This is a genomic window from Spirillospora sp. NPDC048823 (assembly GCF_043198445.1).
Classification (GTDB): domain Bacteria; phylum Actinomycetota; class Actinomycetes; order Streptosporangiales; family Streptosporangiaceae; genus Spirillospora.
In genome coordinates this window covers 57,289-114,959 of sequence record NZ_JBICUT010000002.1, presented here as the reverse complement: position 1 = coordinate 114,959, position 57,671 = coordinate 57,289, and the positions used below count along the sequence as shown (strand labels likewise).

The window sequence follows — 57,671 nt, the reverse complement described above, 5'->3', positions numbered from 1 at the left end:
CGCAGCCACCGGGTGGGGCCGTCCGGTGCGCGGAGCGGCTGCGCCGTGGCCGCCTGCCGGACGTCCTGCTCCAGCGTCCCGTTCTCGGTCTCGACCGCGACACGTGAGACCGGCGGCCCCAGGGAGGAGGTGTTCTGGACGAACGCGGCCGTCAGGCTCGTCACGTCCCGGGGGCGGTCGAAGTCGACGCGCAGCCACTGCCCGGACGGGCCCGTCCACCCGCCCGTCTCCCAGGCGGTGAACCGGTTGCCGTCGAACGCGGCGTACGGGGTCGCGCCGGGCTTGCGGTTCTGCGGGACCGCGTCATCGCCGGCCGCCGAACTGGACGCCGTGACGTCGCGGACACCGCCGCCGTAGGTCACGTGCGTGGCATACCGTTTCCAGTCCGTGTCCAGGACGTCGGTGGCCTCCCGGCGATGCCCGGCCGACAGCGTCGGGGACGTCTGGTGCAGTTCGCCGAAGTTGCGGCGGACGAGCCGGGGCGAGTCCGTCACGACCGGGGCGCCCTTGAGGTCGGGGGCGTCGTGGTCCAGCAGGACGGGCCCCGCGGGCAGCGCGCCGTCGTCCGCCATGGCCAGCAGCGACTCCGGTCCCCCGTACACGCGGACGGGGTCGGTGGCGTCGGCGAGGTTCGCGACGGCCGCGGCTCCCTCGACCTCGTAGACCTCCAGCGCGGGGTACCGCTGGTCCACGGACGACATCGCGTCATCCGCCTCCACACCCACGGGGCCGCCGAACGAGGCGACCCTGCGCATGCCGGCCGAGTCGTCCAGTGCCTGATGGACGCGGGCGGGCCAGGCACCGCGCAGCGTCTCGCGCCGCAGGTCGTTGCGGACCAGCACGTACCGGATGCCCATCCGGCCGAGGAACTCGCTCAGCCCGGGCGACCCCCGCCCCGACCGGACCTGCAGGTCGATCGCGTCCAGGGCGCGCGTGTAGCCGGGCGAACCGGCGGGGACGAGCTGCCGGACGCCCCACTGCGCCGTCAGCAGCGGCTGGACGATGTCGTCCATCGGGCGGCCCCACAGGTACTCGCCGAACGGCGCCCCGGGGACGGCCAGCACGCCCTGCTGCCCGGCCCGCGCGTTGATCCACGACGCCGCGTCCCGCCAGTACTGCGGGACCTGCTTGAAGTCGCCCGGCCCGCTCAGCCCGTTGGAGACGGCCGTGAGGCCGATGCCGCCGAGCGCGACGGCGGCGGCGACGGGCAGGCTGACCAGGCCTTTCAGCGTCCCGCCGAACGCCGTCCCGCCGGCGGGGCCGCCGACCCGGCCGCCCCGGGTCGCGCCGTCCCGGATCCTCCCTGTCGCGACGACCAGCAGGTGGGCCAGGCCGAGCGCGAGCGGCAGCCGGACGGCCGCGTCGAACTTGTGCAGGTTGCGGAGGGGCGCGAGCGGCCCGTCCAGCAGTTCGCGCATCTGGCCGGCGAGCGGGCCCGGGATGTCGCTGATGTGGCCGATGGACAGGATGGCGATCCCGGCCAGCAGTGTGACCAGTAGAAACGTCCGCTCCGGCAGCAGCCGGCCGAGCAGGCCGGCGAGTCCGAGCGCCGCGACCACGCCGGTGCAGATGACCGGTATCGGGCTGACCGACAGCTCGTACCCGACCGGCCACCACACCTGGCCGTCCACGAACAGGTAGTTGACCCAGCGTTCCGCGCCGCGCAGCACGTTGATCAGGCCGGTGGGGCCGGTCGTCGTCACCGCCTTCTCGGTGTAGGTCAGCCACGAGAACCCGTACGTCCCGGTCAGCAGCAGCGGGACCAGCCACCAACTCGTCGCCGCGGCCGTGGCCGCCGACCACCACGCGAGGAGCCGCAGCCGGAACGAGCCGCGCGGCCGCGTCACGATGTACAGGAACGGGACGACCAGGACGGCGACGGTGGCGGTCGCGTTGATGCCGCCGCAGCAGGCGATCGCCAGCCCCGACGCGGCGGCGGCCCGCAGCCGCCCGCGCTCGCCGGACGCCGCGGAGACCAGCGGCAGGACGATCCACGGCAGCATCGCGACCGGCATGTACTCCGAGGAGATCTGCCCGAGCGTGGCCAGCGCGTTCGGTGCGAGCGCGTACCCCATCGCGGCGAACAGGCGCGGGGTGCTGGACGAGGCGCCGTGGCCGCCGACGCCGAGCCGCCGCGCCAGCTTCCACATGCCGACGAACGCCAGGCACAGCAGCAGGGACGTCCACAGCCGCTGGGTGATCCAGGCGGGCATCCCGATCACGTCGCCGAGGGCGAAGAACGGGCCCATTGGGAACAGGTAGCCGACGGCCTGGTTCTGAATCTGGCCGAACTGCTCGGGATCCCACAGGTGCAGCGCCCGGCCGAGGAACCCGAGCGGGTTCACCGCCATGTCGATCTTCGTGTCGGCGAGGATGGCGCCGGGACGTGTACTGAACGCCAGGGCGGTGAGCGTCAGGCAGCACGCGAGGACGCGCAGCCGCTCCCGCAGCCGTTCACCGGTGTCCATGCCGTCCGGCGGCCCGCCGCCCGGGGCAGGCTGGTCGGGCACGCCGGCGCGGGGCGGATTCGCCTCTCCCACGGCCATGCTCGCGCTCTGCCCCTTTCTGCCCGCCCCGGTGTATCGGCCCGGGTGCCCGTCACGGTACCTCTGGACGGCGAGTGGACGGGCGCGCAGAGGCACGAGAGAAACCGGAACGAGAGAAACCGGCGCGGGAGGAACCGGCGCGGGAGGAACCGGCCCCGGCAGAACCGGCGCCGACGGCGGCGGTGAGGAGGAGGTCGCGCATCCGCTCGGCCGTCCGCGCCCAGTCGAACTCCCCGCCCCACGTCCGGCAGGAGTCGGCGATCTCCTCCCGGCGCGCGGGATCGTCCAGTTCCTTGAGGGCCCGTTCGACGACACCGGCCTGGTCGTCGCCGTGGTGGACGAGCCATCCGGTGACCGTGTCGCGCACGGCGTCGCGCAGGCCGTCCACGTCATGGGCCACGGTCGGGACGCCGAGCGCGGCGGCCTCGATCACGCTGAGGCCCCAGCCCTCGCCCTGGGACGTGCTGAGGTGCAGGTCGGCGCGGGCGACCAGGGACGCCTTGACCTCCTCTGCCACGTACCCGTGCGCGATGACGACGCCGTCCAGGCCCCGCTCGGTGATGCCCGCGGCCAGCGCGGGCGCTTCCGGCCCGTCCCCGACGATGTGCAGCCGCAGCCCGGGGCGGTTCTCCGCGAGCCGCTGCGCGAGGTCGAGGAGGAGGCCGAGGCGCTTGTGCGGGACGAGACGGGTCACGCAGACCAGATCCGGGTCTCCGGCGGGCTCCGGAACCATCCCGCCGGGTTCGGCGACCGCCGTTCCGTTGGGGATGACATGGGCGGGCCCTGTCCAGCCCAGCCGCTCCCTTACGGCGCGCAGCGTGGACGGCGAGACGACCACGAAGGCGTGCCGCCGATACGTCCAGCGGCTCACCGGGCCCTCCAGCATCTGCCCGAGCCAGGCCAGCCACCGCGGGAAGTACAGGTCGAACTGGGCGTCGTGCACATGGTGGATGACGCAGAACACCGGCACCCGGCGAGGGAGCACCCACGGTGTGAAGAAGGGGATGCCGTTCTGGCAGTCGACGACCGCGTCGAACGAGCCGGCCCGCCGTATGCGGTGAGCCAGCAGCCACAGCAGCACGAGGGGGTACACGGTGAAACGGCCGCCGAGGCGCACGAACTCCACGTTCTCGACGCGTTCCCTGCGCTTCTGGCCGCGCGCTCTCGACGTGACGTAGTGCACACGGTCCCCACGACCGGCGAACCTGCGCGCGAGCTCCCAGGCGTAGCGTTCGGCTCCACCCGCGGCCGGATGCCAGGGATCCCGCCAGTTGACGATCGCAAGCCGCAGGTCCATGGAGGTTGCGCCGGGCCCTGGAGGATCGGGCGCGGGAGGGTCGGGGGCTGGGGTACTCGCGTTCATCCCGACTTGGCGCTCGACGTCGACGGCAGGCCCTTCTCCAGCACGATCGCGCCCGGCTCCTGCTCGGCGAGCATCGTCCGGAAGGGCACGACCGGGATGATCGGGGCCACGGGCACGGACGGCAGCCGGAATCCGGCGCGCGCGCGGATCCGGGCCAGGTCGAACAGGCATTGCAGCGAATGCCGTCGCACCGAGAACGTCGAGCCCGGCCGGTCACTCCACACCACCGGGATGTCCGTGACGGACGCGCCCCGCCGCACGCAGTGGGCGAGGAGTTCGACGTCGAACGAGAAGCCCGCCGTGCGCAGATCCTCCGCCGCCGCGCGGGCCAGCGGCCCGTCGAAGAACTTGAACCCGCACTGGGTGTCGGCGATGCCGCCCACGAGGTCGCGGACGATCCGGTTGAACGTGATGGCGCCGAGCCGCCTGACGGGCACGGCGTAGCCCTCGACGACCGACCGACCGTGGCGCCTTGACCCGACCACGACCGGGCGGCCCTCACGCAGCAGGACGATGGCTTCGTCCAGCGCGTCGAGGTCTGTCGCCATATCGGCGTCCACGAATCCTACATAGGGTGCGCGGGTCGCGAGCAGTCCCGCGCGGACCGCGGCTCCCTTGCCCCGGCGTTCGCAGTGCACCAGCCGCACGGGCACCGGCCCGTCCCACGATCGGACGATGTCGGCGGTGCCGTCCGTGCTGGCGTTGTCGACGACGATGACGTCAGCGCGCACGGGCAGCCCGGCGAGCTTGTCGCACAGCTCGCCGAGCCCCTCCGGAAGCCGGTGGGCCTCGTTGTAGGCGGGAACGACGATCTCCAGGAGGGCGGGGCCGTCACGCTGGGTCCCCATCAGGGCCTACGCGTCAACGGGAGCCGTAGTTGTACAACGGCTTAATGACTGGGTCCTGCTGGGAGGAGTTCACCAGCTGGACCGTGCCGAACGACGCTCCGGCGGCGAACAGGACGCCGACCACTGCGGCGATGGCAATGCGCATCAGGGGGTCCTTCGTCGGTGGGTTGAACTGCGGCCAATGATACTGCCGAGTAACGGAATGCTCAGAGTAGTGCCTGAAGCCCGAAATGACCAGAAAACGACAAGACTGACGATGGCCCACCCGGCGGCGACGGGCGCCGCCGGGACCCCGTCCGCCGCGACATGCGCGGCCCCATCGATCCGATAGACGGCCAGGTCAGGGCCACGCAGCACCTCGACGGCGGCGCCGGACGGACGGAGCGCGCCGATCTCGGCGTCGACCACGACGTACCGTACCCCCTCATCACGCAGCGTCGTCACGGGCGGGGAGCCCGTCCGGGCGGCGGGCGCCAGCCGGACCGCCCTCGGGTCCTCGGGCGCGACGGTCGTCCCCCCCACGGTGACGGCGTCGTCCACGATCACCCGGCGGTGCAGGTGGCGGGGCAGCGGATCGAGGACGCGGCGGCCGTGGTTCCACGGGTAGCTGCGATACGACGCCCACGGCAGCACCAGCACGTCGCCCTCGACCGGGTCGCCGTCGATGATCTGCCGGGCCCGCGCCCAGTCGTCCGGATAGCGGACGGCCCGCAGATCGCCCGCCGCCCCCCACGCCAGCGTCGGCAGCAGCATCACCGGCACGGCCATCGCCGCCGCCGGCACCGCCGGCCACCGCGCCTCGGCGGCCCGGTCGGCGGCCACCCCGAGCCCCACCGCGACCACGACGGCGAGCGGCGCCGCGTACTGCTGCCCGTCCCGCAGGACGGCGAACCCCGGCCAGAGGCCGATGAGCCCTTCGAGGACCGGTGCCGCCACCGCCCCCAGCGCCGCGACCGCGAACCCTGCCGCCGCCGCGGCGGCCGCGCCGCGCCGCCACCGGGGCTCCCGGCACCACGTCCAGTAGGCGGCCAGCGCGATGACCACCACGACCAGCCAGATCGTTGCGGTCACCGGTGCCCCGTACCCGTCCGGCACCGTCTCGCCGTTCCACACGCCGCCGAGCAGGAGCAGGCTTCCGAGCGTCCCGAACGGGGTGTCGGCCCGGGCGGCGAACAGGTCGACGGCCGTCCCGTCCCCCGGCACGCCCGCCGGCCGCAGCGCCCCCGGCACCAGCCACGGAAGGCTCAGGACCCCCGCGGCCCCGGCGACCCGTGCCGCACCGGCCGCCCGCGCCCGGACGGACGGGCCTCCGGCCACCAGGGCGACCACCAGAGCCGTCAGCCCCGACACCGCCAGGGCCGCGAAGCCGCCGACGGCGGCGGGGATCAGGGCTCGGACCAGCCGTCTCCCCCCACCGGGCTCGTCCGTCCGCGATGCCGCCGCGACCACCCAGGGGAGAGCCGCGTAGCCGAGGAGGAGCGCCCACTGGCCGAGCAGCAGACGCTCCGCGACGAAGGGGTTCCACGCGTAGCAGATCCCGGCGGCCAGGCGCGGCGCCGGCCGGCGGGACGGCACCAGCGAAGCCGCCGCCGTGCACGCCACCACGAAGATCGCCAGCAGGACGAGCTTCTGCACGACGTCCGCCGGGACGACGGTGGCCAGCGCCGTGATGAACGCGTCGCTCGGGACGTGCCGCGGCACGACCCCGGTCAGCCCGAACGTCATGGGGGTGAACGCGGGATCGGGCACGAACACCATGTCGTACGACAGCACGAAGCCGGGCGCGAGCCCCGGCCCCAGCGCCGCGAGCCCGAGCCCCAGCCCGGTCAGCGCGGCCGCCAGGTGCCGTGCCCGCTCGTTCAATCCGCCCAATCGTTCAGTACGGCCCACTCCCCCGTGTGCGCCTGGACGCTACCCGACCTGCTCCCTTGCGGGGGAACGGCCCTCCGCACCCCCCGGCCGCGCCGGGTCGGGGTCGCGGGGCAGGCCGAGGATGCGCTCACCGATCACGTTGAGGTTGACCTCGGTGGTGCCCCCGCCGATGCTCATCGCGCGCGACGCGAGCAGGTAGCGGGTCCAGCGGGCGCGCAGATCGTCCTTCCAGCCGCCGGTCAGCGCGCCGTCCTCGCCGAGCAGCGTGAACCCGAACTCGGTGACCTGCTGGCCGTGCTCCATCGCCACGAGCTTGCGGACGTTCGCCGTCGCGCCCGGGTCCGTGCCCGACAGCTGCTTGAGCGTGGCGCGGAGGCCGAGGAGGTTGAAGGAGTGCTCGTCGCAGGCCAGGCGGCCGAGGCCGTCGCGGACGACCGGGTCCCCCGCGACGTCGAGCCCTGCGGCGAGGTCGAGCAGCTTGGGCAGGTCGCCGCCGAGTTGGAAGCTGCTGGTCAGGCCGACGCGTTCGTTGGCGAGGGTGGTGCGTGCGACGCGCCAGCCCGCGTTGACGGGCCCGACGACGAGGTCGTCCGGGACGAACACGCCGTCCAGGAACACCTCGTTGAAGACGGCGTCGCCGGTGCATTCGCGCAGCGGTCTGATCTCGATGCCCGGCGACGCCATGTCCACCAGGAAGTACGTGATCCCGTCGTGTTTGGCTCGATCGGGGTCGGTGCGGGCGATGCAGATGCCCCACTGCGACTCGCGGGCCAGCGACGTCCAGATCTTCTGGCCGCTGATCTTCCAGCCGCCCTCGACGCGTTCGGCGCGCGTCCGCAGCCCGGCGAGGTCGGAGCCCGCGCCCGGCTCGGAGAACAGCTGGCACCAGATGATCTCGCCGCGCAGCGTCGGCGGCAGGAACCGCTCCTGCTGCTCCGGCGTCCCGTACTGGACCAGCGACGGGACGACCCACGCCGCGATCATCAGCGGCACCGGCCGCACCTTCGCCGCCTTCAGCTCCTGCTGGATGACGATCTGCTCCAGCGGCCCGGCGCCCCGCCCCCACGGCTTCGGCAGATGCGGGGTCACCCAGCCGCCCTCCGCCATCGCCGCCCGCTGTGCGAAGGGGTCCATCGCGGCGAGTTCGGCGACGCGGGCGCGGATCTCCTCGCGCACCGGCGCGGCGTCGTCGGGGAGGTCGATGTTCATGGGACGCCGGACTCCCGCGACGGTCAGCGCGGCGACGTCCGCCCTGTGCTTGCTCGCCCGTCCCAGGAGCGCGCGCAGCGTCAGCGCCCTCCGGTAGAGCAGGTGGGCGTCGTGCTCGTAGGTGTAGCCGATGCCACCGTGCACCTGGATGTTGCCTTCCGCGCAGGTGACGGCGGCGTCCGCGGCCAGCGCCGCAGCGACCCCGACGGCGTAGGCGCGCTGTTCCTCCGGCTCGTCCAGCGCGCGCGCGGCGTCCCAGACCGCCGCCCTGGCCCGCTCGACGGCGATGAGCATCCGGGCGCACTTGTGCTTGATGCCCTGGAACTGCCCGATCGGACGGCCGAACTGCTCACGGAGCTTCGCGTACGCCACCGCGTCGTCCAGGGCACGTCCCGCTACACCGCAGGCTTCTGCGCCTAGGAGGACGACGGCGAGCGCCTGCACGTCCACGTCGTCCAGGAACCGCTCGTCGGGGACGGTCAACCCGTCGACCGTGACCGATCCGACAGGGCGAGTGATGTCCAGAGATTCCAGCAACCCTAGGACGACCTCGTCCCGTTCAACGACGACCCAGCGTTCACCGGCCGGAAGCAGGAACACGTCGGCGAGCGGTGCGCCCAGCACGGGCCGCACAGTCCCGGAGACGGTGGAGCCGTTCACATCCAGGCTTCCGGACAGCCCCACCGCCGCCGTACGGGAACCGTCCGCCAGTCCGGGCAGCAACGTCGCCGCCCCGCAGGCGTGCAGGACCGCCGACGCCAGAACGGTCGGCGTGTACGGCCCCGGGGCGAGGACGCGGCCGAGTTCCTCCAGCGCGACCGCCTGCTCCAGGAGCCCGAAACCCTGCCCGCCCGCCTCCTCCGGCAGATGCAGGCCGGGCAGCCCCTGCGCGGCGAGCGCCGGCCAGAAGCCGGTGTCCGCGTCCCGGACGGCCTGCGCCGTGATGTTCCGCTCCGCGAACCCGCGCACGGATGCCGCCAGCGCCTCGTGTTCCTCGGTCAGTCCGATCGCCATGACCACACCCCTCCCTCGAAGTGGGCACAGCCTATTAGAACGCCATTCGGTTTGTCAGGCGGCGATCTTCAGCCCGGTGAAGAACGTGTTCACGTCCGGCCACATCTTCTTGTGCGTGTTCGGCAGCGACGCGAACACCACGGCGGGCGTCTTGCGGCCGGTGTCGACCACCGCGGTGGCGACGACCTCACCGGTCGCCCTCACCCCGTCCCGCTGGTAGGTCAGGTACGAGGCGATCAGCCAGCCGGGGCGCCCGTCCACGGTCAGGGGCTGCGAGGCCAGCGGCGCCGTCTTGTGCGGGAACGCGTAGTACTGCGCCTCGTACCCCTGGGCGACCAGCGCGGCGACGCTCTTGACGCTGTCGGGCCCCTGGTACGCGTTCTGCATGCTCGGGTGCAGCGTGCCGGTGAGCAGCTGCCCGTACCAGATCTGCCCGGCGCTCCGCTCCGTCACCAGGATCTGCTGGCCGGACCACCCGGCCGTGCCCAGCTTGTTCTGCTTGGTGGGCACCTTCCAGGGCGCGGCCAGCCGCGGGTACGCCAGCCCCGAATGAGGGTCGGCGACCCGCCCGAGCACCCGGCTCGGGGTACCGGCGAACGCCGTGAGCCGCTTGTCCGGCGGCAGTTCCACCTGCGGCGCCTCGGGCTGCTCCGCGGCCGTCCGGCCGGCGTTCCCGTTCGCCTCCGCCGGCTCGTCGCCGCCGCCCTTCAGGAAGTAGACGGCAGCGGCCGCGACCAGAGCGATGACCAGCAGCCCGACCCCGCCGAACAGCAGCAGCCGGGACCGGCCGCCGCCATCGTCCAGGACATCGCGCGCCGGCTTGGGCGAACCGCCGAGCTTGGCGTCGGCGGACGCCTCGTCCGCCATCCAGTCCGGCATCTGCCAGTTGCCGCTGCTCGGCTTGCCGGGTCTGGCCGGCCCACCCACCCCGGTGGGGACGGCCGGCGTGTACCGCTCGTCACCGGCGCCCTCGTCGAACAGGTCGCCCTCCCACTGCGGCGAGTCGTCCTCCGAGACGGGTGCCACCCGGACGTCGTCGTCCTCGACGCCGCCCCAGACATCGTGCGCCCCCGCGTCCTTCCCGGAACCCGGGGCGGGCAGGGAGCCCTCGGGCACCTCGGGCTCGGGGAAGGCCGTCTGCGGGCCGGTCGCATCGCCGGGCTCCGGGGACTCGTCCCGCGGCTCACTCTCGCTCATATCGGTCCAGCGCACACCGCGCTCCCCCTGATCGGACATGCGGCACACGTTACGCGAAGATCAGCACTTGAGTTTCGATGTGTAATCACGCTCCGGACACATCTTCCTATCGCCTCAGTGATGGCTCGCCGATCCGCCGTTTCCCGGTGTGACCAGCGTCTCCTCCGCCCGCGGATCGTCCGCCAGCCGCTCCCTGGCCAGCAGCGTCCCGCCCGCCACCGCACCCGGCATCGCGAGCACCGCGCCCAGCGGAATGAGGAACACCACAACGGTCGCGGCGCCGAAGCCGACCACCAGCGGCCGGTTCGCCCTCATCCGCCTGAACCGCTCCTTGCGGAGGATCCCGCGCCGCTCCAACGCGATCGACATCAGCTCGCCCGCCAGGAAGTACCCCGACACCAGCGCCGCGGTCACCGGCACGACCGTCTGCCCCACCACGGGCAGGAACCCGCAGGCGAAGAACACCACCGCGAACGCCAGCGCGACGGCCCCGAGCAGCAGCGTGTCCTTGACGGCCCGCCCGATCTGGACCATCAGCGGGACGTCCGGCTCCGGCGGCGCGCCGCCCTGCGACTCCTCGACCCGCACCGCGATGGCCTCATAGAACGGATCCCCGACCAGCAGCGTCACCGCCGTGAACGTGATCAGCGCCAGGAACAGGGACGCGCCGTAGATCGCGATCCCGGCGACCACCCGCGCCGACGTCCGCGGAGCGTCCGACCAGTCGTCCGCGAACCCCGTCACCCACCCGGCCAGGTCGTCGATCTGGAACGCCAGGAAGCTCAGCGCCGCCCCGTAGACGGCCAGCACGATCAGCGCGGGGATGAGGCCGAACAGCCACTGCGCCGGATGGCGGGCCGCCCACCCGATGCCGCGCAGCAGATAGCCGACACCGTTGAACAGATCCTTGAAACCGGACGGCTTGGGCGCTGGGGGGACGTGCGGTTGGCTCACGCAGCCAGACCCTATAGGCCGGGCAACCCCTGGTACAAAAGGTGGAACACGTTCTAGTATTTTTGGATGAGGTTCACCTACGCCGAGGCGATGACCGACCCGTCCTACTACCTGCCGCTGGCCAGGGCCGCCGAGGCGGCCGGGTACGCGAGCATCTCCGTGGCCGACTCGCTCGTCTATCCGAAGGAGTCTGACTCGGTCTACCCCTACACCGCGGACGGCAACAGGGAGTTCCTTGAGGACAAGGCGTTCATCGAGACCTTCACGCTGATCGCGGCCATGGGAGCCGTGACCAGCAGTATCCGGTTCACCCCGTTCGTCCTCAAGCTGCCGGTGCGTCCGCCCGTGCTGGTGGCCAAGCAGGCGACCTCGGTCGCGTGCCTGACCGGCGGACGGCTCGGCCTGGGCGTGGGCCTCAGCCCGTGGCCCGAGGATTTCGAGGTCATGGGCGTCCCGTGGGAGCGGCGCGGCAAGCGGATGGACGAGGCCGTCGACATCGTGCGAGGGCTGAGCGGCGGCGGGTACTTCGAGTTCCACGGCGAGTTCTTCGACATCCCGGCGATCAAGATGACGCCGGCGCAGCCGTTTCCGATCCTGGTCGGCGGGCACAGCGAGGCGGCCCTGCGCCGCGCCGTGGTCCGCGGCGACGGCTGGATGCACGCGGGCGGAGACGACCTGGACGACCTCCTGGCCAGGATCAACCGCATCCGCGAGGCCGAGGGCAAGACGGCGGACCCGTTCGAGATCCACGTGATCTCCATGGACGCCTACACACCGGACGGCGTGAAACGCCTGGAGGACAAGGGTGTCACCGACGTGATCGTCGGCTTCCGCATGCCCTACGTCAAGGGCCCCGACACCGAGCCCCTGCACAAGAAGATCGAGCACCTCGAACGCTTCGCCGAGACGGTCATCGCCAAGGTCGACCACTGAACGAGAACACGTTACAGTCCGGAGCCATGGACGCCATCGCCTGGAACGCCCCGGACGCCGACCACCCGGCCCGCCGGGCCGCCCGCGCCTCCATGACGGCCGTGATCGGCGGCCGCAAGGACACCTGGCTGAACCTCTTCGCCCCGGACGCCCTGGTCGAGGACCCCGTGGGCCCGTCGTTCCTGGACCCGTCCGGCAACGGTCACCGGGGCCACGACGGCATCGGCGCCTTCTGGGACACCTTCATCTCCACCATCGCCGGCTTCCGCTTCACCATCGCCGACTCCTTCGCCAACGGCGACTGCTGCGCCAACGTAGCGACGATCACCACCACCATGGCCGACGGCTCGACCATGACCATCGACTGCGTCCTCATCTACACGATCAACGCAGCCGGCCAGATCACCTCCCTGCGCGCCCACTGGGAACCCGACCGCGCCATGGCGACCCTCAAGAAATGAGGGCGTGCCCGCACGCACAGAGCGTCGGCGGCACAGGACGCGGTCATGACCTCCTCGATCGTGCCGCGTACGCCTCTCCGCACAGCGGAACGAGGTAGGCGAGCCCAATGAGAAAGCCCCGACCGGCGTCCCGGTCGGGGCGAAGCCACGCGGAGCGCGGCGGCATACGCAGCCCAGATGACCCCGCACGATGATCAAGACGAACAAGAACCCCGACCCACAAGGGGCGTGGGGCGGAGCCCCCACATCGGGGGTCTGGGGGTCGCCCCCCAGATAGACAGAACGGAACGACGCGGCGAAGCCACGCGCGAAGCGCGCGGCGAGCACACGTCGCCCAGAGTGGCGGAGCCCCCACATCGGGGGTCTGGGGGTCGCCCCCCCAGATAGACAGAACGGAACGACGCGGCGAAGCCACGCGCGAAGCGCGCGGCGAGCACACGTCGCCCAGAGTGGAGGTGGCGGGAATCGAACCCGCGTCCTTCGGTGATAAGTCAGGGCTTCTCCGGGTGCAGCCTGCTTGGCGCTTTCTCAGCCCCGGCACTCACGCAGGCGTGTCGCCGACGGGCTCAGCCGCTGTTTGTTTTTCCTACAGGTCCCGCGGCCGGGCTTGCAGGTGGAGTCTCCTTACGATGCCAGACCCCGGGTCGGAGACGCTCCCGGGCTGACAGAGTTGGCTACTCGCCTCAGGCGGCGAGTGCGAACTCGGACTGCTGCTTGTTGGCAGTTATTGGTTTGCTGTCACAGGATTTACGAGGTCACGACAGCAACCCTCGACCCGCTTCCCCTGGCTCGAACGACCGAAGTCGAAGCCGGTCACCCCCATGTTGAGTTGTCAAAGCGGATGTCCGGGGACGTCCGCACGATGACGTTACAAGGTTAACGTGCGGGACGGCAATGTGATTCCCGGGGACAGCCGTGAACCCCGGTGGGTGCGAGTGTGTCGCACCCACCGGGGTCGACCGGCAGGGTCGGGCCGGTCCGGACGGCAGAGCCTCCCCCGAGACGAGGCTCTGGTCTCCTCACGGCGACTGAGCCCGCAACCCCCCGAGCGGGATCTCAGTCACCCGTAAAGACGCTCGGGCGCGGCGGGTTGGTTGCCTCTCCCAGGCAAAGAGATCACAAAGTTGTCACGCGCCCGGTCGGACGGTGGTTCGGTCAGCGGCGGCCGAGGAACTCGGCGGCGATCCCGGCGGCGTTGGCGCGGCCTTCGACGGCGATGGCGAAGGCGCGGTCGTTGCTGGAGCCGACGAACCAGGAGACGGTCTTGTTGCTGTCGCCGTCCCGGTAGGCGGTGAGGGCGGCGACGCCGACGACGTCGCCGGAGACGCGGGCGCCGCGGGCGCTGCCGTGGGACGCGGTGCGGCCGAGGATCTTCTTGAGGCTCGCGATCGACTCGGGGCGGAGGTTCTGCGGCGGGGGCGCCTGAACGGTCTTCGGGATGTCCTTGAGGACGTACGGGGGCTTCCAGGTGCCGTTCTGTGCGGCGGCGGCGACGAGGGCCATGGCGAGGGGGCTCACCTGGACGTCGCCTTCCCCGATCATGGCGGCGGCCTTCTCGCCGTCGTTGGCGGGGGTCGGCACGGAGCCGGTGAAGGCGGGGATGGTCAGGCCCCAGTTCTTGCCGATGCCGAGCTGGGCCGCCTCGTTGACGAGGGTCTGCGCGTCCAGCTTGGTGCTGAGCTGCGCGAGGGTCGTCTTGCAGGACGCGGCGAAGTGGTTGTCGAAGGTGCTGTCGCGACGGGCCCTGTTGGTGAACGTCTCGCCGCCGACGGTGACGCTGCCCGGGCAGGTGGTCTCGGTGTCCTGGTTGATGCCGGCCTTGGAGAACAGGGCCTCGGCGGAGACGATCCCGAACGTCAGCCCGGGCGGGTACTTGCCTTCGAACGCGAGGTTCCGCCCGTTCGTCCCGTGGTTGGACACGGCGAGCACCTCGCCGGTGCTCGGGCGCACCACCACCATGGACGCCGGGTACCGCACGCCCGCGAGCGCCTTGTCGGCCTTGCGCTGGAAGGCGGGGTCGAGGGTGGTCTGGACCTCCTGCGGCTGCTGACCCTCCCAGGAGCGCAGTTCCTCGGTGTTCTTCCCGGACTCGTCCTGCGCCACGACGCGGACGGTGGGCGTGCCGGCGAGACGGCGCTGCTGGAGGAGCTGGATGCCGCTGACGCCGATCGTGTCGCCCGGCTGGTAGGGGGCGCCGACCTGCTGGAGGCGGTCGGCGGTGGCGGGGCCGAGGGTGCCGACCAGCTCGGGCGCGAAGGCGGGGGCGATCGGCGCCCTGACGCCGTTGAACTTCAGCCCGGGAATGTTGTTGAGCCGCCTGATGAGGGCGTTGTGCGCGGGGACCTGCAGGGTGAGCAGCGGCAGGAAGTCCTGCGGCGGGGCGGACCGGACGCGGCCGAGGAGGCGTTCGGCGTCCAGCCGGCGGCCACCGTCGATCTTGGTCTGTTTGGCGAGGAGGTCGAGGGTCTTCTTCGGGTCGGCGAGCTGCCCGGGGAACACCCCGACGTCGTAGGCGCCGACCTCGTGCATCAGGGAACGGCCGTGCGTGTCGGTGAGGGGGGCGCGCTCGGGTTCGTCGGTCACGACGGCGAGCCGCTGCCCGGGCTTCAGGCTCGTGTGGATGATCGAGGGGCTCCAGACGACCTTCCACTGGCCGCCGACGCGGCGCAGGTGCATCAGCCCGGGGTACTCCCACGGCTGGCCGTTCTCACCGAGGTCGATCTTCACGGTGAAGCGCGCGTCGGCCTCGTCGCCCTTCTTGATGATCTGGTCGACGTCGCTGTCGGCGACGCCCGTGCCGAGCGACAGCCGCAGGGACGCGGCGTCGAGTTGCCGGCGGACCCGGCTCAGCGCGTCCTCGACCTGCTTCCCGTCGGCGCCGACGGTGTTGCCGGCCGCGGCTTCGAAGTTGCCGACCTGCCAGGCGATCAGGAAGTCGCGGACGGCGGGCAGCGGGGAACGCTCGGCCCAGCATCCGGTCGTCATGCCCGCGACGAGGGCGCCGCAGACCGTCAGCGCGATCGCCCGGCGCCGCATCGCCCGGATCCCACCGGTCCCCCGCCTCCGGCCTCGGTTCGTCATCGACACCCTTCACCGTCTCCTGAACCGGGCCGCCGCCGCCTTCTGCATCTCGCGATCGGCTTCCCGCTTGGCGATGGCCTGGCGCTTGTCGTAGGCCTTCTTACCACGGGCCAGCCCGATCTCGACCTTGGCCTTGCCGTCCTTGAAGTACAGCGCGAGCGGGATCAGAGTCCAGCCCGGCTCCGACGACTTGGCGATGATCTTCTGGATCTCGCGCTTGTGCAGCAGCAGCTTGCGGCGCCGGCGCGGCGCGTGATTGGTCCAGGTGCCCTGCGTGTACTCGGGGATATGGACGTGTTCCAGCCACACCTCCCCGTCCATCACGTGCGCGTAGCCGTCGGCGAGGGAGGCGCGTCCGGCGCGCAGGGCCTTGACCTCGGTGCCCATCAGCACCATGCCCGCCTCCCACGTCTCGTCGACGTGGTAGTCGTAGCGCGCCCGTTTGTTCTGGGCGATGAGCTTGCGTCCGGTGTCCTTCTTGCGCCCGGTGTCGCGTGCCACGTCATCCGTCCTTGTCCGGCGTCTCAGTCGTTGCCCGGCGGTTCACCCGTCGCCCGGCTCTGTCGCGTTCAGGCCGCGCGGCACCATCCGGGCGCGCTGCTCGGCCGGTGCGGGCGGTCGGTCGCCGGGGCCGCCTCCCCTGGAGCGGCGCAGACCGGAACATGCGGCAAGTATAGGACGAGGTGAGCCGCCGGATCCGGTGCCTCCACCGGATCCGGTCACCACATCAGATCTTCAGATATCTGCGCAGTGTGAGGAACGACGCGACCGCGCACAGCAGCACACCGAAACAGATCGAGAGGACGATGACGGCTATCACCGTGCTCCAGCCGAGCTGGCTGACGAGCTGGACGTCCCCCGCCAATCTGTCGATCAGCAGCGTCTTGCTGAACACCAGCAGGATGGCCGAGAAGATCCCGCCGATCAGGCCGGCGATGGCGCCCTCCAGGATGAACGGCATCTGGATATAGGTGTTGGACGCGCCGACCAGCCGCATGATGCCGGTCTCGCGGCGCCTGTTGAACGCCGACAGCCGGACCGTGTTGCCGACGAGCATCACCGCGGCGACCACCTGGATCAGCGCGATCGTCAGCGCCGCCACCTGCAGGCCGTTGAGGATCCGGAAGAAGCGCTTCAGGATCTCCTGTTCGTTGATCACGGTGTCGACGCCCGGCTGGCCGAGCATCGCCTGCGCGACCGCCTTGTACTCCTCGGGGTTCTGCAGCTTGACCCGGAACGAGTCGGGAATGTCGCCCTCACGGGTGCTCTCCACGAAGCCGGGGGAGCCCGCGAAGTTGTCCTTGAACCTCTTGAACGCCTGCTGCTTGTCCTCGTACTCGACCGCGGAGACCTGCGGCATCTTCTCCAGTTGCGCCTTGAGCGTCTCCCGCTGCTGAGCGGTGACGTCCTGCTTCTGGCAACTGGGATTCGAGCTCGTCTTGGCGCACAGGAAGATCGAGACCTCGATCTTGTCGTACCAGTAGCTCTTGGACGAGTCGACCTGCTGTCTGAGGAGCAGCCCGGTGCCGAAGAGCGCCATGGCGATGGCGACGGTGATGACGAGAGAGATCGTCATCGTCATGTTCCTGCGGAGACCGATCCAGATCTCCTGGAGAACGAACTGTACGCGCATGCCTCGCTGTCCTTGATCGCCTGTGTCCCGCCGGACGCCTGGGTCGTCCCGCGTTGGAACGCGGGCCCGATGCGGGGCTTTCCTGCCTGTGGGCCTTCGGGGTGTCGTACGACCCGGCAGGAATCGATGGTTCAGATGGAAGTGCCATGGAGGGGATCCGGGCCCCGGCCCGGGTCATCGCGGGCGGACGATCTCCCGCACCCTCCGGCGAACACGTTTAGTAGGCCTGCCCGTACACACCGCGCGACTGGTCGCGGACGACGCGTCCGTCCTCCAGTTCGACGACGCGCTTGCGGAAGGCGTCGACGATCGCGGCGTCATGGGTGGCCATGACGACGGTGGTGCCGGTCCGGTTGATCCGGTCCAGCACCTTCATGATGCCGATCGATGTCGCAGGGTCGATGTTGCCCGTCGGCTCGTCCGCCAGCAGGATCATCGGCCGGTTGACGAACGCCCGCGCGATGGCGACGCGCTGCTGCTCACCGCCGGACAGCTCGTCCGGCATCCGGTGGGCCTTGCCCTCCAGACCGACGAGGTCGATGACCTCGGGGACGACCTTGCCGATGAAACGCCTCGGCTTGCCGATCACCTCGAGGGCGAACGCGACGTTCTCGAAGACGTTCTTGTTCGGCAGGAGGCGGAAGTCCTGGAAGACGCAGCCGATCCTGCGGCGCAGGTGCGGCACCTTCCAGTTGCTCAGCCTGCTCAGGTCCTTGCCCGCCACGTGAACGTGACCCTGGGAAGGACGCTCCTCCTTCAGCACGAGGCGCAGGAAGGTCGACTTTCCGGAGCCGGACGGACCCACCAGGAACAGGAACTCGCCCTTTTCGATGGCGACGTTCACGTGCTGCAGGGCGGGCCGGTTCTGGCTCGGATAGACCTTGGTGACGTTGTCGAAATGGATCACGGCTGCATCACGGCGGTTCGGTCTCTCGGGGTTGGGGAGCGGCCCGGCCCGCCGGCCACGGAATCGTCCGTGCCCGCAGGTCTGCGCCGCCCGGCTCCGCGACCAGGCGGGACGCGGTGCCTTCGAGCAGTGTAGAGGGGACGGTCAACTGTCTCGTCCCACTCGGCGTGGTGGGTGTGCCCGGGGCGGCCACATCGCCCGAACAGCGTGCGCCGTCCGATCAGTGCCATGTGAACCGTCTCCCGACGTCCGGCCGTTTCATACCTTCAAGCTCCCGGACTTGCCGGAACGACCATACAGTCCGGCTACGCTGGATGATGGCGAAAGATACCTAATAGGTCGACGGACACCAGACAGGTCGACGCTTCCCCGCACGGACCCGCGTGCCGTTCTCCGAGATTGGGGCCCACGACATGAGCTGCGAACATCTGATCTGCGCTCGGTGCTCGAACCCGGTGGTCGAGGGGCGCTGCCCCACGTGCCGGGAGGCTCGGTCGGAAGTGCACCGCCACGGCCTGTCCGGCTCGCCGGCCCTCGTTCTCGCGGCGCTCGTCGCCCTGCTGTTCGCCGCGCTGGTCCTGCAGCGGGTCTACGGCTGAAAGGCGCCCGCGGCCGAACGTGCGTCAGGGCTGCTCCGAGTCAGGACCGTTCCGCGTCAGGGCTGCTTCTCGAGCGGCGGGGTGGCGGCCTTGGTGATCGTGCCCTCGTCGGCGATGACGTGCGCCTTCGGCTGCTTGCCCTTCTCGGCGCGCGGAGGGTCGTACGCCGCGAAGTGCAGGGTCGCGGCCGTGTCGACCTGCTTGCCCTCGACGGTGCCGTCCAGCAGGTGCTCCGCCTCCTCCGGGATCTCCGGCTTGGGCGTGTCCGGGTCCTTGGCGATGAGCGAGGTGTTGCGGAACAGCGAGTAGACGATCAGGCCGCCGCCGTTCTCCGTCCGGACGCCGAAGTAGGGGAAGGGCGTGGCCGTGTGGACGACCTGGAGCGTGAGGTCCTCCTCCTTCGCCTTCTTCGTGTCACGCTTGGCGTCCTTGTAGAAACCGGTGGTGACGGGACCGGGCTTCATCACCTTGGCGGCGACGCTGCCGCCGCCCTCCGCGGCGATCGTCGCGTGGATGCCGATGACGTCGCGGGGACGGATCAGGACGGACGTGTCGTCCGTGCCGAGCGCCTCCGCGTAGCCGTCGTCGTCGATCGCGACCTCCGGTACCTTCGTCTTCCGCCGCATGACGGTCGTGAGCGTGAGCTTCCAGTGCTCGGACGGGTCACGCAGGATGAACGCCATCAGCACCCTGCGCTCACTCTTGCGCTTGCCGAGGACCGAGCGGTCCACCGACACCATGAACCACTGCGGATAGCCGGCGTCCTTCAGCTTCGGGACGTACAGCTCGGGCTCGCCATAGTCGAAGCGCCGCACCGGGTCGCCGTCGTAGGCGGCCTCGCGGAACTCCGCCGCGGTGAGCTGGGACTGGCCGTCGGACGTCCAGGTCAGCGCCAGCCGCTCGTCCCCGGCGGCCCTGGCCACGTCCTCGTCGGTGACGTAGGAGCGGAACGCCCGCTCCGCGACCTCGGGGGTCATCGCGACCGGCTCGGGCGGGGAGGTCGTGGGCATGCTGACGGTCGGCCGCGCCTCCGTCCTGCCCTCGGCGCAGCCCACGACGGCGACCGCCAGGATGAGCAGCACCCCGGCCGCGACCACCCGCGTGAACCTCTGCACAGACCATCCCCCGGACGGGCGTCCCCGCCGGCCGCTCTCCGGCCGGCTTCCTCGGCCCGTGATTCTGCCACCTACATGATATTGGCCGTGCGCTCCCGCCGGACGCGGATCAGCGCGCCAGGACGCGGCGGGTCGGCGGTGGGCGGCGGCAGAACGGCCGTGAGCATTGTAGTGCCCGGACGGCGATAGGCTCGGGAGCGTGGCAGGCATCGAACCCGAAGAGCAGCTCAAGGAGCTCGGCTCGACACTCACCAGCATCGAGCAGGTGCTGGACCTCGACGGCATGCGGCGCGACATCGCCGAGCTGCGCGAGCAGTCGGCCGACCCTGACCTGTGGAGCGACCAGGAGCGGGCTCAGTCGGTGACGCGCCGCCTGTCGTACCTGGAAAGCGAACTGGGGAAGGTCGAGGCCCTGCGGCAGCGGCTCGACGACGCCGCGACCCTGTACGAACTCGCCAAGGAGATGGACGACGCCGACACGCGCACGGAGGCGGACGAGGAGATGGCGGCGCTGCGCAAGGCCGTCCAGCAGCTCGAGGTCCGCACCCTCATGTCGGGCGAGTACGACGCCCGTGAGGCGCTGGTCACCATCAACGCGCAGGCCGGCGGCATCGACGCGGCCGACTGGGCCGAGCAGCTCCAGCGGATGTACCTGCGTTGGGCCGAGCGGCACAAGTACCCGACGGAGGTCTACGAGACGTCCTACGCCGAAGAGGCCGGGATCAAGTCCACGACCTTCGCGGTGAAGGCCCCCTACGCCTACGGGACGCTGCGCGGCGAGCACGGCACCCACCGGCTGGTCCGCATCTCCCCGTTCGACAACCAGGGCCGCCGCCAGACATCGTTCGCGGGCCTGGACGTCGTGCCGGTTGTCGAGCAGAGCGACCACGTCGACATCGACGAGAACGACCTCCGCGTGGACGTGTACCGGTCGTCGGGGCCGGGCGGCCAGGGCGTCAACACCACCGACTCGGCGGTGCGGATCACCCACATCCCGACCGGGATCGTCGTGTCCTGCCAGAACGAGCGCAGCCAGATCCAGAACAAGGCCACGGCGATGAACGTCCTGCAGGCCAAGCTCCTGGAGCGCAAGCGCCAGGAGGAGGCGGAGAAGATGTCCGCGCTGCGCGGCGAGGGCACCAGCAGCTGGGGCACGCAGATCCGCAACTACGTGCTGCACCCGTACCAGATCGTGAAGGACCTGCGCACCGGCGTTGAGGTGGGCAACCCGTCCGGGGTCCTGGACGGCGACATCGACGAGTTCATCGAGGCCGAGATCCGCTGGATGCGCCAGCAGGAGTCCGCGTAGTTTCCCGCAGGCTCGAAACCTGCCTTCGGACGCGCTCGCGACGGTTTTTGTCGTTGCGGGACCGGGGCGGGCCTTGGGTTGGTGCGTCCCTGGTCTCCACACAGGTCCCAGAAGATCTTCGGCTGGCTTTTGTGTTCGTAGCGTGACCCTATGGTCACTCTGCGAGGATGGCGGACGGTCCGGATCGCCGTCACCATTCGGGGGGCCGAATGCCCGCACGTACCGTCTCCGTCGCCCTGCTTCTCGTACCCAGCCTGCTCACCGCGGTGTTGAGCGCGGGATGCTCGGGTGACGCATCATCCGCCGACCCGGCGAAGCCGGCCGGGGCGCCACCGCTGAACAAGGAGCAGGCGCAGCGCGTACTGGCCTCCTACACCGACGCGGCCAACCGGGCGGGGCGGCGCCTCGACCGGAGAGTCCTGCACACGATCGAGACCGACCCGCAGCTGACCATGGACGCCGCGGCCTTCAAGCTCCGGCGTGCCGTCAAGCAGCCGCCACCGAAACTGCGGTACACGGACACGGCGTTCTACATCCCGCGGCTGACCGGCTATCCGCACTGGTTCGCCGTCGGCGCCGTCACCGGCCGGGGAAAGCAGGCGGTGCGGCACGCGATGCTGTTCACGCGGGCCAAGGAGGGGGCGCCGTGGCTGCTGGCCGCCGACCCCCACCCGGCGGACGCCGCGCTGAGCCGGGTGGCGCTCGACCCGGACGGCTACGCCACCCCGGTCGGCCCGGAGGTCAAGGACCTCGCCGTCCCACCCGGGAAGCTGCCCGCGACGCACGCGGCGCTGCTGACCGACGGGCCCGGCGCGGCGGGCGCGTCCGCCCTGGCGGACGGCCCGAGGACCAGCGATACGTACAAGGCGCTGAAGCAGGGCGAGCAGACCCTGGCCGGACGGGGTGTGACGCTGTCGTCCAGGTTCTCCGCCACCCCGTACACCGTCCACGCGCTGCGCACCAAGGATCGCGGGGCTCTGGTCTGGTATGTCCTGAAGCAGCACGAGGCGTACTCCGCGTCCCGGCGGGGCAGGCTGGCGGTAAGCGGTGACCTCGTCGGGCTGGCCCCGGCGAGGTCCGCACGGACGCGGATGGACACGACCGTCCTCGTGCAGTACCTGGCCACCGTTCCACCGAAGGGCCGCGCCACCGTCAACGGCATGTACCGCAAGGCCGTCGGCGTCAGGTGAACTGAGGAACTCCGATCTCCGTCGGATGCCGGGCGGTCCCGCTCTTCTGACCGCTGCAGCGGGAGCGTCCCGGCATCCGGCGGTGCTGTGCCGACGTGCGGCGTGCCGCCGGCCGGCGGCACGCCACACGTGAGTGTCAGGAATCCGTGGACGGGAGGGAACTGGCGGTGACGAGGGTGCGGATCGCGCCCAGGGCCACCGACAGGGTCGCCAGGTCGAAGCTGTCGCTCTCCCAGATTTCGCTGAGGGTCTGCTGGGCGCGCTGGACGGCGGGCTTGTTCTTGTCCGCCCAGTGGACCATGCGCTCCTCGGGGTTCAGACCGGGCTCGCTGGTGACGAGGACGTCCTGGGTGAGCGCCGCGTGCGCCGTGTAGAGGTCGTCGCGGAGCGCGGAGCGCGCCATCGAACGCCACTTGTCGTCACGCGGCAGCGCGATGATGCGTTCGCGCATCCGGGACAGCTGCAACCGGTCGGCGAGGTCGAAGTAGACCTCGGCGACCTCCTCCACCGGGCGGCCCGTGTCGTGGGCGATGCCCACCAGGTCGAACGTGGAGAACGCGGGGACGAACGTCGCGCACTGCTCGGCCAGATCGTCCGGGACGCCCAGCTCGGCGAAGCCGTCGCGGCGCTGCTCGAACGCGGCGAGGTCCAGCCCGACCAGCAGCTTCGACAGGTGGGTGCGCAGCGTGGCCGCGCCGCCGCCGAAGAAGTCGATGGTCTCGCGGATGTCGAACGGTGGCCGCCGCTTGTGCAGCAGCCAGCGGGCACCGCGTTCGGTGAGCTTGCGCGCCTCCAGCAGCATCGCGATCTGCGTGGACTGCGCGACCTGCTGCGACAGGCCCTCCACCGACTCCCAGAACCGCGGCATCCCGAACACGTCGCGGGCGACCAGGTAGGCGCGGGCGATGTCGGACGACGACGCGCCGGTCTCCTCGTTCATCCGGAACACGAACGTGGAGCCGCTCGCGTTGACCAGGTCGTTCACGACGGCGGTGGTGATGATCTCGCGGCGCAGCGGGTGCCGGTCCATGTAGCGGGTGAACCGGTCGCGCAGCGGCGTCGGGAAGTAGTCGACCAGCCAGGACTCCAGGTACGGGTCGTCGGCCAGGTCGGAGGCGACGAGGTCGTGGTCGAGGGCGAGTTTGGCGTAGGCCAGCATGACGGCGAACTCGGGGCCGGTGAGCCCGAGCCCCGACTGCCGCCGTTCGGCGAGCGCCTTGTCGTCGGGGAGGAACTCCAGGCGGCGCAGCAGCCGGCCTTCCCGTTCGAGCTTGCGCAGGTAGCGGGCGTGGATGTGCAGCATCGCGGGCGCCTGCGCGCGGGACGCGGCGAGCACCACGTTCTGCGCGTAGTTGTCGCGCAGGACGAGCCGTCCGACCTCGTCGGTCATCTCGTACAGCAGGTTCTCGCGCTGCTTGCCGGTCAGCTCCCCGTCCCGCACCACCTGGTCGAGGAGGATCTTGATGTTGACCTCGTGGTCGGAGGTGTCGACGCCCGCGGAGTTGTCGATGAAGTCGGTGTTGATCCGCCCGCCCGTCCTCGCGCCGGTGGCTGCGCCGCCCCGCCCGCCCTCGCGGGCGTACTCGATGCGGCCGAGCTGCGTCACGCCGAGGTTGCCGCCCTCGCCGACCACCAGGCAGCGCAGGTCGGCGCCGTTGACCCGGACGGGGTCGTTGGCCTTGTCGCCGACCTCGGCGTTGTTCTCCAGGGACGACTTGACGTAGGTGCCGATGCCGCCGTTCCAGAGCAGGTCGACGGGCGCCTTGAGGATGGCCTTGATCAGCTCGTACGGGGTGAGGGCCTTCACGCCGTCGTCGATGCCGAGGGCTTCGCTGATCTGGGGGGTCACCGCGATCGACTTGGCGGTGCGGGGGTACACGCCGCCGCCCTTGGAGATCAGCGAGGTGTCGTAGTCGGCCCAGCTGCTGCGCGGCAGCTCGAACAGGCGGCGGCGCTCGGCGAACGACGTCGCGGCGTCCGGTTCGGGGTCGACGAAGATGTGCCGGTGGTCGAACGCGGCGACGAGCCGGGTGTGTTCGGACAGCAGCATCCCGTTGCCGAACACGTCCCCGGACATGTCGCCGATGCCGACGGCCGTGAAGTCCTCGTTCTGGATGTCGGTGCCCAGGGAGTGGAAGTGGTACTTCACCGACTCCCAGCCGCCGCGGGCGGTGATGCCCATGCCCTTGTGGTCGTAGCCGACCGACCCGCCGGACGCGAACGCGTCACCGAGCCAGAAGCCGTACTCGGCGGCGACCTTGTTGGCGAGGTCGGAGAACGTCGCGGTGCCCTTGTCGGCGGCGACCACCATGTAGGTGTCGTCGCCGTCGTGGCGGACGACGTTCGGCGGCGGGACGACCTTGCCGTCCACGAGGTTGTCGGTCAGGTCGAGCAGGCCGGAGATGAAGTCGGTGTAGCAGGCGATGCCGGCCTTCTGCCACGCCTCCCGGTCCACGGACGGGTCGGGGAGCTGCTTGCCGACGAAGCCGCCCTTCGCGCCCGCCGGGACGATCACGGTGTTCTTCACCGCCTGCGCCTTGACCAGGCCGAGGATCTCGGTGCGGAAGTCCTCGCGCCGGTCGGACCAGCGCAGCCCGCCGCGCGCCACCGACCCGAACCGCAGGTGCACGCCCTCGACCTTCGGCGAGTACACGAAGATCTCGTAGGTCGGCCTGGGCTCCGGCAGGTCCGGGATGGCCTGCGGGTCGAACTTCATCGCCAGGTACGGCTTGGCCTGGTAGTGGTTGGTGCGCAGGGTCGCCTGGACGAGCGCCAGGTAGGCGCGCAGGATGCGGTCCTCGTCGAGGCTGGCGACGTCGTCCAGCTTGCCCTGGATCTCCTCGATGATGCCGGGGCTGCGCTCGTCCTCGCCGCCCGCGATCGACGGGTCGAGGCGGCTCTCCCACAGCCGGACGATCAGCCGGGTGATGGACGCGTTCCGCAGCAGCACCTGCTCGATGTAGCGCTTGGAGAACGTGGTGCCGGTCTGCCGCAGGTACAGGGCGTAGGCGCGCAGGATCATCGCCTGCCACCAGTGGAGGCCGACGTGCAGGACGAGGGCGTTGAAGCCGTCGTTCTCGATCTCGCCGTTCCACAGGCGGGTGAACGCCTCCTGGAACAGGCCCTTGATGGCGTCCTCGGGGACGCCGGCGGGCGGCACGTACCGCAGTCCCAGGTCGTAGATCCAGAACCGCTGTTCGTCGGACGTGTTGATCTCGTAGGGACGCTCGTCGATCAGCTCGACGCCCATGTTGTGCAGCAGCGGGAGCATCCGCGACAGCGCGATCGGCTCCCCCAGCCGGTAGATCTTCATCCGGCGTTCGCCGGGCTCGGCGCTGTACGGCTCGTACAGGTTGATGGAGGTGTCGGCGTCACCGCTGAGCTCTTCGAGGCGGCGCAGGTCGGCGACCGCCGTGCGGGCGGGGAAGTCGGCCTTGTAGGCCTCGGGGAAGGCGTCCCCGAACCGGCGGCCGAGCGTCCCGGACCGTTCCTCGCCGCACTGCTCGACGATCGCGTCGGCCAGGTCGTCGGCCCAGGAGCGGGTGGCGGCGGCGAGCCGCGACTCCAGGTCCGTGACGTCCACGTCGGGCAGCGGACGGCCGCGCTCACCGCGGACCACGACGTGCAGCCGCGCCAGCATCGACTCGGTGACGTTCGCGCTGTAGTCGACGCTGACGCCCTCGAACGCCTCCTTCAGCAGGTGCTGGATGCGCAGCCGGACCTTGGTCGTGTACCGGTCGCGCGGCAGGTACACCATGCACGACATGAACCGGCCGTACAGGTCCTTGCGCAGGAACAGCTTCAGCTGACGGCGCTCACGCAGCCGCAGGACGCCGAGCGCGATCGGCAGCAGGTCGTCGACGGAGATCTGGAACAGCTCGTCGCGCGGGTAGCTCTCCAGTATCTCGACGAGGTCCTGCCCGTCGTAGCTGTCGGCGGTGAACCCGGCGAGTTCCAGCACCTCTTCCAGCTTGCGCTTGAGGACGGGGATGTGCGCGATCGACGCACTGTAGGCGACGTGGGTGAACAGGCCGAGGAACCGCCGCTCGCCGATGACGGCGCCGGACCCGTCGAACTTCTTCACCCCGATGTAGTCCAGGTACAGGGGCCGGTGGACGGTGGAACGCGAGTTCGCCTTGGTGAGCACCAGGAGACGCTTCTCGGTCGCCTTCTCGCGCACCTCGGGCGGCAGCGCGGCGAAGCTGTCGGACTCGCGCTTGTCGCTGCGCAGGAGGCCGAAGCCGGTGCCCGGCTCGGGACGCAGCGCGGTTCCGTCCTCGGTCAGCGTGTATTCGCGGTAGCCGAGGAACGTGAAGTGGCCGTCCGCCAGCCAGTCGAGCAGCTCGACGCCCTCGTCGATCTCCTTGTCCGGCAGTGGCGGCGCGGTCTCCCGGATCGAGGCGGCGATCTCCCCCGCCCGGGACCGCATCTTCGGTTCGTCCTCGACGGCGACCCGCACGTCCTGCAGGACGCGCAACAGGTCCCGCTCCAGGTTCTCCAGGACGGACCGGTCGCTTGTGCGGTCCACCTCGATGTGGATCCACGACTCGTCGATGTCGGTGTCGCTGTCGAGCTTGCCGCGGAACGCCTTCAGGTGGCCGGCGACGTCGCGGTCGACGCCCAGCAGCGGGTGGACGATCATGTGGGTGGCCAGCTGGTGCCGGGTGAGCTCCATGGTCACCGAGTCGACCAGGTAGGGCATGTCGTCGGTGACGACCTGCAGGACCGTGTGGCCCGGGTCCCAGCCGTACTCCTCCAGCGACGGCGTGAAGACCCGCACCTTCGCGCGTCCCTGCGGCCGCTCCTCGCCCAGTGCCCGGTGCGCCAGCGCGGGACCGCAGATGTCGGCCGGATCCCGGTCGGCCAGATCCTCGCGGGCGACGTGCCGGTAGTAGAGCCGGAGGTAGGCGTAGGACTCCTCCACGTCTCCGCCGCGCGCTCCCTGGCGTCCCGCGCACGTCTCCGCGGCCCGCCGGAGCAGGTCGTCCTTCGCTGGATCGAGCATGCCGCCCATCAAAACTCCCCTAGAGACCCTTCGCCACCTCGTTGTGGCGCCGCTCACGCGCCAGCGTAGCCAGGAATCGCCGCAAAGCCGACCTGCCCGGCCGCGAGGTCAACGTGGCATTTCCCACCCTGCCAGCCCGTGCGGCACCGCCCGGGGAGATCGCCGAACCCGGTGCCGCGGCGTCCGCACGACACGCGCGGCGATGGCCGGAACGCCTCGCGGCGCCGGTTCCGACGGTCTGCCGGCTCCGATCGGCGAAGGAGGCGTCAGGGGCTGGTGCCCCCACCGGTGCCGGGGTCATCCGGGTCCGGCGGTGGGTCGTCCCCGGGAGGCGGCTCTTCCGTATCGGGGGGCGGATCGTCGCCGGGCGGCGGTGTATTCGTCGGTGACGTCGTCGGGCCGGTCGGCGTACCGCTCGAGGTGGGGCTGGTGGACGGCGACGGGCTCTCCGTCGGCGTCTCGCTGCCGGGCGGCGGGGTGTAGGAGGGGGCGACCGGCTTCTGCTCGACGGGCTCCTCGCTCGTCGCCGGCGGCGATGTGCTCGGCGCGACGGACGACGAGGGCGGGGCGCTCGGGTCGCTGACCTTCTGCCCCGCCTTGCCCCGGTCGCCGGCACTGAGGACGAGCACGGAGGAGATCACCACGATCGCGACGGCCAGCGCGGCCGCCCCGGCCAGCACGGCCGAGCGGCCCGAACCGGCGAACGTCCGCCGCAGGCCGCCTCCGCCTCCGCCGTCGGCGAGGCCGCCGGGCTGTGTGCTGTCGGCGGCCCAGTCCGCGGGCGTCGGGAGTGGTCCGGCCGCGAAGCCCCTCGGGTCGGTGCCGTCCAGGCCGGGGGCGCCGCGCCCGTGACCGTCCCGGTCGTCCGCCGCCGCGCCGTGGAAGGCGGCCGGGGCCGCCGGTCGCCCGAACCCGGGCTCCTTGCCGAAGGCCGGGTCGTCGCCGAAGGCGGGCTCGTCCTCGAAGACGGGGTCGTCGCCGAACACCGGGTCCGGCTCGAACACCTCGTCCTCGTCGCCCAGTTCCGCGGCCCGGACGGAACCGGCGGCGAGCATGGCGGTCGCGTCGGTGCCGCCGGACGCGCGCGCGTCGGCGGGGACACCGGCCGACGCCGACGCCGGGGACGCCTCCTCATGACCGAGCAGCCGCATCAGCACCTGCCGCGCGGCCGGCCGGTGCGAGGGGTCCTTCTCCAGGCAGTCGAGCACCAGGTCGCGCAGCGGCCCGCCCATGTCGCCGAGGTCGGGTTCCTCGTGCAGGATCCGGTTGATCACGGCGGGGATGGTGTCCTGGCCGAACGGGGGCTCCCCCGTCGCCGCGAACACCAGTGTGGCCGCCCAGCAGAACACGTCCGACGGCGTCCCGACCTCGTCGCCGCCGATCTGCTCGGGCGACATGTAGGACGGGGTGCCGATCACGCGGCTGGTGAGCGTGGTGCCGCCGCTGATCGCCCGTGCCACCCCGAAGTCGATGACCCGCGGGCCGTCCGGGCCGATCAGCACGTTGTGCGGCTTGAAGTCGCGGTGGACGATCTTCGCCTGGTGGATCGCCGACAGGGCCGTCGCGGTGCCGACCGCGAGCCGGTCCAGCGCCGCGCCGCCGAGCGGGCCGTCCCCCAGCACCTGCTGGTTCAGCGACGGTCCCCGGACGTACTCGCTGACGATGTAGGGGCGGTCGCCGTCCGCGTCGGCGTCGATCACCTGGGCCGTGCAGAACGGCGCGACCTGCTTGGCGACCTCCAGTTCCCGCAGGAACCGGGCGCGTGCCTTGTCGTCGGACGTCAGCTCCGCATGCAGCAGCTTGATCGCGACCTGCCGGCCGTCCTCGTCGGTGCCCAGGTACACGGTTCCCTGGCCGCCCTCGCCGACCCGGCCGATCAGGGCGTACGAACCGAGCCGATCCGGGTCACCGGACCGCAGCGCCCCAACCTCCATGCGTCGAACCGTCCCTCTCTTGATCGACCCGTCGCCGCCCCGGCCTGCCACGGGCCCGGATCACCCTCCGAAGTGTGACGCCCGAGACCCATGGGAAGTTCACCCCGTCATGCGTCAATACGGCGTGATCTGACCAACCGCTCACTTCGGACCCGTTTGGCCGGGGGACCAACCCTAATGCCGTCACATGTCCCAGCGGTACGACCGACCAACGTGTCACACAAGCGAGACTTGACGCCATGACGATGCTCGATGGCCGCCGCGTCTACACCCGCGCCGAACTCATGGAGGCGCACGGGCTGGGACGCAGCACGCTGGAGAAGTGGTTCCGTGAGCGCGCGTCCAACGGCCACCCCGAACCGGCCGGGACGGTCGGCTCCCAGCTCGCCTGGGACGCCGGCGCCTGGGACCGCTGGTACGCCGCCCGCCGCACCGGGGACGTCCCGCCGGGCCTGGTCACCCGCGACCAGCTGGCGGCACGCCACAACGTGAGCCGCCACCGCCTCAAGGAGCTCTGGGCCGGCCGCGCGTCCAACGGCCACCCCGACGTCGCACACCGGTCAGGCAAGGCCCTCTACTGGGACGAAGCCGCATGGACGGCCTGGTTCACCGCGTATGAGGAACGTCCTTCGGACGAAGACCCGGACGACCTCGTCACCCTCGCCGACGCCGCCCGCATCCTGGGCCTGGCCCAGACGAGCGTCACCGTCTACCCGAAACGTCCACCCGCGGGCTGGCCCGAGCCGGCCCAGGTGGAGCCCCTCGGCGGCGGCCGCGTCCGCCGCCTCTACCGCCGCCGCGACATCCTCGCCTACGCCGCCTCCCGCCCCGGCTGAATGCCGGCGTTCTCGGTACGCTGGTGCCGCCTCCACCCGTACGATGTCACCATCCGTCGCCAAGAGGGAGCACAGTGTCATGGGCGTCGCAGTCGCCAAGTACTACACGCTTTCGGACACCCCGTACGCCCTGTGGGTCCGGGGTGAACTCGCCGACGAACTCCACCTTCCGAACGACGGCAGCCGGGTCGAGGTCATCGGAGGAGAGATCGTCGTGTCACCCGCCCCCGCCTTCCGCCACAATCGCGTGGTGCAGGCCATCGACCGCGCCATGTACGCAGCGGAGACGGCTGATCCGGAGTTCCGTTGGGACTCCGTGCAGACGAATGAACTGAACCTGGTACCGGTGAAGGACGGGTACGTCCCCGACCTCATCATCATGGACAAGCAGTTCGCCCAGAAGGTCGATGACGAGGACCGCAGGCATGTGCTGCCCCACGAAGTAGAAGCGGTCGTTGAGATCACCTCGCCGTCCAACGCGGGCTACGACCGGCCGCCGCGGCTTGTGCAGGCACCGGGTACCAAGTGGAGCGCCTACGCCAGATCGGGCATCGCGTTCTACCTTCTCGTCGATCGCGACCCCCGCATGCCGGCGATCACTCTCTACGGTGAGCCGGACATCCAGGCGGGAACGTACGAGCCGCTCCACACCTGGAAGTTCGGCGAGGTCATCAAGCTTCCCGACCCGCTCGGCTTCGAGATCGACACCGAGCGGTGGAAGCCCTGGACGGCGTAGGTCCTACGGGGTGAAGTGGGTGAGGACCTCGGGGTTGGCCATGGAGTCGCGGTTGGCGGCCTCGTCGACCGGGGTGCCCTGGAGGATCTTGCGGACGGGGACCTCCAGCTTCTTGCCCGACAGCGTGCGGGGGATGCCGGGGACGGCGTGGATCTCGTCCGGGACGTGACGCGGTGACAGCGACGAGCGGATCTCGCGTTTGAGGCCGCCGAGCAGCTCGTCGGTGAGGGACGCGCCCTCGGCGAGCTGGATGTAGAGGAGCAGGCGGCCCTCCTGGCCGAGGCGGCCGGTGTCGATGACGAGGCTGTCGGTGATCTCCTCGAACGCCTCGACGACGCGGTAGAAGTCGGACGTGCCCATGCGGACGCCGCCGCGGTTCAGTGTGGAGTCGGAACGGCCGTAGATGACGCAGCCGCCGTCCGGAAGGACCTTGACCCAGTCGCCGTGCCGCCACACGCCCGGGTACATGTCGAAGTACGACTCGCGGTAGCGCTCGCCGTTCTCGTCGTTCCAGAAGAAGACCGGCATGGACGGCATGGGCTCGGTGATGACGAGCTCGCCGACCTCGTCCTCCACGGCCTTGCCGTCGTCGCCGAACGCCTCGACCTTGGCGCCCAGGCCGCGGCACTGGATGACGCCGGCGCGCAAAGGCAGCAGAGGCGACGGGCCGACGAAACCGGTGCACAGGTCGGTGCCGCCGGAGAACGAGCCGAGGAGGAGGTCCTTGCCGACGGCGTCGTACACCCAGGCGAACCCTTCGGGCGGGAGCGGCGAACCGGTGGAGCCGATGCCGCGCAGGCCCGACAGGTCGTGTTCCTCGCCGGGGCGGCGGCCCTCCTTGGCCGAGGCCGTGATGTAGGGCGCGCCGACGCCCATGTAGGTGACGCCGTTGTCGGCGGCGAGCGTCCACAGGTCGAGGGGGGCGCCGTCGTACATCACGATGGTGGAGCCCACCAGCAGGCCGCCGATGAGGTAGTTCCACATCATCCAGCCGGTGGTGGTGAACCAGAAGAAGACGTCCTCCGGGCCGAGGTCCTGGTGGAACGACAGGGCCTTGAGGTGTTCGAGGACGACGCCGCCGTGGCCGTGGACGATCGGCTTGGGCAGGCCGGTGGTACCGGACGAGTAGACGACCCACAGGGGATGGTCGAACGGGACGTCCTCGAACACCGGCGTGTCGTTGCCGGGACGCGGCAGGTCGCCGTAGTGCATGCCCACCCGCAGGCCGTCCGGGGTCGCGGCCGGGTCGAGGTAGGGGATCAGCACGGTGGCGGCCAGGCCCGGCAGCGCGGCCTCGATCTCGGCGACGACCTCACGCCGGTCGAACCGCTTGCCGTTGTAGGCGTAGCCGTCCACGGCGATGAGGACCTTCGGTTCGATCTGCGCGAACCGGTCGACCACCGAGGAGGCGCCGAAGTCCGGGGAGCACGACGACCAGACCGCGCCGAGCGACGCCGTGGCGAGGAAGCAGATCAGCGCCTCGGGAATGTTCGGAAGGTAGGCGGCGACCCGGTCCCCTCGGCCCACGCCCAGGTCGGCCAGACCCGCGCGGACCTCCGCGACGTGCATGGCCAGTTCCCGGTAGGACAGCATGCGGTGCCCGCCCGCCTCCGAACGGAAGATCACCGCGGTCTCGTCCGGGGTGTCCTCCGCGCGGCGCAGCGCGTTCGCGGCGTAGTTGAGGGTCGCGCCGGGGAACCAGGTCAGCCCGTCCACCGGCATGGGCCCGCCCGCCCGGACGGGGCCGTCACCGCGCTCGCCGACGACCTCGAAATACGACCAGATCGCGTCCCAGAACGCGTCGACCTCGGTGACGGACCAGCGCCACAGGTCGTCGTAGGTCTCCGTGAGGACGCCCCGGTCCCACAGCCAGTGGACGAAGTGGGTCAGCCGCGCGTTCGCGACGACCTCGTCCGACGGCTCCCACAGCGCCGAACCCTCAGAAACCTCACGGGTCATCTCTCTCCCTCCCCGCCGCGCCCCGGGCGCGGCCCTCCCAATATCGGCCCCGCCGCGCACACCGCGCAACTTCCCCGATCCGCATGCCGATACGCCTTGTGCCGCGTCCCATCGCAGGTCACAGACCCGCCCGGCGCAATCCCGGATCCTCACACACCGCCGCCCCGGATCATCCGCCGCCCACACATGGCCAGGGGCCCCGCCGACGCCGCGAAAGGCGGCGCCGCCGGAAACCGGTGGTTCAGATGCGGGTGAGGTCGGCGACGGCGCCGACGACCGCGTTGGTGTCGGAGAGGGTGGCCAGGACCCGTTCGGCGCCGGCGGCGCGGAGTTCGGCCTCGGTGGCGCTGCCGGTGGCGACGGCGATGATCGGGGAGCCGGCGATGTGCGCGGCCTGGACGTCGCGGGGCGAGTCGGCGATGTAGACGGTGGCGGATTCGGGATAGCGGGTGCCGTGGCGTTCGCCGGCGCGGGTGCGGGCGAGCTCCAGGAGGGCGGCCTTGCTGTAGACGCCGTTCTCGTAGCCGCCGGCATCGAGGTCGAGGCGGCCGCCGAGCCCCAGCTCGGTCACCTTCAGGTAGGCGTTCGGCTGGAGGGACCCGGTCAGCACGGACTGGACGACGCCGGGGACGTGGGCGAACGCCTCGACGGCCTCGCGGGCACCGGCCAGGACCCGGCCGTCGGCGCGCAGGTCGGCGCGGCGGGTCGCGAACGCCTCGGTGAGCGCGTCGAAGAAGGCCGCCAGGTGATCGTCGGTGGTGACCACGTCGTTGAACGCGAGGGTCTCGAAGATGATCTCGGATTCGGTGCGGCCGGGGGTGGGTGCGAGGCGGACGAGGGGGCGGCCGATGGTCCGCTGGAACGCCTCGGCGTAGGCGTCCCGGGTGACCCGCCCGACGTCGACCAGGGTGTGATCGATGTTCCACAGCACCAGACGGTTCAGCGTCGACATCCCGTTCCCATGCGCGGTCGGTTGAACCTGGACGGGCGGCGCCCCGGCACCGGCCCGCCCCGCCGAAGCGGCGGGGCGAGCTTATCGTCCGGCCTCCTGCCCGCCCACCGCAACCATGCCGCCGCGCGGGCTCCGTCAGGTGTCCATGTGCGGGTAGCGGTGGTCGGTCGGCGGGACGAACGTCTCCTTGATCGAGCGGACGCTCGTCCAGCGGGTGAGGTTGAACACCGAGCCGGCCTTGTCGTTGGTGCCGGACCCGCGGGCGCCGCCGAACGGTTGCTGCCCGACGATCGAACCGGTCGGCTTGTCGTTGATGTAGAAGTTGCCGGCGGCGAACCGGAGCGCCTCGGTGGCGGCGGCGGCCGCGGCGCGGTCCTCGGCGATGATCGCGCCGGTCAGGCCGTACTCGGAGACGCTCTCCATCTGGTGGAGGACGCTGCCGTAGTCGCCGTCGTCATAGACGTGCACGCCGAGGATCGGGCCGAAGTACTCCTTCGTGAAGATCTCGTCGGTGGGGTCGAGGGACTCCAGCACCGTCGGCCGGACGAAGTAGCCCCGCGAGTCGTCCAGCTCCCCGCCGGTCAGGATCTTCATGCTGCCGATGCCGCGGGCCCGCTCGATCGCCGCGCGGTGCTTGGCGAACGCGCGTTCGTCGATGACGGCGCCCATGAACAGCGACAGGTCCTCGGCGACGTTGCCCATCGTGAGGGACTCGGTCTCGGCGCAGAACTCGTCGCGGATCGCGTCCCAGACGGAACGGGGGACGTAGGCGCGGGACGCGGCGGAGCACTTCTGCCCCTGGTACTCGAAGGCGCCGCGGACGAGGGCCGTCTTCAGCACGGCCGGGTCGGCGGACGGGTGCGCGACGACGAAGTCCTTCCCGCCGGTCTCGCCGACGATCCGCGGGTAGCCCCTGTACCCGGAGATGTTCTCCCCGATCGTCCGCCAGAGGTTCTGGAAGGTGCCGGCCGACCCGGTGAAGTGCAGCCCGGCCAGGTCGGGGTGGCGAAGCGCCACGTTCGAGACGGCCTGCCCGTCCCCCGTGACCAGGTTGATCACTCCGGGCGGCAGGCCGGCGGCCTCCAGCAGCCGCATCGTGTGGTGCGCGGCGAGCTGCTGGGTCGGGGACGGCTTCCACACCACGACGTTGCCCATCAGCGCGGGCGAGGTCGGCAGGTTCCCGGCGATCGCGCTGAAGTTGAACGGGGTGATGGCGAGGACGAAGCCCTCCAGCGGCCGGTACTCCAGCCGGTTCCACACGCCGGGGGGCGACAGCGGCTGTATCCCGTGGATCTGCTCCGCGTAGGCGACGTTGAACCGCAGGAAGTCGATCAGCTCGCAGGCGGCGTCGATCTCGGCCTGCTGCACCGACTTGGACTGCCCGAGGATCGTGGCGGCGTTCACCGTGGACCGCCACGGCCCGGCGAGCAGGTCGGCGGCGCGCAGGAAGATCGCGGCGCGGTCCTCGAACGCCATCGCCCGCCACGCGGGCGCCGCCTCCCGCGCCGCCGAGATCGCCTCGGCCACGTCCCGTTCGGTGGCGTTGCCCATCCGGCCGAGTACGTGCCCGTGGTTGTGGGGCTCGACGACGTCGATGGGCGTGCCGGCGCCCATCCGCCGGTCGCCTCCGATCGTCATGGTCAGCTCGGTCTGCTCGCCGCCGAGCTCCTTGATCCTGGCTTCGAGCGCGGCGCGTTCGAGGCTTCCCGGCGCGTGGCTTTTGACGGGTTCGTTCCTCGGTACCGGCACGGTGGTGACGGCGTCCATCTGACGGCTCCCTGCGAATCCGACGGCGTTGTCCGATCTGCCGGGGGACCTACCCGCCCGCACCCCACGAAATGCCGCCCCACGCGATTTGCCCGCCGGCCCAGGCCGCCCAGGCCGCCCGGGTCACTCGTCAGCCGAGGCCGCCCGTCAGTCGAGGAGGTGCGGCAACTCCTGCGTGGCGTACCAGAGGAGTTCGTGGCCTTCGGCGCCGTCCACGGTGAAGAGGGCGTCGTCGTCGCCCGCGTCGGCGGCGGGGAGGGCGTCCGCGGCGGCGGCGATGCCGGCGGCGGCGTCCGCGTCGTCCACATGGCCGGAGGCGATCTTCTTCCACGGGACGGCGGCGGACACCTCGACGAGCGCGCGGTCGCCGCTGCCCACCCCGGCGTCGCCGCGGGCCCAGGCGACCAGGTCGTCGGGCACCTCGGCGGCCAGCACGACGCGGCGGCGCGGGGCGGACGGGTCGGCGGCGAGCAGCCGCAGCGAGGCGCGGGCGGCGGCGGACAGCGCCGCGTACTCCAGCTCCTCCAGGTCGCCGCCCGCGTACCACTCGCGCAGCGCGGGCGTGACCGCATGCGCGGCGAGCGGCGCGGGACCGATCTCCCGGGCGGCGTGGACGCCGGCGAGGAGCGTGAGCGTGGACGGCAGGTAGACGCGCATGACGGTCAGCAAGTCTGCCAGACCGCCGCCCCGCCGGGCGTCAGGGCAGCAGGTTCAGCTCGCGCAGTTCGGCGATCGTGATGTCGGGCGCGGTGTGGTGGATGCCGCGGATGCCGAGCCGCTCGGCGGCGCGGATGTTGTGCTCGATGTCGTCGATGAACACGCATTCGGCGGCGTCCAGGCCGAGCAGGTCGAGGGCGTGCCGGAAGATCCGCTCGTCGGGCTTGCGCATCCCGACCTCGCAGGAGATGACGACGGCGTCGAACAGGTCGGAGAACAGGTCGTGGGGGTAGTCGTTGCCCCACGAGTTCGACAGCAGCGCGGTGCGGGTGCCGGCGGCGCGGGCGGAGCGGAGCGCGTCGTACATCGGCTCGACGGGAGAGAACGCCCCGAACATGCGGGCGATCAGCCCGGCGGCCTCCACCGGGTCGCCGTCGACGGTGAGCAGTTCGGCGGCCAGGAGCCGCTCGAACTCCGCGACGGCCATCGAGCCGTCCTCCAGCCCGTGGATGGGGTTGGTCCCGGCGCCGTCGTACGCCTGCTTCACCCAGGCGCGCATGACGTTCTTGTAATGCCCGACGTCGATGCGGTCGGCGGCGAGCCAGACGTCGATCGCGTCGGCCAGCGGGGACGTCAGGACGCCACCCCAGTCGGTGATCACAGCTTTGACGGTCACGGCCCCGATCGTAGGCGATTCCACCCCCAATCCCCGAATCCCGTTCTACCGCCCGGCCGCCACCGGCCCGCGGCGACCCGGGCCGCCGCACCCGTCTACAACCGCCGCAAAGCCTCCCGTACGCCGCCGTCGGTTTCCTCCAGCACCATCGTCGCCCGCGCCGCCGGCACCTCGCCGAGCAGCGAGACCAGCGCGACACGGGTGTTCCCCCCTGCTTCCGTCAACGCGTTCTCGCAGGTGCGAGCATCCATGCCCGTCGCCTCGGTGAGGATGCGCACCAGCCGGGCGCGCAGCTTGGAGTTCAGTGCGTTCACGCTGACCATCAGGTTGGAGTACGTGCGCCCCATCCTGATCATCAGCGTGGTGGAGAAGGAGTTGAGCACCAGCTTGGTCGCGGTTCCGGCCTTCATCCGGGTGGACCCGCTGATCACCTCCGGTCCGGTGGCCAGGCCGATGTGCACCTCCACCTCGTCCGCGTACGGGGTGTGCGGATTGCAGCTGATCAGCGCGGTGCGGGCGCCCGCCTCGGCGGCGGCGCGCAGCGCCCCCACCACATAGGGGGTGCGGCCGCTCGCCGCGATGCCGACGGCGACGTCACCGGACTGGACCTCGTGCGCGTCCCGGCGGCCGAGCTCGACGTCGTCCTCCACATCGGAGATCGCCTGGGACAGCGCGCCGGACCCGCCGGCGTGGTGGGCCACGACGCGGCCCCAGATGCCGAACGTCGGGGGCAGCTCGGCGGCGTCGATCACCGCGAGCCGGCCCGACGTGCCGGCGCCGAAGTAGTGGACGCGTCCGCCCGCGCGCAGCGAGTCGACCGACATGTCGACCAGCCGGGCGACCTCGGGCAGGACGGAGGCCACGACCATCGGCACGGTCGCGTCCTCGGTGTTGATCAGGCGCAGTACCTCCAGTGTCGGCAGCGTGTCGACGTCGAGGGTCCGGGGGTTGCGTCCCTCCGTGGGGAGCTCGCAATCGATCACCGACGCCTCCGGTCGGGTCGCACGGTCCGCCCGCGGACCGCCTCGAACGTGGCTTCCAGAGCCTTGCGGGTCGGCCCGTAGGTGCGCTGCGCCACTCCGACGAAGAGGCAGTCGACCACCGTGAGCTGAGCCAGCCGGCTTGCGGTGGCGCCGGAGCGGAAGGTCGTCTCCCGCGCCGCCGTCGTGAGGATCAGGTCCGCCACCTCCGCTATCGGGGATTTGGGGAAGTTGGTGAGCGCCACGGTCTTGGCCCCCCTGCTCTTGGCCACTTCCAGGGCGTCGATGGTCTCCACCGTCGCGCCCGTGTGCGAGATTCCGATCGCCACGTCACCGTTGGCCAGGACCGCGGCGCTGGTGAGCATGATGTGCGCGTCCGCCCATGCCGAGCAGACCCGTCCGATCCGGTGCAGCTTCTGCTGGAAGTCGGCGGCGACGAACGCGCTGGCGCCGACGCCGTAGACGTCGACCCGTTCCGCGCCGACGACGGCGTCGACGACCTGTTCGAGCATCTTGATGTCGAGCTGGGCGGCGGTCTCCTCGACGGCCCGGGCATCGGCGAACGTCACCTTCTCAACGATCTGTTCGAGTGAGTCGTCGGGGCTGATGTCGCTGCCGATGACCCGGCCGCCGGTGGCGCTCTGGGCCCGCCCCGCCTCGGTGGCGAGGGTCAGCCGCAGCTCTGGATAGCCATGGAACCCGATCGCCCGGCAGAACCTGATGACCGTGGTCTCCGAGGTGCCACAGGCCTGGGCGAGTTCGGTGATGGTGGAGTTGGCGACCCCTTCGGGGTCGTCGATGACGCGTTGTGCGACGCGTCGTTCGGCAGGGGGCAGCGAGGGCAGCAGCGAGCGGACCCGGACCACGGTGCTCAACGGCGTGGCGTCCCTCTCGCCCGGCTGGGCCGACCCCTCACCCCGTGACGCACCGGGCTCCCCCGTGATCCCCTGTTCGGGGCGCTGCTCAGGGCTCCGCTCGGAGCCGATGGGTTTCCTCATGGAGGAAATTTTCTTACGTGCAGGATGTCACGTCAACGGTAGAAAAGGCTACGGTCGCCATGTGTTGACCCATTTGGCCGGTCCTTACGTGGTCGGTATCGACGCGGGTGGCACGAAGACCCGCTGCGTCGTGCTGACGCTCGGGGGTGCCCTGGCCGGTTCCGGCACCGGCCCCGGGGCCAACCCCAACTCTGGAGGCGACACCGCCGGTGCGCTGACCACCGCCCTGCGGGAGGCGCTCGGGGACCTGGACCGCACCCACATCCTCACCGGCGTCTTCGGGATCGCCGGGGCGGGATCGGCCGGCCGGCCCGCCGCCGTCACGGCGGCGCGGCAGGCATGGCAGGCCGTGGGACTGCGCGGCTCGCCCGCGGTGGTGACCGATATCGCGGTGGCGTTCGCCGCCGGAACCAGCGAGCCCAAGGGCATCGTGGTGTTCTCCGGCACGGGCGCCGGCGCGGCGGTCATCAACGACGGGACGATCGTGCAGCGCGCGGACGGCTACGGCTGGCTCGTCGGGGACGAGGGTTCGGCGGTGTGGCTGGGAAAGGAGGCCGTGCGGGCGGCGCTCGCCGCCTACGACGGCCGCGGCTCCCCGACGCTGCTCACCGATTCGGTCCCCCGGGCCCTGCTCGGCGCCACCGTGGTCGCGGAGATCGACTCGGACAGGCGAAGACCCCGTCCCCCAAGGGCGCTGGCCATGGCCGGCGCCCCTTCGCCGTCACCGGGCTCCGCCGTCCTGTCGCAGGCCACCGTTATCTCCTCCGGCGGGGGTTCCCCCGGCGGAGGCGGTGGCCGCGTCCCGTCGAACGGCGCGGGCACGGTCGTGCTGTTTCCCGGCGCCTCCTGTCCACCGCCCGGAAACGGGCCCTATCCCCCGTCCGGCGGCGGCGCGCACGGGCCGCCCGGCGCGCACGGCCCGCCGGGCCATCCCGGGCCGCCCGGCCAGCTGGGGCCGCCGGGACATCCGGTGGTGCCCGGCCCTCCGGGACATCCGGAGGTGCCCGGGCCCCCGCCCGACCCCCGGCTCGCCCAGGCGATCATCAAGGAGGTGTACGGCCGCCCGCCCTCGGCCCTGGGCCGGCTCGGCCCGGTGGTCGCCGCCGCCGCGGCCGCCGGCGACCCGGTGGCCCGCCGCATCACCGAAGAGGCCGCGCAGTGGCTGCTCCGCGACGTGGACGCGGTGCGCCCGGCCTTGTCCGACCCCTCCGCACCGGTCGTCATGCACGGCTCGGTGCTCCGCGAGGGACCCGTCGCCGACGCCGTCCGTACCGGGCTGCGCGACCGCTTCGCCGCGGCGCCGCGCTGCGCGGGCGACGGCGCCGTCGGCGCGGCCGGGATGGCGCTGCGCCGCCTCGGCCACCCCCTGCCCGGCTGAGCCCTCCTCCCCGGCCCACCGGCCCCGGCCCGGCTGACCCGACCCGGCCCGGCCCCCCCGAAGTAGACGGCATCGAGGCCGTCAGGTTCATCGCGATGGACCCCACCAGATCAGCAATCTGCCTGCGGTCCTGGGGTCCATCGCGATTGATGTGTTACCACGGTGGAACCAGATCCGCCGGAGCGGTCCCGATGGGGCCGGGTCCGGTGGGACCATCGGCCCGGCCCGCGCGCCGGTCGCCCCCGGGCGCGGAAGGTCGGTTCGACAGCGGAGCGGGGAACGCATAACGTCACGACGACCGATGCGACCGAGGAACCGAGACCATGTCGGGGGGCCTGGTCAGGTGCGTGTTTCCACTCCACTCGCGTTCGCGGCGGCGGCGCTGGCCCTTGCGACGGCCGCGGGCTGCGGCGGCGGAGGCGAGGGCGGCAAGGGCGGACGGACGTCGTCCGCCCCGTCCGGCACGCCCGGCTCGACCGGGACGCCGGCGCCGGACGCGTGGATCCCCGGCCGTGTCGCGAAGATGAGCGTGGCCGAGAAGGTCGGGCAGCTGTTCGTGCCGACGTTCTCCAGCCGTGCCGACGCCGTCGAGAAGATCAAGAAGTACCACGTCGGCGGGCTGATCTACTTCCCCGGCAACATCAGCACCCCGGCGAAGACGGCCGCGCAGTCGAACGCGCTGCAGAAGGCGTCCGGCATCCCGCTGCTGCTCGGCGTGGACGAGGAGCAGGGCATCGTCTCGCGGACCCCGTTCGTCACCCGGTTCCCCGGCAACATGGCCCTCGGCGCGACCGGCGACCCCGCGCAGGCCCGCGCCGCCGCCCAGGTCACCGGAGCGGAGCTCCGCGCGATCGGCATCAACCTCGACTACGCGCCGGACGCCGACGTGAACGTGAACCCGCGCAACCCGGTGATCGGGCTGCGCTCGTTCGGCTCCGACCCGGCGCTGGTGTCGAAGATGGCGGCCGGGGCGGTCGGCGGCTACCAGGCCGCCGGGATCGCGGCCACCGCCAAGCACTTCCCCGGACACGGCGACACCGCCACCGACAGCCACACCGGCCTGCCCGTGATCAAGCATTCCCGCAAGGAGTGGGAGCGGCTGGACGCGCCTCCGTTCAAGGCGGCGATCGCGGCGGGTGTCGACATGATCATGACGGCGCACATCGTCGTGCCGAAGCTCGACCGGTCGGGCGACCCGGCCACGCTGTCGAAGACCGTCCTGACCGGGCTGCTGCGCGACACGCTCGGCTACCGGGGCGTGATCACGACGGACTCGCTGGAGATGGCGGGCGTGCGCGAGAAGTACGGCGACGCGGAGGTACCGGTCCGGGCGATCAACGCCGGCGCCGACCAGCTGCTGATGCCGCCGAGCCTGCCGCGCGCCCACCGGGCGGTGGTGAAGGCCGTCCGGACGGGGAAGATCACGCGGAAGCGGCTGGACGCGTCGGTGACGCGGATCCTCACGCTCAAGCAGCGGCGCGGCCTGTTCCAGGAGACGCCCGCCGACCCGGCCAAGGCGGGCTCGGTGATCGGCACGTCCGCGCACAAGGCCACCGCCCGGCGGGTCGCCGAGCGTGCGGTCACCCTCGTCCGCAACGACGGCGGCCTCCTTCCCCTCAAGGGCAGGAAGGTCGCGGTCACCGGCCCGGAGAGCGACACGCTCCGCACGGCGCTGCGCAGGCACGGCGTCACGACGACGGCCCCGGGTTCGGCGGACGTCACCGTCCTGACCACGAAGAACGCGGGGCAGGCCACCGCCGCCCGGGTCCGGGCGCTCGGGCCGGGGCCGGTCGTCGTCGCGGCCCTCGGCCTGCCCTACGACCTCGGCGCCGCCGGGGGCGCGGAGGCGACGCTCGCCGCGTACTCGTCCAGCGCCGTCTCGGTCAAGGCGCTCGCCAAGGTGCTGAGCGGCGCGGCGAACCCGGCGGGCAGGCTCCCGGTCCCGGTGGCCGGCGAATCCGTGGGGCACGGCCTCCGCTACGGGTAGCGGCATGGACGTGAAGACGCCCCACCTGGGAGGATCGGCGCGCCTTCACGCCCCCAGGAGGTCCCCGTGCGCACCCGTCCGTCCTTCGCGGCCCCGCTTCTGGTTCCGGTGCTCCTGCTCGCGGTCCTCGGCGCCTGCGGCGGCGAGAACGAGATCACGATGCCGCCGCTCACTCCCGAGCCCGGCGACTCCCGGGTCGCCTCCGACGCCGGCGCGGCGTCGCCGGAGGAGAGCCTTCCCGCGCGGCTGACGCTCTACAAGTACCTGCGCACGATCGCCCTGGGGAGCACGGCGGCGTGCAAGTACACGTCGGACGAATTCGACCTCGCCCGGTTCGGCGAACGCGGCTGCGAGGCGGGCCTCGGCAGGGCCCGCGCGGGCCTCCGTCCCGAGGACGTCGCCGCGCTGCGCGGCGTCACGGTGCCGACCGCCGAGAGGGAACCGGACGGCGCCTACACCGTCCGGCACCGGGACCTGAAGTGGCGGGGCGAGCCGGCCCGGCTCCAGCCGGAACCGGGCGGCCCGCCCCACGCGTTCTTCCTGGACACCTACACCATCCGCCAGAACGGCGGGCGCTGGGTCCTCGACGCCTGAACCTCCCCCGCGCCCGGCTCCCCGAGCAGCGACCCCTCGGCCCGCCGCCCGTCACACCCCGAGGCCGGCCAGGGCGGGGAGGTGGCTGCGGGCGGCCTCGCGGGCCTGCCCGGCGGTGCGGGCGGTGCGCGCCGCCGCCGCGGCCTGGCGGCACTCGTCCAGCGTGTGCCGGGCGAGCGCGGCCCGGACCAGCGGAAGGGACGGGGCGCTCATCGACAGCGACGTCACGCCGAGGCCGACCAGGACGCACGCGAGCGCCGGGTCGGCGGCCGCCTCGCCGCAGACACCGCAGGGGACGCCCGCGCCGGCCGCCGGAGCGACCAGGTCGAGGACGGCGGGCTGCCACGGGTCCTGGAGGTGCGCGAGGCCGCCGACCTGCCGGTCGGCCGCGCACGCGTACTGGGTGAGGTCGTTGGTGCCGATGCTGAAGAACTCCACCTCCGGCGCGAGATCGTGGGCGCGGAGCGCCGCGGCGGGCACCTCGACCATGACGCCGGGATGCTCGATGCCCGCCTCCCGGCAGGCGGCGGCGAAGTAGGCGGCCTCGGCGGCGTCGGTCACCATCGGGGCCATGACCTGGAGCTTGGCCGTCAGGCCCGCGGCGGCGCGGGCGAGGGCGGCGAGCTGGGCGGCCAGGACGTCGGGGTGCCGGCGCATCATCCGCAGTCCGCGCTCGCCGAGCGCCGGGTTCGGCTCCTCGCCGGGAGCGGGCAGGAACGCGAGGGGCTTGTCGGCGCCCGCGTCGAGCGTCCGGACGACCACGCGGCCCCCCGGGAACGCCTCCAGGACCTTCCGGTACGCCTCCTCCTGCTCCTCGTCGGACGGGGGCGCCGCGCGGTCGAGGAACAGGAACTCGGTGCGGTACAGCCCGACGCCCTCCGCGCCGTTCGCCAGCGCCGCCTCGACGTCCTTCGGGCCGCCGATGTTCGCCAGCAGCGGGACCTCGTGACCGTCCTTCGTGACGCCCGGCCCGGTGGACTCCTCCAGCGCGGACGCGCGGGCTGCCGCGGCGGCTCGGGCGGCGGCGACCTCGTCGTCGGACGGGTCGGGCCGCACCGTCCCCGCGGCGCCGTCCACCAGCACGCGGGTGCCGTCGGCGAGGGACGTCGCGCCGCGCAGCGCCACGACGGCGGGGACGCCCATCGTCCGGGCCAGGATCGCGGTGTGGCTGGTCGGGCCGCCCTCCTCCGTCACGAACGCGACGACCTGCGCCGAGTCGAGGACGGCGGTGTCGGCCGGGGCGAGGTCACGGGCGACCAGGACGAACGGCTCGGCCGACTCCGGGACGCCGGGCACCGGCAGCCCGAGCAGCCGGGCGATCGCGCGGTCGCGGATGTCGTCCAGGTCGCTGACCCGGGCCGCCATGTACTCGCCCGCCCCGGCGAGCATCTCCCGGTAGAAGCCGAACGCCTCGAAGACGGCGCGGGCCGCCGCCGTCCCCTCGTCGATCTTGGCTCGGACGCCGTCGGCGAGGCCGGGGTCGCGGGCCATCAGCGCCTGCGCGTTCAGCACGTCCCGCCCGGCGGCGTTGCCGGCCTCGGCGGCGCGGCCGCCGCGTTCCTCCAGGTCGGCGGCGACGGCCTCCAGCGCGGCAAGGGCCGTGTCCCGCTCGGCGGCCGCGTCGCCGCCGTGCCGGGACCCGGCGGGCGGCTCCGGGACGGCCCCGGCGATGCTCCGCACGGGCCCGGCGCCGACGCCGGGGCTGACGCCCGCACCCTGCAATACGTCCGGCACGGCTCAGGCCCCCTCGGGCTCCGGCTGGGACAGCAGTTTCTCAAGGCTGTCGAGCAGCTCGTCCGCGCCCGCGCCCTCCGCGGACAGCGTGACCTCCTCGCCGTGCCGCGCGTCCAGCCCCAGCACCGCCAGGATGCTCTTGGCGTTCACCGGGTCACCGCCGCGCTTGGCCACGGTCACGTCCATCGCGGCCTGCGCCGCGGTCTGCACGAACAGCGCGGCGGGCCGCGCGTGCAGGCCCACCCTCGACTCGATCTTGACGTTGCGCACGCTCACTGCACACTCCTCATCGCTCATAGCGGTCACCGCTCATAACGCTCAACGCTCTCAACGGCGTTTCGGCTCTTCACCGTGTTCTCAGTCCGCGCACCCGCAGCGCGGGGCCCGGCACGACGTCCACTTCCTTGAAATCGGGCACCACGTGGTCGGCCCCGGCGAGCGCCCCGGCCGGCTGCGTGGTGATGACGCCCACGCAGGTCATCCCGGCGGACTTGACGGCCGCGACGCCCGCCGGGGCGTCCTCGAACCCGATCGTCTCCTCCGGCGGGACGTCCAGGTCGCGCACCGCGGCCAGATATCCCTCCGGATGCGGCTTGCCGGTGGCGACGTCCCCGGCGGTCACCACGATGTCCAGCAGGCCGCGGATTCCGAGCTCGTCCAGCAGGCCCTCGGCGTACGGGCGATGCCCCGAGGTCACCACCGCCAGCGGCACGCCGGCGTCCGCCAGCGACCGGACGAGGCCGACCGCACCGGCGACGGGCGCGGCCGGCGGCATCCCCGGCATCGCCCCGTAGGACAGCACCTGCTCGAACAGTTCCTCGACCGTCCGGCCGGGGAACAGATGCGCGAGGTCGCCGAGTACCTCCAGCCCGCGGCGCCCCGCGAACGAGGCGATCAGCGCCTCGTCGCGGGGGACGCCGTGCGCGTCGAACAGCCGCGACCACATCGCGCGGTTGCGCGGCTCGGTGTCGATGAGGGTGCCGTCGAGGTCGAACACCGCCGCGCCCAGGCCGATCACCGCCATGCGGCCGGCCCCCCGGTTCCAGCCGTCAGATCCATGCCGTCAGCTCCATGTGAACAGCTCGGCGCCTTTGGTCACCTCGCCCGACTCCACCACGTCCGACAGGGCGTCGGCGCCCGCGTCCAGCGCCACGACCGCGCAGATCGGCGAGCGTCCGCCGGCCTCGATGACCGCGGGGTTCCAGGCGACGACCGGCTGCCCGGCGGTGACCTCGTCGCCCTCGGAGAGGAGGAGCTCGAAGCCCTCGCCCTTCAGCTTGACGGTGTCGATGCCGAGATGGACGAGAACGCCGTGGCCCTCGTCGTCCACCACGACGTAGGCGTGCGGATGCAGTTTGACGATCTTCCCGGTGACGGGCGCGATGGCGTGGCCGGGTGCGCGTTCAGGGTCGACGGCCGTGCCCGGGCCGACCATGGCCTGGGCGAACACCGGGTCCGGGACGCCGGCCAGGCCGACGGCCCGGCCGGTCACCGGTGACATTACTCGGGTCATTGGAGGGGCCCCTCGTGTCAGTCGAGGACGGGTCGGTCGAAGCCGGGGTCAGTCGAGGATGTCTTCGATGTCGGTGGCGATGGTGTCGGCCTCGGGGCCCACGACGACCTGCACGACGGTGCCGCTGCGCATGACGCCGTGCGCGCCCGCCCTCTTCAGCGCGGCCTCGTCGACCTTGCCGGCGTCGGTGACCTCGGTGCGCAGCCGCGTGGCGCACGGCTCGATCTCCACGATGTTGTCGGCGCCGCCCAGGGCGGCGACGATGGCCTCGGCCTTGTCCATGTTCTTCTCCTAGTCGGGGTGGGCCCGGCGGGCCGTGACGGGGACGTGTTCAGTCTGTCTGGGTGACCTTGTTCAGGCCACGGGGGACGTCGGGGTCGATGCCGAGGCGGCGTGCCAGGTTCTCCACGAGGATCTGCCCGGGGACGATGAGCCCCAGCGGCGCGACCCATTCGGGCAGCGCGGGGCCGGGCAGCGCGGCCGAGCACGCCCCCGCCAGCTCCGTGCCTCCGCCGACGCCGTAGGCGTGGGCGCCCGCCCCCTCGACCCGCCGGGCCAGCGCGACGGTGCCGGCCAGCGTCGGGCCGGAGTCGGCGGCCACCAGCAGCGCGGGCGTCTGCGCGTCGACGACGGCGATCGGGCCGTGCAGCAGGTCGGCGTACGACAGGCCCATGGCGTGCAGATAGCACGCCTCCTTGATCTTCAGCGCCAGCTCCAGCGCGGTGCCGAACGCGATGCCGCGCCCGGACACGACCGTGCCCGGGACTTTCGCCAGCTCGTCGACCATCTCCGGCAGCGCGGGCGACGCCTCGGTCAGCGCGATCACGCGGGCCACCTCGTCCGGGATGCGGCGCAGATCGTCCAGGGCCACGTCCGCGCCGAGGCCGAGGCCGAGCACCGACAGCGCGGCGAGCTGGGTCGTGTAGGTCTTGGTCGCGGGGACGGCGACCTCGTCGCCGGCCTGGGTGATCAGCGCGACCTCGGCGGACTCCGCCAGCGGCGACCCGTCGCCGTTGGTGACCGCCACGGTGCGGGCGCCGCAGTCCCCGGCCCAGTCGAGCGTCTCGACGATCTCCTCGGTCTTGCCGGACTGGCTGATCGCCACGGCCAGCACGCCGTCCAGGTCCAGCCTGCGCCGGTAGGTCGTCGCGATCGACGGCGCGGCGAGCGTCGCGAGCCGGCCGGCGTGCGACTCGATGAGGTACCGCCCGTACACCGCCGCGTTGTCGGACGACCCGCGGGCGATGAACAGCACCTGCCGCGTCTGCCGGGCCAGCGCCTCCAGGTCGGGCACGCGCGGCAGCAGCGCACCGATCGTGCGGGCCAGCGCGTCGGGCTGCTCACCGATCTCGGCGCGCATCTGACTGGTCATGATCCCCCTCCGAAAACTCTCTGCCCGGCCACCCACGTGGTACGCGCCCGGTGGTCCGGGCCGAGCCAGACCAGGTCGGCGGCGGCGCCGGGCGCGATCCGGCCGAGGTCGCGGCGGCCGATCAGGTCGGCCGGGACGCGGGTCGCGGCGTCCACCGCGGCGGCGGTGCCGATGCCGAGGCCGATCGCGTTGCCGACCGCCTCGTCCAGCCGGAGGCCGGAGCCGGCGATCGTGCCGTCGGCGCGCAGCGGCGGGCCCTGCTCGGGCATGGTGATCGGCTCGCCGCCGAGGTCGTAGGTGCCGGGCGGCATCCCGGCGGACGCGGCCGCGTCGGTGACGAGCACGACCCGTCCCGGCGCGGCCCGGAACACCAGTGCGGCCACCTCCGGTGCGACATGGTGCAGGTCGAGGATGAGGCCGGGGCTCAGCCGGTCGTCGATCAGGGCCTGCACGGCCACGCCCGGGTCGCGGTGGTGGACGCCGGTCTGCGCGTTGAAGATGTGGGTGACCTTGCGGGCGCCGGCGTCGGCCGCGGCGGCGGCCTGCGCGGCGGTGGCGTCGCTGTGCCCGACGCTGACCAGGACACCGGCTTCGGTCAGGGTGCGGATCGCCTCCAGCGCGCCGTCGCGTTCGGGCGCGAGGGTGAGCAGCTTGACGAGCCCGGTCTGCAGCAGCGCCGCGATGGCCTCGGGCGCCGGGTCGGTCAGGTGGACGGGGTTGTGCGCGCCTTTGCGCTTCTCGGACAGGAACGGGCCTTCGAGGTGGACGCCGAGGACGCGCGCCCCGTCCGGCAGGTCCGGCAGGAGGTCGCGGGTGCGGCGCAGGGCCTTGGCCTGCGTCTCGACCGGGGCGGTGATGAAGGTGGGCATGAACGCGGTCACGCCGGTCTCGGGGAGGCGGGAGACGACGGTGTGCCAGCCGGCCTCGTCCGCGTCGGCCATGTCGTGGCCGAAGTACCCGTTCACCTGGATGTCGACCAGGCCGGGCGCGAGCAGGCCGTCCGCCAGCTCGACGTCGGGCGTGCCGGGGGCGGGTCCCTCGCCGGCCTCGGCGATCACACCGTCGTGGACGCGGACGAATCCCGGGGAGAGCACCCGGGTGGGGGCGTCCGCGGGAGTGACGACCACGTCGGAGGCCGTGATCAGTAGTGATGCCATGGCTGTGCACTCTCCGCGACACGACGATCGCTGGTCGTTCCGGCCGGTTCTGCTGGTCTAGTCCGGACTAGACCAGTTCGTACCATACTCCACGAGACGAAGGTGGCCGCAAGACGCCGGACGAACCGGTTCGGAACCGCCCGTCCGGGGAGGGCGCCTCCGCTCTGACGGTCGGCGACGGGGTCTCACCACCGGCCCGCAAAGCGGACAGGGCATCCGAAAATCCGTTCTGACCTGGGAGTTCCTTCGATCTTGCGGGCGTCAGGACGTGATCCGGTCGTTACGAATTCGTGCATTGACATGACTTTCGATCCTGTGGTCTAGTCCGGCCTAGACCAGTACGTACGTCCGAAGACCGCCCGAAACTCCATCCACCTCATACCCGTCGAAACCCGGCGAATCCCATCGATTTGGCCGCCGGCCATCGAGGACCCTCGTGACGACCATCGATCCGAACAGCCCCGTACCGAAGTACTTCCAGCTCCGCGCCATCCTTCTCGACCTCATCGAGAGCGCGGAACTGCCCGTCGACGCCCCGATCCCGTCGGAGCGCGAACTGTGCGCCCGGTACGAGCTGTCCCGCATGACCGTCCGCCAGGGGGTCGACCAGCTCGTCTCCGAAGGCCGGCTCTACCGCGTCCCCGGCAAGGGCACGTTCGTGGCCCGGCCCAAGATCGAGATGCCGCTGCGGCTCGTCTCGTTCACCGAGGACATGCTGGCCCGCGGCCTGCGTCCCGGCGCGATCGACCTGGACCGCCGCACGGTCCCGGCCGACGCGCGCCTCGCCCGGATCTTCGAGATCGAAACCGGCACCGAGATCCACGTCATCGAACGCCTGCGCACCGCCGACGGTGAGCCCATGGCCGTGGAGCGCTCCCACCTCCTGGCCTCGCTCGCCCCCGACCTGCTCGACCGCCGCCTCGCCGACCGCTCGCTGTACGGCGTACTCGAAGCGGTGTACGGGCTGGTCTTCGACGCGGGCGACCAGACCATCGACGCCAGCCTGGCCGACGCCACCGACGCCAGGCAGCTGCAGATCCCCAAGGGCAGCGCCGTGCTGCTCCTGCAACGCCGCTCGTACACCGGAGGTGTGTGCGCCGAGCTGGGCGTATCGACCTACAGGGCGGACCGCTACCAGATCCATACGGCCCTCGGAAACCCCCCGCCGCACTCCTGAAAACCCCCTGAGGAGGAATCTCGCGATGACTTCGACGACAGTGGACTCCGCTCCACGGCGAGGATCGAGCATTCTCGCCGTGCTGCAGCGCATCGGCCGCAGCCTCATGCTGCCGATCGCGGTGCTTCCGGCCGCCGCACTCCTGCTCCGCTTCGGCCAGGCCGACATGCTCGGCGCCGACGGCCTCGGCTGGGATCGCGTCGCCGAGATCGTCGGTGAGGCCGGCAACGCGCTCTTCGCCGCCCTGCCCCTGCTGTTCGCGGTCGGCGTGGCGATCGGTTTCGCCAGGAAGTCCGACGGCTCCACCGCGCTGGCCGCGGTGGTGGGGTACCTGGTCTTCGACCGCGTGTCCAAGATCATGTTCTCGCACACCGACGAGCTCAAGGACAGCGTCCTGATCACCACGGTGGCCGACGGCGCCGAGACCCAGGTCATCAACTGGGGCGCCGCGAACCCGACCCAGGTGCTCGGCGGCATCCTCATGGGCGTCATCACCGCGCTGCTGTACCAGCGGTTCTACCGGATCAAGCTGCCGACCTGGCTGGCGTTCTTCGGCGGCCGCCGGTTCGTCCCCATCATCACCGCCGCCGCTGGCCTCGCGCTCGGCATCGCGATCGGCTTCATCTGGCCGGTGCTCGGCAGCTGGCTCACCGACTTCGGTGAGTGGATCACCGGGGCGGGCGCGGCCGGCGCCGGAATCTACGGCGTCATCAACCGGCTCCTGCTGCCGTTCGGCCTCCACCACATCCCGAACTCGCTCATCTGGTTCGTGTTCGGCACCTACGAGGGGCCCGAAGGCACCGTCACCGGCGAGATCAACCGCTACCTGGCCGGCGACCCCGACGCGGGCGGCTTCCTCGCCGGGTTCTTCCCCGTGCTGATGTTCGGCCTGCCCGGCGCGGCCCTCGCCATCTGGCGCGCCGCCCCCGCGCACCGCCGTCCCGCGGTCGGCGGAATCATGGTCTCCGCCGGGCTCACCGCGTTCATCACCGGCGTCACCGAGCCGATCGAGTTCGCGTTCATGTTCGTCGCGCCCGTCCTGTACGCGGTGCACGTCGTCCTCACCGGCATCTCGATGGCGATCCTGGAGGCCGCCGGGGCACAACTCGGCTTCGGCTTCTCCGCGGGCCTCATCGACCTGCTGCTGAACGCCCGCAAGGAGAACACCGAGGGGCTGCTGCTCATCCTCGGCATGGGCGTCCTGTACTTCTTCCTCTACTACTTCATCTTCAAGTTCATGATCGAGAAGTTCAACTTCGCGACACCCGGCCGGGAACCCGAAGGCGAGGAGTCGACGGCCGTCGACCCCGCCGCCGACCCGGAGATGGCCGGCGCCGCGAAGAGCAGCGCGAAGAAGGACCGCAAGGAGACGCCCCCCGGCGACGCCCCGGAGGAAGCCCCCTCCGGCGCCTGACCCGCTCCTCGGGGCGCCGCGGGCCCCTCATCCCCCGCGGCGCCCCCTTCCGGGCCGGTCAGCCCACCGGCCCGGCTCCCCCGAGTCCCGGACTCCCCGCACTGTCCGGGACTCGGCTCCCAGGCGGCGGGACGCTCCACAGGCGTCCCGCCGCCTTCGCGTTACGCGGCAGGCCGCATGCGGTCAGCGTGTATTTATCGCGCGTCTCGCGACTCCTGTCTTCAAACGAGCCAGGAGGTTTCGCATGCGTCAACGTCCAGCCACGTCCTCCGCCGTCCGGATCATCCGGTACCGCGCCGCACCGCCGTCCGGCGAGACGCGCGGAGCACTGGCGCTGCGTCCCGCGGCACCGCCCCCCGCACGGCCGCCGAGGCTGCGGCTCGTGCGCCCGTCGGACGGGATGGACGTCGAACTCCAGGCCGTGGCGGAAACGGCCGTACGGCTCGTCGTGGAGATCCTGGCGGGGACGCGCCCGCCGACACAGCTGTCCCTGATCGCCGTCCCCGCGGTGTGCCGGGACATGACCCGGCATCGGGGCAAGGACCGGCGCGCCGGACGGATCGTCCCGCCGAAGGTGCTGTCCACACGGCTGCAGCGACCCGCCATGGCGGTCGCGGAGGCGACGGCCGTCGTGGTCGTCTCCGGACGCGCCCACGCACTGGCGCTCCGCCTGGAGCACACCCGCGGCCGATGGCGCTGCACCGCCCTGGAGACCACCGCCACGGGCTGACACCCGCAGGCGGTGAGCAAAGCGAAAGCGGCCTCCCGGAATTCGGGAGGCCGCTTCGCAGGGTCCTACTTGTTCTTGTTGCGCGGGTCGCCGTGGCAGCGCTTGAACTTCTTGCCCGAGCCGCAGGGGCACGGGTCGTTGCGGTTGACGTCCGCGTACTCGTCCTTCGTCTCCTCGCTGTGGTGCTCGACGCCGCCCTCACCGTCGACGGTCGGGGCCGAGTACTCCAGCTTCTTCGGACGCGACGGCTTCTCCAGGCCCTTCGCCTTGATCGCCGGGACGTCGTCCGCCTCCTCCACGTCGTCCTCGGCGGAGGCCGAGTCCTCGGTGGCGGTCGCGGACTTGGCGACGGAGACGGGCTTGGCGCCGACGGCCGGAGCCTCCGGCTGGTCCTCGACCTCGACCTCGAGGTTGAAGAGGTAGCCGACCGACTCCTCCTTGATGCCGTCGAGCATCGCGTTGAACATGTCGTAGCCCTCACGCTGGTACTCCACCAGCGGGTCGCGCTGCGCCATGGCCCGCAGGCCGATGCCCTCCTGGAGGTAGTCCATCTCGTAGAGGTGCTCGCGCCACTTGCGGTCCAGGACCGACAGGACGACGCGGCGCTCCAGCTCCCGCATGACCTCGGAGCCGAGCTCCTCCTCGCGCTTGTCGTAGGCCGCCTCGGCGTCGTCGCGGATCTTCGCGGCCAGCGTCTCGGCGTCCAGGCCGGACAGCTCGCCGTCCGTCTCGTCGTCGACCAGGTCGTCGACCGTGATCCCGATCGGGTAGAGCTGCTTGAACGCCTTCCACAGCTTGTCGAGGTCCCACTCCTCGGCGAAGGCCTCGCCGGTGGCGCCCGCGACATAGCCCGCGACGACCTCGTCGATCATGCGGCGGACCTGCTCGTGCAGGTCGGCGCCCTCCAGCACCTTGCGGCGCTCGGCGTAGATGACCTTGCGCTGCCGGTTCAGGACCTCGTCGTACTTCAAGACGTTCTTGCGCATCTCGAAGTTCTGCTGCTCGACCTGGCTCTGCGCCGACTTGATCGCATTGGTGACGATCTTGGATTCGATCGGCACGTCGTCCGGGATGTTCAGCCGGGTCATGATCGACTCGACGCGGGCCGAGTTGAACAGCCGCATCAGGTCGTCCTCCAGCGAGAGGTAGAACCGGGACTCGCCCGGGTCGCCCTGCCGGCCGGACCGTCCGCGCAGCTGGTTGTCGATGCGCCGCGACTCGTGCCGCTCGGTGGCGAGGACGTACAGGCCGCCGACGTCGACGACCTCCTCGTGCTCGCCCTTCACGGCCTCCTGGGCCTTCTCCAGCGCCTCCGGCCACGCCGCCTCGTACTCGTCGGGCGTCTCCAGCGGGGACAGCCCGCGCTGGTGCAGCTCCAGGTCGGCGCGGAAGTCGGGGTTGCCGCCGAGCATGATGTCGGTGCCGCGTCCCGCCATGTTCGTCGCGACGGTCACGCCGCCCTTGCGGCCCGCCTCCGCGACGATCGCCGACTCCTGCTCGTGGTGCTTGGCGTTCAGCACCTGGTGCGGGATGCCGCGCCGCTTGAGCATCTTGCTCAGCTTCTCGGACTTCTCCACCGAGGTCGTGCCGACCAGGACCGGCTGGCCCTTCTCGTGCCGCTCGGCGATGTCGTCGACGACGGCCTCGAACTTGGCCTGCTCGGTCTTGTAGACGACGTCCGCGACATCGTCGCGGATCATCGGCTTGTTCGTCGGGATCGGCACGACGCCGATCTTGTAGGTCTTGTTGAACTCCGCCGCCTCGGTCTCGGCGGTGCCCGTCATGCCGGACAGCTTGCTGTAGAGGCGGAAGTAGTTCTGCAGGGTGATCGTGGCGAGAGTCTGGTTCTCGTCCTTGATCGCCACGCCTTCCTTGGCCTCGATGGCCTGGTGCATGCCCTCGTTGTAGCGGCGGCCGTGCAGGATGCGCCCGGTGAACTCGTCCACGATCAGGACCTCGCCGTTCATGACGACGTAGTCCTTGTCGCGCTTGTACAGCTCCTTGACCTTGAGCGCATTGTTGAGGAAGCTCACCAGCGGCGTGTTCACGGAGTCGTAGAGGTTGTCGATGCCGAGCCAGTCCTCGACCTTCTCCACACCCGACTCGGTGATGCCGACCGTGCGCTTCTTCTCGTTCACCTCGTAGTCGCCCGGGCCGTACTCGTCGACCTGCCCGGCCGTGCTGACCAGTTCGGCGCGCTTCAACCGGGGAGCGATCTTGGCGAACTCCGAGTACCACTTGGAGTTCTGCTCGGCCGGCCCCGAAATGATCAGCGGGGTCCTGGCCTCGTCGATGAGGATCGAGTCGACCTCGTCCACGATCGCGAAGTTGTGGCCGCGCTGCACGCACTCCTCAAGGCTCCACGCCATGTTGTCGCGCAGGTAGTCGAACCCGAACTCGTTGTTCGTCCCATAGGTGATGTCGCAGTTGTAGGCAGCGCGGCGCTCGTCCGGCGTCATCTGCGGGAGGACGACACCGACGTCGAGACCCAGGAACTGGTGAACGCGGCCCATCCACTCGGCGTCGCGCTTCGCCAGGTAGTCGTTCACCGTGACGATATGGACGCCGTCGCCGGACAGGGCGTTGAGGTAGGCCGGGAGAACGGCGGTCAGGGTCTTGCCCTCACCGGTCTTCATCTCGGCGATGTTGCCCAGGTGCAGGGCGGCACCCCCCATCACCTGGACGTTGAAGTGCCGCTGCCCCAGAACGCGCTTGGCGGCTTCGCGGGCGGTCGCGAACGCCTCGGGCAGCAGATCGTCCAGGGACTCGCCGTCAGCGAGACGCTCCCGGTACTTGTCGGTCAGCTCGCGCAACTCGGCGTCGCTCATCTCGAGGAAGTCCTCCTCGATCGAGTTGACCTGATCCGCGAGCTTCTTGAGCTTGCGCAGGGTTTTTCCCTCGCCCGCACGAAGGATCTTGTCGATGACTGGCGGCACTCTCGAAGGCTCCTTGCAGATCGTGGTTCACCGCTCCAGGCGGCACGCACACCACACGTACGATGCCCATCGTAGGCGAGACCCAGAATGGTCTAGGTCACTCCACAGCGCAATCCACAACGGGTCCCGTTTGATGTTCCGGGTCCCGGAGAGGATCTCTTCACGCCACGGAGGGAGACGCAATGTCCGAAGAGTCGCACGGATCGCACGCCGGCCGGCCCGGTTCGTGGGCCGCGGTCGCCATCATTTTCGCCGGCTTCGTCGTGGGCGGCGTCGCGCTCTGCCTGGGCCCGATGTGGATCATGTTCTGGGTCGGCGCCGGCATCATCGTCGCCGGCCTGCTGTTCAGCTGGCTCGTCCACCTGTTCTCCGACGTCGTCGTGGACGCGCCCCGGGTCATCCCCGAGATCGTCGACTACTCCCTGTTCGGCGGACGCTCCGGGAAGCGCCGCGGCGGTCGCGAGGGCGAGGTTCTCGACAGCCCCGTCGCCACCGACCCCCAGCAGACCCCGCACGGCTGACCCGAAGACCCCGCACGGCTGACCCGAACGGACCCCCCGCTCGTCACCCTGTGAAACACCGTGAAAACCGCGCCGGATTCCCCCGTCCGCCATCTCGCCGCGACGCGGACGCCTCGGGGTCAGGCCGGGGTGGCGCCGTTCAGGGCCGATCGGATCAGGGCGGGGGGCAGGTCGGTCCGTTCGATCCGGACGTCGTCGCAGCCGACCCAGGCGGCGGCGCGCCACAGTGCCGTGGCGAGGGCGGCGGCCGAGGTCTCCGTGCGGGACGGCGTGCGGGTGGCCCAGGGTTCCAGTGACGCCTGGCGGGCGATGAGGGTGCGCCCCTCCCTGGCGGGGTCGACTCGTCCGAGGAGGCGGCCGCCGGCCAGGAGCGGCATCGCGAAGTAGCCGTGGACGCGCTTGGCCTTGGGGACGTACGCCTCCAGGCGGTGGTCGAAGCCGAAGACGCGTGAGGCGCGGGCCCTGTCCCAGACCAGGGAGTCGAACGGCGAGAGCAGGGTGGTGACGTGCCTGCCGCGCGGCGGGGCCCCCAGCGCGTCGGGGTCGGCCCACGCCCGCTGGGACCACCCGGCGACCGTGACCGGGACGAGCCCGGTTCCGTCGATCACCCGGTCCACCTGGTCCTGCTTGATCCGGTAGTAGTCGGCGAGGTCACCGCGGGTCGCCACGCCGAGCGCGCGTCCCGCTCGCGCGACGAGGGCCGTCAGGCAGGCGTCGTCGCCGGGGTCCCGGGCGAGGAGATCGGATGGGACGGCCCGTTCCGCGAGGTCGTAGACGCGCCGCCAGCCGACGCGTTCGACGCAGACGACCTCGCCGATGTCCAGCAGCCACTCGATGCCGATCTTGTGGTCGCTCCAGTCCCACCACTCGGCGCTCGCCTTGGCGCCGCCGAGTTCCCTGGTGGTCAGCGGCCCGTCCGCCTTCAGGCGGTCGCGGATCTGGTCGCAGACACCCTCGGGCACCTTGTGCCAACGCCATCCGCGGCGCAGGTAGGCACGCCGCCGGAAGGCGAAGAGCGGCCAGTCGTCCATGGGCAGCACGGACGCCGCATGCGCCCAGTACTCGAACGCCCCACGCCCGGCCGCCTTCCGGCCGGGCCCGCCCTGACCGGACGTGCCCTGGCCGGACGCGCCCTGACCAGGGGTGCCCTGACCGGGGGTGCCCTGACCGGGGGTGCCCTGACCGGGGGTGGCGTTTGAGGGAGCGCCCCAGTAGGCGGCTTCGATGGCGTCGCGACCGACCAGGCCCAGGCGGGCGTAGGGGACCAGTTCGTGGGATCTGGCCAGGACCGAGATCGTGTCGAGCTGGACGGCGCCGAGCCGTTCCAGCATCGCCGGTACGCCGCCCTTCGGGCGCGCGCCCAGGAGTCCCTGGGCGCGCAGCTGGAGCCGCCGTGCTTCGTCCGCGCTGAGCTCTACCACGCCGGCGATGCTACGGCACAACACCGACAAAAGCCGATTGCCGGTCGCATCGGGCTCAGGTGATCTCCAGGAGCTTCTCCCGGACGGCGTAGACGACGGCCTCCATCCGCGAGTGGAGCTGGAGCTTCTCCAGGATGTTGCGGACGTGGTTCTTCACGGTGTTCTCGGAGATGAACAGCTCGCGCGCGATCTCCCGGTTGCCGAGACCGCGGGCGACCAGCCGCAGCACCTCCATCTCGCGTTCGGTGAGGCGCGGCGCGGGGACCTGCTGTGTGCGCTCCTCGCTGCGCTTGGCCAGCGCGGCGAACTCGGTGATGAGCTTGGACGCCATCGACGGGCTTATCAGCGACTGCCCGCCGTGCACGGCGCGGACCGCCTGGGGGACCTCGTCGATGGAGATCTCCTTCAGCAGGTAGCCGCTGGCCCCGGCCTTGATCGCCTCGAAGAGGTCCTCCTCCTCGTCGCTGATGGTCAGCATGACGATCTTCGCGCTGGGCGCGGCGTCCTTGATGGCGGTGCACGCCTCGATGCCGCTGCGGCGCGGCATCCTGATGTCCATCAGGACGACGTCCGGCAGCAGGTCACCGGCCATCTCGACGGCCTCGTGCCCGTCGCCGCCCTCACCGATGACCTCGATGTCGTCCTCGCCTTGCAGGACCATCTCCAGGCCTCTGCGGAACAGCGCATGGTCGTCGACGATGAGCACACGGATCGGATCGGCCGCTCCGGCCGCCTGTGCCGCCTCCCGGTCGGCGGGGGCGGCGCCGGCGTCGCGTTGCCGGCCCCCGGCTTGACGGGGTACCGCCGCGGCGTCGCGAGCCTCGGGATTCTCGCTCACCAGAGTCGCGGCGTGGAGGAGACGCCGCTTCCCCCCTTCACTATTCAGCGATCTGGAACTACCGGAGGGTTGTCTCCGACGGGTCGTCCTCGGGAACTTACGGGGTCCGGGGGCGAACCCGGGGGATTTCGGGCCGGGGTGTCCCCCGGTGAAACTATTGTGCGCCCC

At 71.4% G+C, this 57,671-nt stretch carries 44 protein-coding genes, 1 other RNA gene and 1 pseudogene; 13 read left to right on the top strand and 33 right to left on the bottom strand.

Going from position 1 to position 57,671, the window contains the following annotated elements; all coding sequences use genetic code 11:
- Positions 1 to 98: 98 nt before the first annotated feature.
- The 8 genes and pseudogenes from ACGFK0_RS04205 to ACGFK0_RS04170 all read right to left on the bottom strand — a co-directional run.
- A pseudogene (locus ACGFK0_RS04205) lies at positions 99 to 2,468 on the bottom strand (alpha-(1->3)-arabinofuranosyltransferase family protein); the annotation flags it as partial.
- A gap of 130 nt (positions 2,469 to 2,598) precedes the next feature.
- Positions 2,599 to 3,843: a glycosyltransferase family 4 protein gene (locus tag ACGFK0_RS04200; protein ID WP_392899868.1), complete on the bottom strand. Its 1,245-nt coding sequence runs from the start codon at positions 3,841 to 3,843 to the stop codon at positions 2,599 to 2,601.
- Positions 3,844 to 3,905: 62 nt separating this feature from the next.
- Positions 3,906 to 4,757, bottom strand: coding sequence for a glycosyltransferase (locus ACGFK0_RS04195; protein ID WP_392899866.1), 852 nt, complete (start codon positions 4,755 to 4,757; stop codon positions 3,906 to 3,908).
- Between the two features lie 13 nt (positions 4,758 to 4,770).
- Positions 4,771 to 4,902, bottom strand: coding sequence for a hypothetical protein (locus ACGFK0_RS04190; RefSeq protein WP_392899863.1), 132 nt, complete (start codon positions 4,900 to 4,902; stop codon positions 4,771 to 4,773).
- Positions 4,902 to 6,629: a hypothetical protein gene (locus tag ACGFK0_RS04185; protein WP_392899860.1), complete on the bottom strand. Its 1,728-nt coding sequence runs from the start codon at positions 6,627 to 6,629 to the stop codon at positions 4,902 to 4,904. Before ACGFK0_RS04185 ends, ACGFK0_RS04190 begins: the two co-directional genes overlap by 1 nt.
- Before the next feature lie 39 nt (positions 6,630 to 6,668).
- Positions 6,669 to 8,852: an acyl-CoA dehydrogenase gene (locus tag ACGFK0_RS04180; protein WP_392899857.1), complete on the bottom strand. Its 2,184-nt coding sequence runs from the start codon at positions 8,850 to 8,852 to the stop codon at positions 6,669 to 6,671.
- Between the two features lie 54 nt (positions 8,853 to 8,906).
- Complete coding sequence (locus tag ACGFK0_RS04175) at positions 8,907 to 10,088, bottom strand: hypothetical protein (protein ID WP_392899854.1); 1,182 nt, start codon at positions 10,086 to 10,088, stop codon at positions 8,907 to 8,909.
- Positions 10,089 to 10,163: 75 nt separating this feature from the next.
- Positions 10,164 to 11,003 carry an EI24 domain-containing protein gene (locus tag ACGFK0_RS04170; protein ID WP_392899851.1) on the bottom strand — a complete coding sequence of 280 codons (840 nt, stop codon included), beginning with the start codon at positions 11,001 to 11,003 and terminating at the stop codon, positions 10,164 to 10,166.
- Positions 11,004 to 11,069: 66 nt separating this feature from the next.
- Between ACGFK0_RS04170 and ACGFK0_RS04165 the strand changes: the two genes are divergently transcribed.
- Both ACGFK0_RS04165 and ACGFK0_RS04160 read left to right on the top strand, forming a co-directional pair.
- Complete coding sequence (locus ACGFK0_RS04165; protein ID WP_392899848.1) at positions 11,070 to 11,936, top strand: TIGR03619 family F420-dependent LLM class oxidoreductase; 867 nt, start codon at positions 11,070 to 11,072, stop codon at positions 11,934 to 11,936.
- Between the two features lie 26 nt (positions 11,937 to 11,962).
- A complete protein-coding gene (locus ACGFK0_RS04160; protein ID WP_392899845.1) occupies positions 11,963 to 12,397 on the top strand; it encodes a nuclear transport factor 2 family protein in 435 nt (144 codons plus the stop codon).
- A gap of 447 nt (positions 12,398 to 12,844) precedes the next feature.
- Here ACGFK0_RS04160 and ssrA read toward each other — a convergent pair.
- From ssrA to ACGFK0_RS04130, 6 genes are all read right to left on the bottom strand, one after another.
- Positions 12,845 to 13,218: a transfer-messenger RNA gene (ssrA, locus tag ACGFK0_RS04155) on the bottom strand.
- 334 nt (positions 13,219 to 13,552) lie between these two features.
- Positions 13,553 to 15,433: a penicillin-binding transpeptidase domain-containing protein gene (locus ACGFK0_RS04150; RefSeq protein ID WP_392899842.1), complete on the bottom strand. Its 1,881-nt coding sequence runs from the start codon at positions 15,431 to 15,433 to the stop codon at positions 13,553 to 13,555.
- Between the two features lie 54 nt (positions 15,434 to 15,487).
- Positions 15,488 to 15,979: an SsrA-binding protein SmpB gene (gene smpB, locus ACGFK0_RS04145; RefSeq protein ID WP_392899839.1), complete on the bottom strand. Its 492-nt coding sequence runs from the start codon at positions 15,977 to 15,979 to the stop codon at positions 15,488 to 15,490.
- A 226-nt stretch (positions 15,980 to 16,205) separates the two neighbouring features.
- A complete protein-coding gene (ftsX, locus tag ACGFK0_RS04140) occupies positions 16,206 to 17,111 on the bottom strand; it encodes a permease-like cell division protein FtsX (protein ID WP_392899836.1) in 906 nt (301 codons plus the stop codon).
- A gap of 217 nt (positions 17,112 to 17,328) precedes the next feature.
- A complete protein-coding gene (gene ftsE, locus ACGFK0_RS04135; protein ID WP_067453578.1) occupies positions 17,329 to 18,018 on the bottom strand; it encodes a cell division ATP-binding protein FtsE in 690 nt (229 codons plus the stop codon).
- A 655-nt stretch (positions 18,019 to 18,673) separates the two neighbouring features.
- Positions 18,674 to 19,732 (bottom strand): hypothetical protein, encoded by a 1,059-nt coding sequence (locus tag ACGFK0_RS04130; protein ID WP_392899832.1) that lies wholly within the window; start codon positions 19,730 to 19,732, stop codon positions 18,674 to 18,676.
- Positions 19,733 to 19,931: 199 nt separating this feature from the next.
- Between ACGFK0_RS04130 and prfB the strand changes: the two genes are divergently transcribed.
- On the top strand, positions 19,932 to 21,041 hold the full coding sequence (gene prfB, locus ACGFK0_RS04125) for a peptide chain release factor 2 (RefSeq protein ID WP_392899830.1): 1,110 nt from the start codon (positions 19,932 to 19,934) through the stop codon (positions 21,039 to 21,041).
- A gap of 209 nt (positions 21,042 to 21,250) precedes the next feature.
- Positions 21,251 to 22,231, top strand: a complete 981-nt coding sequence (locus ACGFK0_RS04120; protein ID WP_392899829.1) for a hypothetical protein — start codon at positions 21,251 to 21,253, stop codon at positions 22,229 to 22,231.
- Between the two features lie 136 nt (positions 22,232 to 22,367).
- On the opposite strand, the gene ACGFK0_RS04115 is transcribed toward ACGFK0_RS04120, so the two are convergent.
- Positions 22,368 to 27,245, bottom strand: coding sequence for an NAD-glutamate dehydrogenase (locus ACGFK0_RS04115; RefSeq protein WP_392899826.1), 4,878 nt, complete (start codon positions 27,243 to 27,245; stop codon positions 22,368 to 22,370).
- Positions 27,246 to 27,502: 257 nt separating this feature from the next.
- Complete coding sequence (locus tag ACGFK0_RS04110) at positions 27,503 to 29,170, bottom strand: serine/threonine-protein kinase (protein ID WP_392899823.1); 1,668 nt, start codon at positions 29,168 to 29,170, stop codon at positions 27,503 to 27,505.
- Positions 29,171 to 29,409: 239 nt separating this feature from the next.
- Here ACGFK0_RS04110 and ACGFK0_RS04105 point away from each other — a divergent pair, with 239 nt between their 5' ends.
- Positions 29,410 to 30,006: a hypothetical protein gene (locus tag ACGFK0_RS04105; RefSeq protein WP_392899821.1), complete on the top strand. Its 597-nt coding sequence runs from the start codon at positions 29,410 to 29,412 to the stop codon at positions 30,004 to 30,006.
- A gap of 79 nt (positions 30,007 to 30,085) precedes the next feature.
- Positions 30,086 to 30,742 carry a Uma2 family endonuclease gene (locus tag ACGFK0_RS04100; protein ID WP_392899819.1) on the top strand — a complete coding sequence of 219 codons (657 nt, stop codon included), beginning with the start codon at positions 30,086 to 30,088 and terminating at the stop codon, positions 30,740 to 30,742.
- Between the two features lie 3 nt (positions 30,743 to 30,745).
- Here the strand turns inward: ACGFK0_RS04100 and ACGFK0_RS04095 are convergent, their stop codons facing one another.
- The 7 genes from ACGFK0_RS04095 to ACGFK0_RS04065 all read right to left on the bottom strand — a co-directional run bounded on the left by ACGFK0_RS04095 (position 30,746) and on the right by ACGFK0_RS04065 (position 38,731).
- Positions 30,746 to 32,701, bottom strand: a complete 1,956-nt coding sequence (locus tag ACGFK0_RS04095) for an acetoacetate--CoA ligase (protein ID WP_392899817.1) — start codon at positions 32,699 to 32,701, stop codon at positions 30,746 to 30,748.
- Between the two features lie 241 nt (positions 32,702 to 32,942).
- On the bottom strand, positions 32,943 to 33,653 hold the full coding sequence (locus tag ACGFK0_RS04090; protein ID WP_392899814.1) for an HAD family hydrolase: 711 nt from the start codon (positions 33,651 to 33,653) through the stop codon (positions 32,943 to 32,945).
- A 135-nt stretch (positions 33,654 to 33,788) separates the two neighbouring features.
- On the bottom strand, positions 33,789 to 35,420 hold the full coding sequence (gene pruA, locus ACGFK0_RS04085; RefSeq protein ID WP_392899811.1) for an L-glutamate gamma-semialdehyde dehydrogenase: 1,632 nt from the start codon (positions 35,418 to 35,420) through the stop codon (positions 33,789 to 33,791).
- 147 nt (positions 35,421 to 35,567) lie between these two features.
- Positions 35,568 to 36,077: a DUF6912 family protein gene (locus ACGFK0_RS04080; RefSeq protein ID WP_392899808.1), complete on the bottom strand. Its 510-nt coding sequence runs from the start codon at positions 36,075 to 36,077 to the stop codon at positions 35,568 to 35,570.
- 40 nt (positions 36,078 to 36,117) lie between these two features.
- On the bottom strand, positions 36,118 to 36,753 hold the full coding sequence (locus tag ACGFK0_RS04075; RefSeq protein WP_392899806.1) for an HAD family hydrolase: 636 nt from the start codon (positions 36,751 to 36,753) through the stop codon (positions 36,118 to 36,120).
- A gap of 95 nt (positions 36,754 to 36,848) precedes the next feature.
- Positions 36,849 to 37,736 (bottom strand): N-acetylmuramic acid 6-phosphate etherase, encoded by an 888-nt coding sequence (locus ACGFK0_RS04070; RefSeq protein ID WP_392899803.1) that lies wholly within the window; start codon positions 37,734 to 37,736, stop codon positions 36,849 to 36,851.
- Entirely contained in the window at positions 37,733 to 38,731 is a 999-nt protein-coding gene (locus ACGFK0_RS04065; protein WP_392899800.1) for a MurR/RpiR family transcriptional regulator, read from the bottom strand. Before ACGFK0_RS04065 ends, ACGFK0_RS04070 begins: the two co-directional genes overlap by 4 nt.
- 61 nt (positions 38,732 to 38,792) lie before the next feature.
- On the opposite strand from ACGFK0_RS04065, the gene ACGFK0_RS04060 reads away from it, so the two are divergent.
- The 3 genes from ACGFK0_RS04060 to ACGFK0_RS04050 all read left to right on the top strand — a co-directional run bounded on the left by ACGFK0_RS04060 (position 38,793) and on the right by ACGFK0_RS04050 (position 42,690).
- On the top strand, positions 38,793 to 40,109 hold the full coding sequence (locus ACGFK0_RS04060; RefSeq protein ID WP_392899797.1) for an N-acetylglucosamine kinase: 1,317 nt from the start codon (positions 38,793 to 38,795) through the stop codon (positions 40,107 to 40,109).
- Positions 40,110 to 40,452: 343 nt separating this feature from the next.
- On the top strand, positions 40,453 to 42,096 hold the full coding sequence (locus ACGFK0_RS04055; RefSeq protein WP_392899794.1) for a glycoside hydrolase family 3 protein: 1,644 nt from the start codon (positions 40,453 to 40,455) through the stop codon (positions 42,094 to 42,096).
- A gap of 66 nt (positions 42,097 to 42,162) precedes the next feature.
- Complete coding sequence (locus ACGFK0_RS04050; protein ID WP_392899791.1) at positions 42,163 to 42,690, top strand: hypothetical protein; 528 nt, start codon at positions 42,163 to 42,165, stop codon at positions 42,688 to 42,690.
- Between the two features lie 51 nt (positions 42,691 to 42,741).
- Here the strand turns inward: ACGFK0_RS04050 and ptsP are convergent, their stop codons facing one another.
- The 7 genes from ptsP to nagA form a co-directional block, all read right to left on the bottom strand.
- Positions 42,742 to 44,424, bottom strand: a complete 1,683-nt coding sequence (gene ptsP, locus ACGFK0_RS04045) for a phosphoenolpyruvate--protein phosphotransferase (protein WP_392899790.1) — start codon at positions 44,422 to 44,424, stop codon at positions 42,742 to 42,744.
- A gap of 3 nt (positions 44,425 to 44,427) precedes the next feature.
- Positions 44,428 to 44,700, bottom strand: a complete 273-nt coding sequence (locus ACGFK0_RS04040) for an HPr family phosphocarrier protein (RefSeq protein WP_392899788.1) — start codon at positions 44,698 to 44,700, stop codon at positions 44,428 to 44,430.
- A gap of 70 nt (positions 44,701 to 44,770) precedes the next feature.
- Positions 44,771 to 45,448: an HAD family hydrolase gene (locus ACGFK0_RS04035; protein WP_392899786.1), complete on the bottom strand. Its 678-nt coding sequence runs from the start codon at positions 45,446 to 45,448 to the stop codon at positions 44,771 to 44,773.
- Between the two features lie 39 nt (positions 45,449 to 45,487).
- Positions 45,488 to 45,937, bottom strand: a complete 450-nt coding sequence (locus tag ACGFK0_RS04030) for a PTS glucose transporter subunit IIA (RefSeq protein WP_392899782.1) — start codon at positions 45,935 to 45,937, stop codon at positions 45,488 to 45,490.
- Positions 45,938 to 45,985: 48 nt separating this feature from the next.
- Positions 45,986 to 46,219 (bottom strand): glucose PTS transporter subunit EIIB, encoded by a 234-nt coding sequence (locus ACGFK0_RS04025; RefSeq protein WP_131952497.1) that lies wholly within the window; start codon positions 46,217 to 46,219, stop codon positions 45,986 to 45,988.
- 49 nt (positions 46,220 to 46,268) lie between these two features.
- The gene (locus tag ACGFK0_RS04020; protein ID WP_392899778.1) at positions 46,269 to 47,309 is read right to left on the bottom strand and encodes an SIS domain-containing protein; all 1,041 of its coding nucleotides are present in this window, start codon (positions 47,307 to 47,309) and stop codon (positions 46,269 to 46,271) included.
- On the bottom strand, positions 47,306 to 48,466 hold the full coding sequence (nagA, locus tag ACGFK0_RS04015) for an N-acetylglucosamine-6-phosphate deacetylase (RefSeq protein ID WP_392899775.1): 1,161 nt from the start codon (positions 48,464 to 48,466) through the stop codon (positions 47,306 to 47,308). Before nagA ends, ACGFK0_RS04020 begins: the two co-directional genes overlap by 4 nt.
- Positions 48,467 to 48,902: 436 nt before the next feature.
- On the opposite strand from nagA, the gene ACGFK0_RS04010 reads away from it, so the two are divergent.
- The 3 genes from ACGFK0_RS04010 (at position 48,903) to ACGFK0_RS04000 (ending at position 51,787) form a co-directional block, all read left to right on the top strand.
- Positions 48,903 to 49,643 carry a GntR family transcriptional regulator gene (locus ACGFK0_RS04010; RefSeq protein ID WP_392899772.1) on the top strand — a complete coding sequence of 247 codons (741 nt, stop codon included), beginning with the start codon at positions 48,903 to 48,905 and terminating at the stop codon, positions 49,641 to 49,643.
- Positions 49,644 to 49,668: 25 nt separating this feature from the next.
- Entirely contained in the window at positions 49,669 to 51,057 is a 1,389-nt protein-coding gene (locus ACGFK0_RS04005) for a PTS transporter subunit EIIC (protein WP_392899769.1), read from the top strand.
- A gap of 244 nt (positions 51,058 to 51,301) precedes the next feature.
- Positions 51,302 to 51,787: an Rv3235 family protein gene (locus ACGFK0_RS04000; protein WP_392899766.1), complete on the top strand. Its 486-nt coding sequence runs from the start codon at positions 51,302 to 51,304 to the stop codon at positions 51,785 to 51,787.
- A 65-nt stretch (positions 51,788 to 51,852) separates the two neighbouring features.
- Here the strand turns inward: ACGFK0_RS04000 and secA are convergent, their stop codons facing one another.
- Positions 51,853 to 54,723 carry a preprotein translocase subunit SecA gene (secA, locus tag ACGFK0_RS03995; RefSeq protein ID WP_392899763.1) on the bottom strand — a complete coding sequence of 957 codons (2,871 nt, stop codon included), beginning with the start codon at positions 54,721 to 54,723 and terminating at the stop codon, positions 51,853 to 51,855.
- A 182-nt stretch (positions 54,724 to 54,905) separates the two neighbouring features.
- Between secA and ACGFK0_RS03990 the strand changes: the two genes are divergently transcribed.
- Complete coding sequence (locus tag ACGFK0_RS03990; RefSeq protein WP_392899761.1) at positions 54,906 to 55,244, top strand: HGxxPAAW family protein; 339 nt, start codon at positions 54,906 to 54,908, stop codon at positions 55,242 to 55,244.
- A 119-nt stretch (positions 55,245 to 55,363) separates the two neighbouring features.
- On the opposite strand, the gene ACGFK0_RS03985 is transcribed toward ACGFK0_RS03990, so the two are convergent.
- Positions 55,364 to 56,665: a winged helix-turn-helix domain-containing protein gene (locus ACGFK0_RS03985; RefSeq protein WP_392899758.1), complete on the bottom strand. Its 1,302-nt coding sequence runs from the start codon at positions 56,663 to 56,665 to the stop codon at positions 55,364 to 55,366.
- A gap of 55 nt (positions 56,666 to 56,720) precedes the next feature.
- Entirely contained in the window at positions 56,721 to 57,377 is a 657-nt protein-coding gene (locus ACGFK0_RS03980) for a response regulator transcription factor (protein WP_207933348.1), read from the bottom strand.
- Positions 57,378 to 57,671: the final 294 nt, after the last annotated feature.

What these genes read in the sequence shown, in the direction of transcription:
- pruA (WP_392899811.1), bottom strand. Translation starts at nt 35,420, where the DNA reads ATGGACGCCGTCACCACCGTGCCGGTACCGAGGAACGAACCCGTCAAA.
- ACGFK0_RS04175 (WP_392899854.1), bottom strand. Translation starts at nt 10,088, where the DNA reads ATGTCCGATCAGGGGGAGCGCGGTGTGCGCTGGACCGATATGAGCGAG.
- ftsX (WP_392899836.1), bottom strand. Translation starts at nt 17,111, where the DNA reads ATGCGCGTACAGTTCGTTCTCCAGGAGATCTGGATCGGTCTCCGCAGG.
- ACGFK0_RS04030 (WP_392899782.1), bottom strand. Translation starts at nt 45,937, where the DNA reads ATGACCCGAGTAATGTCACCGGTGACCGGCCGGGCCGTCGGCCTGGCC.
- ACGFK0_RS04005 (WP_392899769.1), top strand. Translation starts at nt 49,669, where the DNA reads ATGACTTCGACGACAGTGGACTCCGCTCCACGGCGAGGATCGAGCATT.
- ACGFK0_RS04065 (WP_392899800.1), bottom strand. Translation starts at nt 38,731, where the DNA reads ATGAGGAAACCCATCGGCTCCGAGCGGAGCCCTGAGCAGCGCCCCGAA.
- ACGFK0_RS04035 (WP_392899786.1), bottom strand. Translation starts at nt 45,448, where the DNA reads ATGGCGGTGATCGGCCTGGGCGCGGCGGTGTTCGACCTCGACGGCACC.
- ACGFK0_RS04200 (WP_392899868.1), bottom strand. Translation starts at nt 3,843, where the DNA reads ATGGACCTGCGGCTTGCGATCGTCAACTGGCGGGATCCCTGGCATCCG.
- ACGFK0_RS04100 (WP_392899819.1), top strand. Translation starts at nt 30,086, where the DNA reads ATGGGCGTCGCAGTCGCCAAGTACTACACGCTTTCGGACACCCCGTAC.
- ACGFK0_RS04000 (WP_392899766.1), top strand. Translation starts at nt 51,302, where the DNA reads ATGCGTCAACGTCCAGCCACGTCCTCCGCCGTCCGGATCATCCGGTAC.
- ACGFK0_RS04150 (WP_392899842.1), bottom strand. Translation starts at nt 15,433, where the DNA reads ATGCGGCGCCGGGCGATCGCGCTGACGGTCTGCGGCGCCCTCGTCGCG.
- ACGFK0_RS04165 (WP_392899848.1), top strand. Translation starts at nt 11,070, where the DNA reads ATGAGGTTCACCTACGCCGAGGCGATGACCGACCCGTCCTACTACCTG.
- ACGFK0_RS04115 (WP_392899826.1), bottom strand. Translation starts at nt 27,245, where the DNA reads ATGGGCGGCATGCTCGATCCAGCGAAGGACGACCTGCTCCGGCGGGCC.
- ACGFK0_RS04120 (WP_392899829.1), top strand. Translation starts at nt 21,251, where the DNA reads ATGCCCGCACGTACCGTCTCCGTCGCCCTGCTTCTCGTACCCAGCCTG.
- ACGFK0_RS04180 (WP_392899857.1), bottom strand. Translation starts at nt 8,852, where the DNA reads ATGGCGATCGGACTGACCGAGGAACACGAGGCGCTGGCGGCATCCGTG.
- ACGFK0_RS04160 (WP_392899845.1), top strand. Translation starts at nt 11,963, where the DNA reads ATGGACGCCATCGCCTGGAACGCCCCGGACGCCGACCACCCGGCCCGC.
- ACGFK0_RS04105 (WP_392899821.1), top strand. Translation starts at nt 29,410, where the DNA reads ATGACGATGCTCGATGGCCGCCGCGTCTACACCCGCGCCGAACTCATG.
- ACGFK0_RS04025 (WP_131952497.1), bottom strand. Translation starts at nt 46,219, where the DNA reads ATGGACAAGGCCGAGGCCATCGTCGCCGCCCTGGGCGGCGCCGACAAC.
- ACGFK0_RS04110 (WP_392899823.1), bottom strand. Translation starts at nt 29,170, where the DNA reads ATGGAGGTTGGGGCGCTGCGGTCCGGTGACCCGGATCGGCTCGGTTCG.
- ACGFK0_RS04020 (WP_392899778.1), bottom strand. Translation starts at nt 47,309, where the DNA reads ATGACCAGTCAGATGCGCGCCGAGATCGGTGAGCAGCCCGACGCGCTG.
- ACGFK0_RS04090 (WP_392899814.1), bottom strand. Translation starts at nt 33,653, where the DNA reads ATGTCGACGCTGAACCGTCTGGTGCTGTGGAACATCGATCACACCCTG.
- ACGFK0_RS03990 (WP_392899761.1), top strand. Translation starts at nt 54,906, where the DNA reads ATGTCCGAAGAGTCGCACGGATCGCACGCCGGCCGGCCCGGTTCGTGG.
- ACGFK0_RS04080 (WP_392899808.1), bottom strand. Translation starts at nt 36,077, where the DNA reads ATGCGCGTCTACCTGCCGTCCACGCTCACGCTCCTCGCCGGCGTCCAC.
- ACGFK0_RS04190 (WP_392899863.1), bottom strand. Translation starts at nt 4,902, where the DNA reads ATGCGCATTGCCATCGCCGCAGTGGTCGGCGTCCTGTTCGCCGCCGGA.
- ACGFK0_RS04195 (WP_392899866.1), bottom strand. Translation starts at nt 4,757, where the DNA reads ATGGGGACCCAGCGTGACGGCCCCGCCCTCCTGGAGATCGTCGTTCCC.
- nagA (WP_392899775.1), bottom strand. Translation starts at nt 48,466, where the DNA reads ATGGCATCACTACTGATCACGGCCTCCGACGTGGTCGTCACTCCCGCG.
- ACGFK0_RS04095 (WP_392899817.1), bottom strand. Translation starts at nt 32,701, where the DNA reads ATGACCCGTGAGGTTTCTGAGGGTTCGGCGCTGTGGGAGCCGTCGGAC.